Here is a 54,831-nt window from a genome sequence, read left to right as displayed (position 1 = left end):
CTCCCTGCCGAGGCCGGCTCTGGCCTCGCGGATGTTGTCCAGTCCCATCCCCAACAGAGTGATCGCCAGCCCGACTAGGACGAGCGCGACGATGCTCAGGAGAGCGAAGGAAAACGTCGAAAGCGAGAGCTCGATCCCGGCGATCATCCCCGGGTCGGCGATCAGGTCGCCCCAGACGTCCCACTCGGTGATCCCGGGGTCGCTCGCGGCGGCGGGTTCTATGATGTACGCCGGGAACCGGATCAGGGCGACCCAGAGGAGCCCGATGATGGTCACGACCACCATGAACGCGAGCGGGATCCCCGTGCTCAGGAGCTGTTTCGTGTCGCTCCAGTTGGCGAGCCAGACCGTCGCGACCAGCAGGGCGAGCGCCGCCAGGAGCTGGTTTGCACCGCCGAACAGCAGCCAGAGGTTCGACCAGGTTCCGGAGGCGACCAGCAGATAGCCCCCGACCGCGGTGACGCCCGCGTTGGCGTACCGGTTGGTCATCGCGCCCTGGGCGGTCGTCTCCGGCGTTCCGATGAGTTCCTCGAGGAGGTATCGGCCAAGCCGCATCGCGGTGTCCGTGCTGGTGAGCAGGAAGCTCGCGAACACGAGCGCGATGAACGCCGAGGCGAGCGTCGCCGAGACCCCCAGCGTGGTGACGAGCGCGCCGCCGCCCGCGGGGAAGACGGCGATCGCCGCGCCGAGGTCGCCGGCGCTGACGGTCGCGGCGGCGAGCGAGACCGCGATGATCGAGGTCAGCGCGAGTAGCCCCTCGCCGAGCATCGCGCCGTAGCCGATGACGCGGGCGTCGCTCTCCCTGTTCAGCTGTTTGGCGGTCGTCCCCGAGGAGACCAGCGAGTGAAAGCCGCTGATCGTTCCACAGGCGATCGTCAGAAAGAGGAAGGGGAGCAGGGGCCCGAGGCTTGGGTGGACGAAGCCGGTGAACGCGGGGACGGCGGCCTCCATCCCCTCGATGGTGACCGAGTCGAACTCGACGCCGGAGACGGGGACGTCGACGGGCTCGAACGAGCCGGTCAGCGAGAGGTAGGTTCCGACGAGGACGCCGACGAGCATCGCGCCGATCCCCGTGTACAGCAGCGAGGAGGTGAGGAAGTCCCGGGGCTGGAGCAGGACCCAGACGGGAAGCGTCGCCGCCAGGAAGGAGTAGACGACGGTGACGACCGCCCAGGCGGCGAAGTTGGCGTTGGTCTGTTCGGCGAGGGGAAGCCAGTTCCAGGCACCGGCGTCGCCGAGCAGGACGATCGTCCCCTCCGGGAGCCCGTCGATCCCGACCAGCGCGATCGGGTACTGGACTCCGACCCAGACGCCGGCGAAGACGCCGGCAATGAAGAAAACGGCGCCGGGAACGAACGGGCCGTCGAACTGGTAGAGATACACTCCGAACAGCAGCGCCAGCGCGATGTAGATGACGCTGGCGGTCGCCGCCGGCGGGTAGGCGTTAAACACCTGTGCGATGAGGAAGACGAAGGCGGCGACGACCAGTACGACCAGCAGGAACGCGAACCAGAGCAGCATGTTCTTACCCCGCTCCCCGACGTACTCGCCGATGATGTAGCCGATCGACTTCCCCTCGTGACGGATCGAAGCCGAGAGCGCCATGAAGTCGTGGACCGCGCCGAAGATCGGGTTGCCGATGGCGACCCAGAGCAACCCAGGTAGCCAGCCGAACGCGGCGACCGCAGTGAGGGGACCGGCGATCGGTGCCCCCCCGGCGACGCTCGAGAAGTGATGGCCGAGCAAGACCGGTTGTTTCGAGGGGACGTACTCCTGGCCGTCCCTGTGTTTGTGAGCGGGGGTATCCCGGTCGTCGTCGAGTTCGACCAGCCGCGAGAGGTACGCCGAGTACCCCACGTACCCCACCGTGAACGTTACCAGGACGAAGGCGACGAACCAGATCACCTGCATGCTATCACGCTACCGTAGGTCATGGATGGAGCGTCGCTTAAACCCACCGGGTTTTTGATGAGGATTATCTGAGTACGACCTCCGGTAACAGCGTGTTACTGGAGGTGAGTTCTCCCTCTGACTCGCATTACTTCTCGCCGCCGTCGACCGACAGCGCCACCTCCCCGGCGACCTCGCCCAGGAGGTCGCCGGTCACCTCCCGGGTCCGGGCCTCGATCTCGGCGACGACCGGCGGCTCGAGGCGCTCTCTGGCCTCCCGGACCCTGGCCCGCTGTGAGCGCCCCCGCTCGCGGAGATACGTCGCGCCCCGCCCCTCCTCGTCGGGTTCGGGCCAGGGGAGCAGCCGGTTGACGACGAGCCCACCAACCGAGAGGTCCGAATCGGCGAGGTCGTCGATCGCCCGCTCGGTCTCCCGGATCGAGAGCTCGTCGGGGGTGACGACGAGCGCGAAGGCGGCGTCCTCCCGCAGCGCATCGCCGGCGAAGGCAAAGCGCTCGCGGCGCTCCTCCAGACGCGCGAGGATCGGATCGCCCTCCAGCAGCCGGCGGGGCGTCCGGTTGCCGATCGCCGCCTTCTCGTAGAGGTCGATGCTCTCCGTTCGTTTCTCCTTCAGGCGCTCGATCCAGCCCTCGAGCAGGTCCGGCAGGGAGAGCAGCCGGAGGGTGCCCCCCGTTGGCGCGGTGTCGAAGACGACCCGGTCGTAGCCCCCGGACTCGCGCATGACGTCGACGAACCGGTCGAACAGCGCGGCCTCGTAGGCCCCCGGCGTTCGATGGGCCATCTCGAGTTGGACGTCGATCTCGTTTACCAGGACCGGGCTCATCTGGGTTCCAAGCTCCCGTTTGAGTCCCTGGAGGTGGGCCTCGACCTCGCTTTCGGGATCGATCTCGACGGCCTCGAGACCGTCGTGACCTCTCACTGGCTGGGGGTCGTCGCCGAGTTCCTGGCCGAAGACGTCGCTCGTGCTGTGGGCGGGATCGGTCGAGACCAGCAGGACCCGGTCGCCTGCGCGCGCCCGGCGGACGCCGTAGGCGCTGGCGACGGTCGTCTTCCCTACCCCGCCTTTCCCGCCGACGAAGACGAACCTCGAACTCTCCATCAGAGGTGATGCTGGCGGCCCTTCCGTTCTAACATCGAACTCCGGTCCCACATCCGGCGCTGCTAGGCCTCGTACTCGTCCTCGAGGTAGGGGAGCAGTTCGGCGGTGTAATAGGAGACGGGACTCGGGATGCCGAAGGCGTCGGGGAAGCAGGCGAGCATGAACGCGTCCTCGCGGTCCTCGGCCTCGAACTCGATCTTCTCGTAGGCCGGATGCGAGACCATCCCATGGTAGAGCCCTCTGGCCCACTCTTCGGCGACGGTCCCGCCGAAGCGGGCCTCGAGCCAGGCCTCGAGGCGTTCCCTGTAGGCTGCGATCCGGTCGGCGATCGCCATGTGGGTCGGTTTCACGGCGCGGCCAAAAGAATGTCGCCAACCGCCGAACCGGACCGGCCCGCCGGCAGTCCGCGGGAACCTCACGAACGACCGGGCCGGTTTTCACCACGCAGCCGTAACCGACCGCCATGTCGGATTCGATCCCCGTGACCGTCGTCAGCGGGAACCTGGGGGCGGGCAAGACCACCCTGTTGAACCACCTCCTCGAGACCGCCGACCGCCGGCTCGCGGTGCTGGTCAACGACATGGGCGAGGTCAACGTCGACGCCTCCCTGCTCGAACGGCGCCTCCCGAGCGAGGGGATCGCCGAGCTCTCGAACGGCTGTATCTGCTGTGAGCTCCGGGACGACCTCGCCACCGCAGTCAGAGGCCTCGCCGACGGCTACGAGTTCGACCACCTCGTCGTCGAGTCCTCGGGGATCAGCGAGCCTGCGCCGGTCGCCCGCCTCTTCACCGCCGGCGACGCCGCCGCCCGCTTCGAGGTCGCCTCGCTCGTGACCGTCGTCGACAGTGCCGTCCTCGCCGAGACTCTTTCGGGAGAAACCCTCGAGCGGGAGACGCCGCCCGACGCGACCGACCGCCCGCTCGCCGACCTGCTGATCGAACAGATCGAGGTGAGCAACCTCGTCCTCCTGAACAAGTGCGACCTCCTTGAGGACTCGGAACTCGAACATCTCGAGGCGATCGTCTTCGGCCTCCAGCCCGACGCGGCGGTCGTCCGGACGACCTACTCGGAGATCGACCCCGACCGGCTGTTCGCGGCCCGGTTCGATCCCGACGCGCTCGGCGAACTCGCGGGCTGGCAGCGCGCCCTCGAGGGCGGTGGGGGCCACGGCGGCCACGCGGACCACGACCCGGGCGGCCACGCCGACCACGCGAGCCACGACCACCGCTCGCCCGAAACGGTCTACGGCGTCGAGAGCCACGTCCTCCGGCGCCGCCGGCCGCTCGACCCTGCGCGGTTCGCAGACTTCCTTCGAGATCTCGAGGTCGTCCGGGCGAAGGGCGTCTGCTGGCTCGCCGGCCGCGACGAGCTCGCGATCTATGCTAGCCTCGCGGGTCGGTCGGTTTCGGCGGTTGGCGAGGGTCCGTGGATCGCCTCGCTTCCCCGGTCCCGGCGGGAGCTCTACCGGGAGAACCACCCCGACCTCCCCTGGGACGACGACTATGGAGACCGCCGGACGGAGCTGGTCTGTCTCGGGACCGATCTCGACGGGGCGGCGCTCGAGGACGCGATCGACGCCTGCCTTCTCGAGGACGGCGAGAGCGCCGGCGGCGAGGATCCGTTCCCGACCGAGCAGGGCGAGCGGGCCGTACTCCGGGCGTAGCCGGGGTATCCTTAAGTCGGATCGCGGAGAACGCTCGGGGCATGAGCGGCGACCTCTCCGAGGGACTCGACTCCTCCTCGGGCCACCCCGCGGTGTTGTTCGCCCTCAACGTCGCGCTCTCCACTGCCTTCGCCGCCCTCCTGCTGTGGCTCTCGGCGTTCGCCGGGCTCACCACCTTCTCCTGGGGGCGGGTCGTCGCGTTCGCGCTCGTGCTCGTCGTCCTCACCTACGTCGTGACGAGCGAGTAGTCGGGGCTTGGACTCGTAGCGGAGAGCTTTATACGGGTCGGGCTCATACCACCGTTCCAGCCGAATGCAAGAGAGCATCTCCGGGTTCGAGGTTCGCGGCGACTGGGGAGCGGTCGTCGAACACGGCGAACGGGTCACGCAGGCCCTTCGGGAGGCCGGCGCCGACGACCCGGACGCCGACTACGGTGCCCGTTTCGCTCGCGCGTTCGACGAGTGGGAGGAGTGGCGCCCGAAGGCCCACGAGACCTTAGAGAGCGATGTCAACGAGAAGACCGCCGATCAGGCCAGCGTCGGGGAGGGCAGAGGCGAGAAGGCGGGCAAGAAGCCCGACGAGGACCTCCAGACCGCAGGCGAGAAGCTCTCGGAGTCCTACGAGGCCATCGAGGAGGACGACCGCGAGGACGCCGTCGGCAACTGGCGGGAGTCGATCGACTACGTCGCCCGCGCCGCGGACTCGGCGAGCCGAAAGGCGATCCGGCAGGTCGAGGACACCGTCTACCGGAAGGTGATGACCCAGCTCGCCCCCTACTACTTCGACAACGAACTCATCAGCGCCAACGTCCAGCAGTCGGCCCGCGAGGAGGGCGAGTCGTTCGTCTTCGAGGTCAACATCAACGACGACGTCTTGAAGGACGACGTCTCGGGGATCTTAGAGGAGTACGAGGACGACGTCGACCGCTGGCACGTCGAGACGCCAAAGGACACGACGGCCGCCGAGGCCATCGAGGGCGCCGAACCCCCGCCGGAACCCGAGGACAACTCCCGGTCGACGACGAACTGACGGTCGACCCGTCGTGGCCGACTGACCCGTTTACTCGCCCTCGGTCCGGGCCTGCTGGCGCCCCTCGCCACCGCCCAGCCCCGGCACCGCGACGCGACGTTCCAGCCGGCCCATCGCGTCGGTCGCCGTCAGCACGAGGCCGATGTAGACGAGCGCGAGCAGCGTGAAGACCGGGGTGTACTCGAGGGTCGTCGAGGCGATCCGGCTCGCGCGGTAGTAGAGTTCGGGCACCGTGATGAAGCCCGCAAGCGAGGAGTACTTGATGAGGTAGACGAGTTCGTTCGTCCAGGCGGGGATCGCGTACCGGAGCGTCTGGGGGAGGACGACGTACCTGATCCCCTCCGATTTCGAGAGCCCGACCGCCCGCGCCGCGGTCAACTGGCCCTCGTCGACGCTCTCCAAGGCACCCCGGATGTACTCGGCCTGGTAGGCCGAGCCGTTGATGGTAAAGCCGATGATCGCGATCCAGAAGGCGTACTCGGGGACGAACCCCCGGCCGACGACGTCGACGTCGTTGAGCCAGACCGCGAGATCGAGGCCGTAGTAGAGGACGAACAGCTGGGCGAGCAGCGGCGTCCCCCGGATCAACTCGGTGTAGAGAAGCGCGAACCAGGCGAAGGGGCCGCCGTAGACGCGCACGACCGCGAGGGGGACGGCGATCGCCAGCCCAAGCAGGAGGCTCACCGCCGTCAGCACGATCGTGTGCCAGGCGCCGTCGGCGAGCACGGGGGCGACCTCGACCGCCAGCGCCGCGCCGTCGAGAACCGTCGCGATGGGATCGACCCGAACCCGGAGCGGACCGACCGCGGCCGCCGTCCCCTCGAACGTCCCGGCGGCGTCCTCGAGGGGGGCCGGCGAGAGGTAGTTCTCGCCGCGGCCGGGGCCGATCCCCAGGGGGGCGAGCAGCCAGTCCGTCGCCCACCGCGAGAGGAGCCAACCCCAGAAGGCGACGGCCGCGACGATGGTCAGGAGCCAGCCGAGATCCGGACGGTCAGTCATGGCGGATGCTCTCGAAGAAGCGTGCGGTCCGTTCGTGGTCGGGGTTCTCGAAGAGCGTCTCCGGTGGGCCGCGCTCGACGATCTCTCCCTCGTCGAGGAAGGTGATTCCCGTCGCGCCACCGCGGGCGAAGCGCATCTCGTGGGTGACGACGACCATTGTCATCCCCTCCTCGACGAGCTGCTCCATCACCGCGAGCACCTCGTTGCTGAGTTCGGGGTCGAGCGCGCTCGTGGGCTCGTCGAACAGCATCAGTTCGGGGTCCATCGCGAGCGCGCGGGCGATCCCGACGCGCTGTTTCTGCCCGCCAGAGAGCTGTGCGGGGTAGGAGTCGGCCTGATCCGCCAGCCCGACGCGGTCGAGTTCCTCGTCGGCCCGCAGTCGGGCCTCCTCTCGGTCCATCCCCCGCACTTTCTCCAGGCCGAGCGTGACGTTCTTGCGGGCGGTGAGATGGGTAAAGAGGTTGATGTCCTGAAACACCATCCCGATGCGCCCTCGGACCTCGTTGGGATCCGTTTCGGGCGCCGTGATCTCGAGGTCCTCGAGGAAGATCCGTCCGGAATCGACCTCGGTCAGTCGGTTGATACACTGCAGCAGGGTCGATTTCCCGCTCCCGCTGGGGCCGACGAGCACCTCGACGTCGCCCCGATCGACCGTCATCGAGACGTCTCGGAGCACCTCCTCGCTGCCGTAGGACTTCCGGACGTCCTCGATGCGCAGGAGGGGGTCCGTTCCGGGCTCGCGGTCGTCCGCCGTCCCCGCCGTCTCCCGGCTCACGTTCCCTCACCCGGGATCGCGTAGCGCTCGCTGGCGTAGTCGAGGCCGCGGTTCGTCCCGAAGGTGAGCACGAAGTAGATCAGGCTCGCCGCGAGAATGATCTCCAGTACCGCGGTCGTCTGCTGGGTAAAGAGGTCGTTGCTCCGTTTGAGGAGTTCGCCCAGCCCGATCGCGAAGGCGATCGAGGTGTCTTTCAGGACGATGGTGAACTCGTTTTGAAAGCCCGGAACGCTCCGGCGCAGCGCCTGGGGGACGATCACGTGTCTGATCGCTCCCAACCTACTCATCCCGACCGACCGGGCGGCCCGCATCTGGCCCTCGCCGACGCTCGCCAGGGCCCCCCGGAAGATCTGGGACTGGTAGGCCGCGCTGCGCAGCCCCAGCGCGATCGTCGCGGCGACGAACGCCTCGCCGACCGCCGGGACCGCAAGCGGCGTCGGCGCGAGCAGGGAATCGAGCCCCTCGAGGACCGCGACGACCGGGCCGACGACGATCCCGATCGGCAACACGAAGAAGGCGTAGATCATGATGACGAGGATCGGGGTCCCCCGCAGGAGGACGCCGAGCTTTCGGACGAGAGATCGGGAGTAGCCCGAGCCGTAGGTTTCGATCGCTCCCGCGGGAAAGCCCGCGAGAAATCCGAGCAGGAGGCTCGTCGCTGTCAGCGCGACCGTCACCGCGGCTCCGCCGAGCAGGTGCCACCGGTTGCGATAGACGAACGCCCAGTCCTCGCCGAGGACCTCGGCGACCGCCTCCTCGCTCGGCACGGCGACGGCAAGTTCCGGGAGCGGGAATGCCGCGACCGTCTCGACGGGTGCCAGAAGCGCCTCCATCCCCTATTCGCCGAACCACTCGCGGGTGATTTCCTCGAGGTCGCTCGCCTCCTCGACGGCGGCGATCCCGTCGCTCAAGGCGGTCTGGAGGTCCCCGTCGTCCTGGCGGACGGCGAAGGCGTACTCCTCGCCGGTCTCGAAGACGAACGCGACCTCGACGGCGCGGTCGGCCTGGAAGGTCTCCCCGACCGGCTCGTCGAGGACGACCGCGTCGATCAGTCCCCGCTCTAGGTCCTCGACTGCGAGGACGTAGTTGTCGAAGGAGGTGTACTGGTCGTCCCCGATCAGCCCCTCGTCGATCAGGTCCTCGTTGACGACGGTCTCGCCGGTCGTTCCCGACTGGGCGCCGATCTCGCGGTCCTCGAGATCCGCCAGCTCCTCGGGCTGAAACTCCGCGTCTTCTGCGACCAGCACCGACTGGTCGGCGCTGTAGTAGGGGTCGCTGAACGCGACCGACTCCTGGCGCTCCTCGGTGATCGTCATCGCCGCCGCGATGACGTCGATGTTCCCGTTCTGGAGCGCCGGCTGGAGCGAGTCGAACTCGAGGTCCTCCCACCCCGTGAGTTCGTACTCGGTCTCGTCGACGACCGCCTCGAGGAGGTCGATGTCGAAGCCGACGAGTTCGCCCTCCTGGACCATCTCGAACGGCGGGAAGCCCGAGGCGGTGCCGGCGACGATCTCGCGGCCACCCTCGCCGGCCGTCTCGTTGCCGTCGGTTTCGTTGTCAGCACCGTCAGTCGCGTTGTCGTCGCTCTCGTTGCCGGCGGTTTCGTTGTCCGTCGTCTCCGTCTCGTTGCCGGTTGCGTTGCCGTCGGTCTCGTTGTCCGCCGTCTCTTCGTCCGTTTCCGTCTCCTCCGTCTCGTTTCCGTCCCCGCCGTCTCCGTTGCCGTTGCCGTTGCCGTTCCCGTTTCCATTGCCGTTGCCGTTTCCGCCGGCGTCCTCGAGACAGCCGGCGATCCCGATCGCGCCCGCGGCACCGGCCAGTGCCAGATACCGTCGTCTGTCGATTCGGTCGGTCGGATCCATGGCTACTACTCCGGGAGCAACTCCTTAGTAGTTGAGGGTCCGGTTCGTGGCCGTTGCTCGCTCTCATGACCCACACGCCGGCACTCGGCGGGACGGCGCCTCGTCCCCAGGTCGGCACACACTTGTAGGCCCGCGGGCAACCGACACACAGATGGTCGACGTCGCGACGCTCGGAACCTTCCTCGTGGCCGCCGGCGCCAGCCTCTTCATGGCGTGGGCGATCGGCGCCGGCTCGTCCGGCTCGACGCCGTTCGCCCCCGCCGTCGGCGCGAACGCGATCTCGGTGATGCGGGCGGGCTTTATCGTCGGCCTGCTTGGCTTTGCGGGGGCGGTCCTCCAGGGTGCGAACGTCAGCGAGGCGGTCGGGCGCGACCTGATCGGCGGCGTCGTCCTCTCCCCGGAGGCGGCGACGATCGGGCTCACGGTCGCCGCCGCCCTGGTCGCGACCGGCGTCTTCGCGGGCTACCCGATAGCGACGGCGTTTACGGTGACGGGTGCGGTAGTCGGCGTCGGACTGGCGATGGGTGGGGACCCGGCGTGGGCGAAGTACCGGGAGATCGGAACCCTGTGGGTCCTTACCCCCTTCGCCGGCGGCGGGATCGCCTACTCGATCGCTCGCCTCCTGCGAGACGTGGAGATCCCCGAACGCTACACCGTCGTCGGCCTCGCCGCCCTCGTCGGCGCGATCGTCGCCAACATCGAGTTCGCGGTGCTGGGCTCGGGCGACGGCGGGGCCTCGATCGCCGTCGCCGCCGGCGGCGGCCTCGGCGGCCCCTCGCTGCTGGGTCCGGCGCTCGTGACGGTCGCCGTGATGGCGCTCTGGGCGGTCGTCCTCGCCGCCGACCTGCGGGCCGACGTCGATCGGGGCCAGCGCCATTTCTTATTAGCGCTCGGCGCGCTCGTCGCCTTCTCGGCGGGCGGGAGCCAGGTCGGGCTCGCGATCGGCCCGCTGATCCCGCTGTCGGGCGACCTCGGGCTTCCCCTGCTGGCGCTGCTGGTCGGCGGCGGCGTCGGCCTGCTCGTGGGGTCGTGGACCGGCGCGCCCCGGATGATCAAGGCGATCGCCCAGGACTACTCCTCGCTGGGCCCCCGGCGGTCGATCGCCGCGTTGATCCCCTCGTTTGCGATCGCCCAGATCGCCGTCCTCTACGGCATCCCCGTCTCGTTCAACGAGATCATCGTCAGCTCGATCATCGGGAGCGGCTACGCCGCCGCCGGCGCCGGCGGAGGCGTCAGCGGCCGCAAGATGGCATACACCGTCCTCGCGTGGGTGCTCTCGCTTGCGATCTCGTTCGGCCTCTCCTATCTCGGCTACACCCTCGTCTCCCTCCTCCTGTTCTGAGGCGGAACCGAACGGCCTTTGGCCGATCGGCACCCCGTACCGACCATGGACGACCACACCGTCCGGTGGCGACGGGACCCCTCGACGTCGCCCCCGATCCGTGCGCTGTGGGCGCTCGGCGCCGGCACCTTCCTCGCCGCGATCGTCCTCGTCGTCTTCGGACGCTTCCTCGGACTGGCCGGCGGCACGGGCACCCGGCCGGTCGTCATCGCCGCACTGGCGGCTCTCGCGGCCACGATCGCCGCCCTCGCGATCGCCGGCGACCTCGGCGTGTGGCTCGAGCGCCTCGAGGGATGGCTGCCGGGCGTCGGCACCTCCGACTCCGAGGCCGAGTCAGGAACCGACACCGGGCGGGCCGTCGACGCCATCGCCGGCGCCGTCGTCGTCGGCTCGTTCATGGTACTGTCCGTGCTCGTCGTCGGCGGCAGCGTCGGGAACTTCCTCGCCGCACTCACGCTCCCGCTTGCGCTCGTCGCGGTCGCGCTTTCGACTACCCTCCGGTCGGTCGGGGTCCTCGACCCCGAGGAGGGGGCGATCTATCTCTACGAACCGGAGGAGGCGATCGACCTCGCCACCGTCGAGGCGATCTCCGCGCGCTACCTGGGGGAGTGGGCGATCGTCTCTCTCACCTACGCCCAGCCCGACGGGGTGTACGTGCCGGGTCCGCGCCGGCTCGTGGTCCCGCCCCGCGTCGCCCGCGACCTCGAGGGGATGGTCGGCCGGTAGCCCGGTTCACTCCTCGACGTCGGCCTCGGCGGGTTCCTCTCGCTTTACCTTCGTCAGCCGCGCCTTCATGATCCGGGTGTTCTCGACGTCCTCGACGGTGATCCGGACGCCGTCGAACTCGATCTCCTCGCCCTCCTCGACGAGCCGGCCCGCGCGGTTGAAGATGAAGCCCGCGATCGTCTCGAACTCCTCGCCCTCCGGGAGGTCGATCTCTAAGGCCTCATTTACGTCTTCGACGTTGACCTCGCCGCGGACGAGGACGGTGTGGTCGTCGATCTCTTCGACGGGTTCGTCCTCACTCCCTTCGAGGATCTCGCCGACGATCTCCTCGACCATGTCCTCCATCGTGACGATCCCTTCGGTGGTCCCGAACTCGTCGACGACGATCACCATGTGCATCCGCCCCTCGCGCATCTCCGCGAGGAGCTCGTCGACGTTTTTGGACTCGGGGACGTGCAGCGTCGGCTGGATCATGTCCTCGAGTTCGAGGTCGTGGGTCTCGCCGTAGTTCAGGTCCCGGACGAGATCGCGGATGTGGACGACGCCCTGGATGTTGTCGAGGCTGCCCTCGTAGACGGGGACGCGGGCGTGGCCGCTCTGGATGCAGGTCTCGATCGCCTCGTCGATGCCGGCGTCCTTGGGGACGGCGGTGACATCGAGGCGCGGGGTCATCACCTCCTTGACGATCGTCTGGTTGAACCGGAAGATCCGCTGGAGCATCTCGTGTTCTTCTTCCTCCAACACGCCCTCGCGCTCGCCGGACTCGATCATCCCCTGGATCTCGTCTCTGGTGACGTAGGGGCTCTCGATGGCGCCCTCCGTCGAGCCGGTTAGCTTGTTGATCTGGCGAGTGAGGTGGTCGAAGAGGACGACGAGCGGAAAGAGGAGGTACTCGGTGGCCTTCAGGGGCCGTGCGACCCGGATCGACCAGCTCTCGGTGTGCTCGACGGCGTAGGACTTGGGCCCGCTCTCGCCGAACAACAGGACGACCGCCGTGATGCCGACCGTCGAGAGCAGGACCGCGGAGAGCCCGCCGAAGTAAAAGCCGAGCAGCGCGGTCGTGATCGAGGTCATCGCGATGTTGGCGACGTTGTTCCCGACGAGGATCGTCACGAGCAGGCGGTGGGGGTCCTCTTTGAGCGACTCGACTCGCTTCGCGCCGGGGATGCCGTCCTCGACCATCCCGTCGAGGCGGTGTTTCGGGAGGTTGAACAGCGCGATCTCCGACGAGGAGAAAAACCCCGAGAGACCGATCAACACGACGACGACGAGGGCGCCCGCGACAGTGACCGCGGTCTGATTGATCTCCGTTCCGATCACGGGGAGTTCGTACGTCGCAAGCGCAACCTCGAGAATCGCGGACGGTACCATTGACTACCCTCGATTTATCACCCGGCCGATTAACAGTTTCCGCTTTCGGCACTCCAAAGGGGTTCTCTTCGGGCCGCGATCGACGACACTCTTACCGGACGCAGGCCCCAACGGGGGGTATGGCACCCGACTCCGACGCCCCGATCACGTTCTATCGTCTCCAGGCGTGTCCGTTCTGTGAGCGGGTCACCCGGACGCTCGACGCCTGCGGGCTCGAGTACCGCTCGCGGTTCGTCGAACCGATGCACTCCGACCGGAACGTCGTCAAGCGGGTCTCGGGCAAACGCTCGGTGCCCGCCATCGTCGACCCTCGAACGGGAGTGACGATGTCCGAGAGCGCCAACATCGTCGACTATCTCGAGCGCACGTACGGGGAGAGCGCGGCAATCAGTGGGCGCCGCGAGGATGAGAGCGCGGCAACCGACGGGCCCCACGACGCCGGGACTGGGGGTGGCGACTGATGCCCGACTTCGACGTCGTCTCGCTTCCCGAGACCGACCACGTCGAGGAGGGCGACCACGCGCCCGACTTCGAGCGCCCGCTCGTCAACGGGGAGTACTGGGAGGACGCCCGGCTGTCGGCGGTCGCGGACGGACGGCTCCTGCTGGTCTGTCACCCGATGGACGGCGCCTTTCCGGCGACCTACATGTGGAACGAGATCCGCGACCGCGGCTGGACCGACGCCATCGAGGTCGTCGGGCTCTCGATATCGACGCCCTACGAGCACAAGCGGTTCATCGATGACCGGGGAATCGACGCCCCGCTCTTCTCGGACCCGGCCAACGGCGTCGCCGAGGAGTACGGCATCGTCAACGACCTCGACGGGATGGCGGAAATCGAAGAACCCCGGCCGGCGATCTTCCTGCTCGAGGACGACCTGACCGTCGAGTACGCCTGGGTCGCAAGCGAGTGGCCCGAGTTCCCCGACTACGACGAGGTCGACGCACGGCTCTGAGCCGGGACGCAGCGCTTTTGGCCGCCAGCCGGCCACTGTCCTCATGGACGATTTCGAGGCCGCCGTGAGGGCGATCGAACGGGGCGAACTCGTCGTCTACCCGACGGAGACGGTGTACGGGCTGGGAGCCGACGCGACCGACTCCGCGGCCGTCGAGCGAGTCTTCGAGGCGAAGGGCCGCGACCGCTCGAAGCCGGTCTCCGTTGCGGTCGGAAGCGTCGACCGCGCCCTCGAGTACGTCCGGGCGGGAGAGCGCGAGGAGCGGTTCATGCGGGCGTTCCTCCCCGGTCCGGTGACCGTCGTCTGCCGGCACGGGGGAGCGATCCCGGACGTCCTCACCGCGGGCGGCGACCGGGTCGGGGTCCGAGTTCCCGACTGCGAGCCCGCGCTCGCGCTCGCCGAGCGGGCGGGGCCGATCACGGCCACCAGCGCGAACAGAAGCGGGGAGCCATCGGTCCGGCGGGCGGCCGACCTCGATCCGACGATCCGCGAGGCGGTCGCCGTCGTCCTCGCGGACGATCCGGCGACCGCCGACGGCGAGGCTCCCCCGAGCACCGTCGTCGACGTCGAACACGGACGGATCCATCGCCGCGGCGCGCTCGCCGAGCGAGTCGAGGGCTGGCTCGCCGGCGAGACGCAGGATTGACGCACCCCCGACGTGAACCCCGCTCCATGACGACGCTTGCGATCATCGGCGGGCAGGTCTTGCTTCCGGATCTGACGGTCGAACGTGCTGACCTCCTCGTCGATCGGGACGCGGGCGAGATCGTCGAGATCGGTTCGGATCTGGAGGGCGACGCGCACCTCGACGCCTCGGGGGGACTCGTGATCCCCGGACTGGTCAACGGCCACTGTCACGTCGCGATGAGCCTGCTACGGGGGTACGCCGACGACAAACCTCTCGACGCCTGGCTCCGGGAGGACATCTGGCCCGCGGAGGGCGCCCTCACCGCCGAGGACGTCCGCGCGGGCGCGGAACTCGGCCTCCTCGAGATGATCGAGGCCGGCACCACGGCGTTCGCGGACATGTACTTCGAGGTGGGCGAGATCGTCGAGGCGGTCGAGACCGCCGGGGTGCGAGCACGGCTGGGCCACGGGATCGTCACGGTCGGGAAAGACGACGCCGCCGCCCGTGCGGACGCAGAGGAGAGCCTCGCGGTCGCCCGCGAGTTCGCCGGCGCGGCCGACGGACGGATCTCGACGGCGTTTATGCCCCACTCGCTGACGACCGTGGGGACCGAGTATCTGGAGGAGTTCGTCCCGAAGGCCCGCGATGCGGGCGTTCCGATCCACTATCACGCCAACGAGACCGACGAGGAGGTCGCGCCGATCGTCGCGGAGGAGGGTGTTCGCCCGCTCGCCTACGCCGCCGAGCGGGGGATGCTCGAGCCCGAGGACTTCCTTGCCCACGCGGTCCACGTCGATCGCGAGGAGATCGACCTGCTCGCGGAGGCGGGGACGGGCGTGATCCACTGTCCGGCCTCGAACATGAAGCTCGCGAGCGGGATGGCACCCGTCGAGGAGATGCGCGAGGCGGGGGTCACGGTCGGGATCGGCACTGACGGCGCCGCCTCGAACAACGACCTCGATCCGTTCGGCGAGGCCCGCGACGCGGCGATGGTCGGCAAACTCGCGAGCGGGGACGCAAGCGCGGTCCCCGCCGACGCGGTCGTCGGGATGGCGACCGCGGGCAGCGCCGACGCCGTCGGGATCGAGGGGGGACGACTCGAGGAGGGTGCGCCGGCCGATATCGCCGTGGTCGATCTCGACTCCGCACACCTGACGCCGCGCCACGACCTCGTGAGCCACCTCGCGTACGCCGTGCGGGGCTCGGACGTCCGGCACACGGTCTGTGGCGGCGAGGTCCTCATGCGCGACCGGGAGGTGCTCACCCTCGATTCGGAGGGGGTCCGCGAGCGCGCCCAGAAGCGCGCCGAGGCGGTCGCCGAGCGGGCCTAGCGGTAGATCATCACGACGATCCCGGCCGCGATCAGGAGCAGTCCCCACCACAGCGAGTCGAAGGGCAGCACTATCAAGAGGAGCGTGACGAGCCCCGAGGAGAGCAGCGACCAGCCGATCGTCGTCCGGTAGGTTGATCCGTTGTAGCTCATACCTACAGGAGGTCGCCGGGACACAAGTATCCGGGGCCTCCTTGCCGCTGTACTGTTCGGCGGTCGCGTTACGCGGGCTCGTCTACGGGCCGGTCGCCGGGTTCGCCAAGCAGCTCGTGGAACCGTTCGGCCGGGATCGAACACTCGTAGGCGGGTTTGAACGTCATGTTCTCCCGGCCGGCGACGACCGAGAGCTTCTCCGAAACCCTCTCCCGAAGGTAGTACTGGGCCCGTTCGTTGCCCGCCGCGACGTAGTAGTCGCTGATCCGGACCGGATCGCGCGCGAGGAGCCCGCCGGGTTCCCGGCCGGCGAGGAGGACGACGGCCTTCTCCTCGCGGTAGAGTTCGGTTCCGGAGGCACGCTTGGCGTGGGCGTTCTCGGGAAACCGCTCGAGGATCGCCTCCCGTTCCTCCGGCGGGGTCTCGGGTGTGACGACAGCGACCTCCTCGACGGTGAACGAGCCGATCAGGTAGCGGTGGGTGCGGTCACCATCCGAGAGTCCGGCGTAGAAGCCGACGGCGTCGCCCGCCTCCAGCGAGCGCAGGCGGGAGACGTAGCCCGCACGGTGCTCGCCGTAGGAAAGCGCCTCGAAGTTCGGGTCGCGGTGGAGGGGCCACCCGGCGAGGTCCTCCCCCGAGAGGACGAGGTCGTCGTCGCCGATCGGTCGGGGCCGGATCCGCGTCGTGAGGTCGGCGGCGACGCCCTTCCGCCCCCGCAGTGGCCACGAGCCGAACGTCTCCTCCTCGTCGGTTTCGCGGGTCTTCTCGGGGATCGGGACGTACTCGAACCGGCCGTCGTCGTACAGGGGCGCGACGGTCCCGACGTTCGTGGTGTCGGCGCCGACGCCGGCGAGAACGACGGTCACGACCTACTCGAGGAGCCGTTCCCGGTCGTCCTCGTGGCTCCGGCCCCTCGAGGGGCCATTTCCTCGGTTTCCGTCGCGGTAGAACCGGTCGTAGGCGAGATACGCCAGATATGCCAGGAGGGCGAGGACGGCGAGCGAGACCACGACGTTGGCGATCCACCAGACGAGACCGAGAATCGCGCTCACGACCTCCAGGAGGACGAACAGCGCGACCACGGCGATCAGTCCCAGCCCGGCGAGTCGGAGTAGCCTGTCCATACCTGTTGCCAGGGCTTCAGGATATATGAGTGTACGGTTCTCGACGGGGAGTGATACGTTCCGGGCGGATCTCGGGAGTCCGGTATCGCGACTACTCGACGGTGACGCTCTTCGCCAGGTTCCGGGGCTTGTCGATCGACCGCCCGAGCATGTTCGCGACCCAGTAGGCGACGAGCTGGAGCTGGACGTTCGCGACCGTCGCGGCCGCGACGGGCGTGCTCGTGGGCACACGGAGGACGTGGTCGGCGTACTGCTCGACGTCGGACTGGCCGTCGGTGACGGCGACGACGGGGGCGCCCCGTGCTTCGACTTCCTTGACGTTCCCGATGGTCTTGCGGGCGATCTCGCCGTCGCCGGTGACGAGCGCGAAGACGGGCGTCCGCTCGGTCACGAGCGCGAGCGGGCCGTGTTTGAGCTCGCCCGCGGCGAAGCCCTCGGCGTGTTTGTACGTAATTTCCTTCATCTTCAGGGCTCCTTCGAGGGCGACGGGGTACTGGTAGTGTCTACCGATGAAGAAGTAGGCGTCGGCGTCGACGAACTCGGCGGCGACCTCGCGGGCGGTCGACTCGTCGAGGACGGTCTGGACCTTATCGGGGACCGACCGGAGCCCCCGGACGACCTCTCGGGAGTCCCCGCCGCCGATCACACAGGCCAGCGCGGTCAGGGCGACCTGCTGGCTCGCGAACGTCTTCGTCGCCGCGACGCCGATCTCGGGGCCCGCACGGATGTAGAGGGCGTGATCGCACTCGCGGGCGGCGGAGCTCGCGACGACGTTGGTGACCGCGAGGGTCTCGGCGCCGGCGGCGCTTGCCTCCCGCAACGCCCGCATCGTGTCGGCGGTCTCCCCGCTCTGGGTGACGCCGACGACGAGGTGGTCCTCGCCGACGGGGATCCGCTCGCTCGCGTACTCGCTCGCGAGAAACGCCTGGGCGGGGATTCCTCGCTCCTGGAGTAAGGCGGAGCCGTAGAGGGCGGCGTGGTAGGAGGTGCCACAGGCGACGAACTGGACCGGGCCCTCGACCGCGAGGTCGGCGAGCTCCTCGAGGACGATCTCGCCCTCGAGTTCGTCAACCCGTCCCCGCAGACACTGCCGGAGGGAGGTCGGCTGTTCGTAGATCTCCTTTTGCATGTAGTGGTCGTAGCCGCTTTTCCCGGTTTCCTCGGGGTCCCACTCGATCGTCTCGATGGAGGTCTCGACAACGAGACCCTCGCGGTCGGTGACGACGATCCCGCCCTCCTCGATCCGGGCGAACTCGCCGTCGTCGAGGTAGATCACGCGATCGGTGTACTCGACGAACGCGGGGACGTCGCTCGCGAGGTAGTGTCCCTCGTCGCCGACGCCGAGCACGAGCGGCGAGGACTCCCGGGCGGCGTAGATCGTCTCCGAGCCGACGAAGACGGCGGCGATCGCGTAGCTGCCCTCGATCCGGTCGACCGCCCGCCGGAACGCCTCCTCGGGGTCGTAGCCGGCGTCCAGGGCCTGGCCGATCAGGTGGGGGACGACCTCGGTGTCGGTCTCGCTGACGAAGGTGACGCCCGCGGCCGTCAGCTCGTCGCGGATCTCCTGGTAGTTCTCGATGATGCCGTTGTGGACGACGGCGACCCGGTTTCGCTCGTCGGTGTGAGGGTGGGCGTTGGCGTCGGATGGCGGCCCGTGAGTCGACCACCGGGTGTGGCCAATGCCGACGGCTCCGCCGTGGACGTCGGCACCCTCCAGGGCCGACTCGAGAGCCGAGACCTCGCCCTCGCGTTTGAAGACGTCGAGGGTCGCGTTGGCCAGTGCGATGCCCGCCGAGTCGTAGCCCCGGTACTCGAGCCCGGAGAGGCCGTCGAGGAGGACGTCGGCGGTGTCGTGGCCGTCGCCGACGTAGCCGATGATCCCACACATCAGCCCTGCACCTCCGTGTCGTCCCCGATCGTTCCCCGGACCGTCGAGCCGGCGTGGATCCGTGCGTCCGAGCCGACGATCGTCCCCGGCGCGTAGGTGACGCCACCGTCGTCGGTCGCGTGGTCGGCGAGCAGGGCGCCCAGGGGTTCGTCCTGATGGATCCGGTCGCCAACGTGGACGTCGCCGGGACCGCCGCCGACGATCGAGCCGGCGCCGACGCGGACCCCGCGACCGGTGACGCAGTCGACGAGCGTCGCGTTGACCCCGATGCGGGTGTCGGCGTCGACGACGCTGTGTTCACAGACCGCGCTCGCGCCGACGGTGACGTTCTCGCCGAGACAGGCGCTCGGCCCGACGACCGCACCCGGGCCGACGACCGCGTCGTCGGCGATCACGATCGGCTCGAGCAGCGTCGCCGACTCGTGGATCTGTGCGGAGTCGGCGACCTCCCGTTCGGGGACCGTTCCTGCCGCAAAGAGGCTGTCGGCGACCCGGAGCAGGTCCCAGGGGTAGGTCGCGTCGACCCACAGCCCCTCGCTGACGACGCCGCGGACGACCGCCTCGGAGTCGATCAGTTCGGCGATCGCGTCGACGAGCGACCGCTCGCCGTCATCGGGATCGACCGCCCGCGCGGCCTCGAACGCCGACGGCTCGAGGGCGTAGACGCCCGCGTTGAGCCGGTAGTTGCGCTCGTCACGGGGGTTCTCGACGATCTCAGTGATCTCGCCGTCCTCCAGAATGACGCCGCCGTAGTGGGAGACGTCGGCCTGGCGGATGAGCCCGAGCGTCGCGTCGGCCCCGGCGTCGTGGGTCTCGATGACGTCGGCGATGATCCGCCGGTCGACGAGCTGGTCGCCGTTGACGACGAGGCAGGTCCCCGAGACCGTCTCCTCGGCGGCCAGCAGGGCGTGGCCGCTACCGAGTTGTTTCTCCTGGACGACGTAGTTGATCGGCACGTTCCGGTAGGTCGGCCCGAAATGGGACTGGACCCGCTCGCGGCCGTAGCCGACGACGACGGTCAACTGGGTGACGCCCGCCTCGAGGAGTTCGTCGAAGACGTGTTCGATGATCGGCGTCGTCGCCGCGGGGAGCATCGGCTTCGGCCGGTTCGCCGTGAGCGGTCTGAGCCTGTTTCCCTCGCCCGCCGCGAGGACGATTGCAGAAATATCCGTCATATCTGTCTACCCCACCCTACTTCTCCTACCCCTTTGGCTTTTGGTATCCCTCTCGCGGGGAGAGTACGGTGGACGATAGTCCATCACGAAGGGTAGCTAGGAAACGTCCCGTCGGTTTTCTTCCGAACGACCGGATGGATCTCCGGTCACGATCCGATGACGCCGTTGAAACTCCACCGATGGCCGCATATCGAATGGACGAGTGTTCCGGAGCGGACACAGTCGCGAACGGTCCGGTACCGGGGGCCGTGCCCGTCGCAAACCGCCCTCAAGGGGCTCCGGTCGGGCTCACACGCTCGATCGTCTTCGTCCGGGCCCCGACCGGACCGTGCGATCGGATCGCCACCGGCCGTCCGGTCGGCCCCTCGAAGGGGCGCGAGGAGGCGAAACCCATTACCTCGTCGGGCCGATAGCCGAGACACGGACCGTATCATGGACGTACTTCCCCTCCTCGGGGTCGATGTGGCGCTGTTCCTGTTCATCGGCCTGCTCGCCGGCGCCCACTGCCTCGGGATGTGTGGCCCGCTCGTGACGATCTACGCAGAGCGGATGGATCGGGGCCGCGAGAGTCACGGGAGCCGGGGAGCCCATCTCACGACGTACGAGGTGCGCCAGCACGCGCTGTTCAACCTCGGACGGGCCGCGAGTTATACCGTCATCGGGGCCCTCTTCGGTGCGCTCGGCGGCCTCCTGTTCGTCACCACCGACACAGTGACCGCGGCGGTCGAACCGCTTCGTGGCAGCGTCGGGCTCCTCGTCGGCGGCTTCGTCATCGCGACCGGACTCTACTACCTGGCCGGGCGGACCACCGGCGGGCTCTCGATCCCCGGCCTCGAGCGGGTGAGCGCTTGGCTGCTCTCCCACGTCGATCGGCTCGCGAACGGCCCGGGGATCGTCGCCCTCGGCGCGGTCCACGGGCTGCTTCCCTGTCCCGTGCTCTACCCCGCCTACCTCTACGCGTTCACGACCGGCTCGCCGACCGGCGGCGCGCTCGCGCTCGCGGCCCTCGGAATCGGGACCATCCCGACCGTGTTCGCCTACGGGACGGTCATCGAGTCGGTCGACGCCGTCCACCGCCGGCGGGTCCATCGGTTGCTCGGGGTCGTGTTCGTCGTCCTCGGCTACGTCCTCCTCGCACACGGGCTGATGAGCATCGGAATCCACGTCCCACACCCGAGCCTCCCCTTCTACGACGGGGTCGACATCGGTATGGCCGGCGGAGGCCACGCCAACCACTGAAACACCACCGAAATGACCGAGAACCAACCCGCTGCCGGCTGTACGCTGTGTGACCTCCCCGTCGCGGGCAGCGACGTCACCGACGACCAGGGGAACCGCTTTTGCTGTGTGGGCTGTCGAAACGTCCACGACGCCCTCGGAGACGTCGAGGACGTCACCCCCGAGGACGTCCGCCGCGAGCGCGCAGGCGGCGAACGGGTGGTTCCCGACGACCACGAGACGACGTATCTCGAGGTCGACGGGATGCACTGTGCGACCTGCGAGGCGTTCATCGAGTCGGTCGCCCGATCGACCGAGGGAGTGAGCACCGCCGACTCGAGCTACGTGACCGGCACGGTTCGGATCGACCACGACCCCGACGCCGTCTCGGAAGCCGATCTCCAGGAGGCGATCAGCGGGCTCGGCTACAGCGCCTACTCGCGCGACGACGCGATCAGCCGCCGGAAGGCCGACAACTGGTCGATCGGGCGGGTCATCGTCGGCGTGCTCATGGGAATGACCGTCATGTTGCAGTACGCCCTCATCATCTACCCCACCTACTTCGGCGGGCTGCTCTACGACGAGCGGACGACCGAGTTCTTCACGCAGACGCTTTCGAGCGATCTCGCGACGCCGTTCTATCTCACCATCGCCGCGGTGACGACGATTATCCTCGGGGTCACCGGCAAGCCGATCCTCCAGGGTGCCTACGTCGCCGCGAGGACCCGATCGCCGAACATGGACCTCCTGGTGGCGATCGCGGCCGTCAGCGCCTACCTCTACAGCACGCTCTCTGTCGTCGTCGGCGGCGCCCACGTCTACTACGACGTCACCGTCGCGATCATTGTCATCGTCTCGGCCGGCAACTACTACGAGTCGACGATCAAAGCGGAGGCGACCGAACGCCTCTCCGATCTCACGGCCGTCCGGATCGACGACGCCCGCCGTATCCGCGAGGACGGGAGCCACGCCGAGGTCGCCGTCTCCGACCTCGAGCCCGGAGAGCGCGTGCTGGTCCGGGCCGGCGAGCGCGTCCCCGTCGACGGCGAGGTCGTCGAGGGCGACGTCGCGATCGACGAGGCGGTCATCACCGGCGAGTCCCTCCCCGTTGGTAAGAGCGTCGGCGACGCCGTCGTCGGCGGCTCGCTGGTCACCGACGGCGCCGTCACGATCCGCGTCGGCGAGGACGCGACGAGCAGCCTCGATCGGGTCACGGAGCTCGTCTGGGACCTCCAGAGCTCGAGCCACGGGATCCAGAAGCTCGCCGACAAGCTCGCGACGGTCTTCGTTCCCGTGGTGCTCGTTCTCTCGGTCGTCGTCACCGCCGTCTACCTCGCGACCGGCGCCGGGCTCACCGCCGGCCTGCTCGTCGGGCTCACCGTCTTGATCGTCTCCTGTCCGTGCGCGCTCGGGCTGGCGACGCCGCTTGCGGTCGCAGCCGGGATCCGAGACGCCTTAGAGCGTTCGATCGTCGTCTTCGACGATACCGTCTTCGAGCGGGTTCGCGAGGCCGACACCGTCGTCTTCGACAAGACGGGCACGCTGACCACCGGCGAGATGACCGTCGTCGAATCCGATCTCGACGACGAGCTCCTCGAGCGCGCTGCCAGGCTCGAAGCCCGGTCCTCGCACCCGGTCGGTCGGGCGATTGCCGCCGAACGCCGGCTCGCCGACGGCGGAACGGTCGAGCCCGCATCCGGGGCGACCGAGGCGGGGGAAGCCGCGACCGATGGCGACAAACGCGCCGACGGCATCGACTCGTTCGAGAGCCATCGAAACGGCGTCTCCGGGGTCGTCGACGGCGAGGAGGTCGTCGTCGGCCATCCCGACCTGTTCCGCAGGCGCGAGTGGACGATACCCGAGTCGATCGCCGCACGGATCGAGGCGGGCCGCGAGACGGGACGCGTTCCGGTCGCCGTCGGCCGAGACGGGATCGCCGAAGGCGTGATCGTCGTCGGCGACGACCTCCGGGAGGGGTGGGAGGAGACCCTCGAAGCGATCGCCGCGACCGACACCGAGATCGTCGTCCTCACCGGCGACGACGACCGCGCCGCCGAACGGTTCCGGGAGGAGCCGTCGGTCGACCGGGTGTTCGCCGGCGTCCCGCCCGAGGGGAAAGCCGAGACCGTCGACCGGCTCAAGCGCGCGGGCCGGACGGTGATGGTCGGCGACGGCACCAACGACGCGCCCGCCCTCGCCGCCGCCGACCTCGGGATCGCCCTCGGCGGCGGCACCGCGATGGCCGCCGACGCCGCCGACGTCGCGCTCGTCGACGACGACCTGGGCTCGGTCGAGACCGTCTTCGAACTCGCGCGGGCGACCGATCGCCGGGTCAAAGCCAACATCGGCTGGGCCTTCTGTTACAACGCGATCGCCATCCCGCTCGCGGTGACCGGACTGCTCAACCCGCTTTTCGCCGCCCTCGCGATGGGTGCGAGCAGCCTGCTGGTCGTCACGAACTCGACGCGGTCGCTGCTCGAGTGAGCCCGAGTCCGGCTCGCGCGTCTCGGCCCTGGCGGCTCGAAGGGTCCGAGACGAGTCTACCACCGTACCCGCCGCGAAAGCGGGGCTCCGGCCCGGCGATCGCCGTCCGGTGACCGGGTTCAGGGATCGAACCGACCGTTCTCGGCCGCCGACGAACAGAAGTTCCGGATCAACCGCTTTCCGACCGCGAGCGAGATCCCTTCCTCGCGGGGTTCGCTCGGGTCCCGGGTGAGGATGCTCTCGGGGTGAAACTGGACGCCGACGTGGGGCTTCTTCCGGTGGCGGACCGCCATCACGATCCCGCGGTCGTCGGTCGTTCGCGCGGTCTCCTCGAGGGAGTCGGGGAGGTCGTCGCGCTCGACGCAAAGCGAGTGGTAGCGCCCGACCGAGAATCGCTCGGGGAGTCCCGCGAAGAGCCCCCGTTCGTCGTGGGTGATCGTCGAGGGCTTGCCGTGGACGACCTCCGGGGCGTGGACGACCGGGGCGCCGTGGGCGGCACACAGCGCCTGGTGGCCCAGACAGACCCCGAGGATCGGGAGCTCCGTCCCGGCGAACAGCGGGATCGAGATCCCCGCCTCCGCAGGGGTCCCGGGGCCGGGAGAGACGATCACGGCGTCGGGGTCGAGTTCGCGGACGTCTCCGACCGAGAGCGCGTCGTTGCGCCGGACGACCACCTCCCGCGCCATCTCGCCGACGTACTGGACGAGATTGTACGCGAACGAGTCGTAGTTGTCGACCACGAGGACGCGGCCGGCGGCCGGCGGCTCCTCATCCACGGTCGCCACCCCCGTCGGGGTCGCCGCCGGCTCCGTCGCCCTCGACCGCCATCGCCGCCCGGTCGCCCAGGGCCTCGTCGACGGCCGCGATCAGCGCGCGGGCCTTCGCGAGCGTCTCGTCGTACTCCCGGTCGGGAACCGAGTCGTGGACGATCCCCGCGCCGACCCGGAGGTGGTACTCCTCCCCGTGGCGGACCAGCGTCCGGATGACGATGTTGAGCGTCGCCCGGCCGTCGAAGCCGAAGAGCCCGACGCTGCCGGTGTAGGGTCCCCGCCGAGTGGTTTCGAGTTCGTCGATGATCCCCATCGTCCGGGGCTTTGGCGCGCCGGTGATCGTCCCGCCGGGGAAGACCGCGGCGATGGCGTCGGCGAGGGTGGCCTCCGGCCGCAGACGGGCGGTCACGTCCGATACGAGATGCATCACTTCCGAGTAGCGATCGACCCGGCGGTACTCGCTCACCTCGACGCTACCGTAGGCCGCGACCTTTCCGAGGTCGTTTCGCTCGAGGTCGACGAGCATCGCGTGTTCGGCCCGCTCCTTCTCGTCGGTCAGCAGGTCGGCCTCCATGGCGGCGTCCTCCTCGTCGCTCTCGCCCCGCGGGCGGGTCCCCGCGATCGGCTCCGTCCGCAGGAAGTCCCCGTCGCGTGCCAGGAGGAGTTCGGGGCTCGCGCTCACGAGGTCCGCCGACCGGAGTTCCAGAAGCGCCGAGTACGGCGCCGGATTGACGGTTCGAAGCGCGTCGTAGGCCGCGACCGGATGGACGGCGGCGGGCGCGACGAGGCGCTGGGAGACGTTGGCCTGGAAGGTCTCGCCCTCGCGGACGTACTCCTTGACCCGCCGGACCCGCTCGGCGAACGCCGCCCGCCCGCAGTCGCTCTCGAAGCGCGCCCGGTCGAGCTCGACCGGCGGGCCCTCGATCCCGGGATCGCCCTCGGTGGCCGCGGTCGCAAGCTCCGCCGCGCGCTCGCGGCCCCGGTCGTAGAGCGCGTCCAGGGGCTCGCCCTCGCGGCGTCGGGGACAGGCGACGACCCGGAGAGCGATCTCCCCGTCCCCGGCCGAACCCTCCCAGGCCGCAAGCCGGTCGAAGACCCCCACCTCGAGCCGGGGAAGTCCCCGGTCGTCGACCGCCGATCCGGGGAGCCTCTCGAGTTCGCGGGCGACGTCGTAGGAGAGCCAGCCGACGGCGCCACAGGGGTAGGGCACCCGACACTCCCCGCGGACGAGTTCCTCGCCGTCGAGCACTCCCTCGAGGGCGGAAAGCGTCGGCGACCCCTCGCCGTCTCGCCGGACCGCGTCGGGACCGACGGTGAGTCGGTCGACCGGATCGACCCCGAAGTAGCCCCAGCCGGGCTGGCCGCCGGTAGTCTCGAGGAAGACCCCCGATCCGCCGGTGCGGGCCCGCCGGTAGGCGAGGAATGGATCGTCGATGGAAACCCGAAGCTCGATCGGGGTCCGCTGGCCCGGGGCGGGGGCGGCCTCGCGGACCATCTCGAGGGTGGTCCGAACCCGGGGGTCGGTCATCGGACGGAAGAAGACGGCCCGCTCGTAATCGTGTTGCGGTTCCGGCGGCCGATCTCCGCCGACCGCCGAGCCGAACGGTTCGCCCGGGTTACCGGGAGTTCACGCGGTCGATCCAGCCCTGGACCCGCGTGGGGGCGATCCCGGTCTCGGCGGCGAGTTCCTCGGAATCGGCCGCCGCGAGGTCGCCGACGGTCTCGACGCCGGCGTCGGCCAGCCGCTCAGCGTAGGCCGGCCCGATCCCCTTGATCGTCTCGACGGGCTGGTCGTCGCCGGCGTCGGCCTCGGGTTCCGGGACCGCGTCCTCCTCGGAGGGACCGGTCGCCTCGGCCGGCTCGGTCGCCTCCTCGGGGGAGTCGGCGGGCTCGGTGATCGACCCTGTCGAGCCCGCGGCATCCGCGCCGGCCGCGGCGGCGTCCTCGGGTTCGCCGGCGGAGTCGTCGGCGTCCTCGAGCGGATCATCGGCCTCCTCGTCCGCGAGCGGGTCGTCCGGGTCGGGTTCGGACCCCGTCTCCTCGATCTCGACCGACTCCTCGCCGAGGACCGTCTCGTCCGGCACGCCCTCGGCGAGTTCATCGGATCCATCGGGCTCGTCGGCCGTGGCCGGTCCCGTCGTTCCCGTCGTGGCCGCGTCGTCCGTCGAGCCGCTGCGTTCGACCGTGACGCCGACCTCGCGGTCCTCGCCGTCCGTTCCCTCCGAGTCCCCGAGGCCGAGCAGCGCCTTTATCTTTTGGAGGAGTACCATTAATCGGGAGTAAACGGGGCCTACACTTAAAGTGGGTTGGTCGAATCCGCTCGGAGCCGCCCGCGAAGCGCCGCGTTCATCGCCTCGACGGGGGCCTCCCGTCCGGTCCAGAGCTCGAGGGCCTCGACGCCCTGGTAGAGCAACATCCAGGCGCCGTCTATCGTCGTCGCGCCCGAGGCCGCGGCCTCCCGGAGCAGCCGGGTTTCGAGGGGCCGGTAGACGGCGTCCATCACCGCGAGGTCGCCGTGGAGCGCCTCGGCCGCCACCGGCGAGGCGTCCTCTTCCATCCCGACGCTCGTGGCGTTGACCAGCAGATCGGCGCCCTCGAGGAGGGTGGGGACCGCCTCGAGCCCGTAGCCGCCGGCGCCGGGAACGTCGTCGGCGAGGTCGTGGGCGCGCGAGGCGGTTCGGTTGGCGACCGCGACGTCGGCGCCGCCGTCGGCGAGGCCGAAGGCGATCGCCCGGCCCGCGCCACCGGCGCCGACGACGACCGCGCGGGCGCCGGAGACGGCGAAGTCGTGCTCGTCGAGCGCGCGCAGGGCGCCGGAAGCGTCGGTGTTGTGGCCCGTCGGCCGGCCCGCAAAGTTGATCGTGTTCACCGCGCCGATCCGGGCGGCGACGTCGTCGACCGCGACCAGTGACGACTCGCAAGCCGCCTCCTTGAACGGGACGGTGACGTTGAGGCCGGCGAGTCCGAGCGCGTCGGCGCCTCCGATCGCGGCCTCGAGGGCTTCGGGGTCGGGTTCGAACGTGACGTAGCGGGCGTCGATGTCCAGGGTCTCGTAGGCCGCCTCGTGCATCGGCGGCGACAGCGAGTGAGAGACCGGGTTGCCGAGGAGTCCGTACACCTGCATGTCACCGACTGTCGGCGGGGCGGTAATAACTCGTCCGCTCGCCCCTCGTTTGGGCCCGGTCGCGGGCCGGTGACGTCGCCCCCGGCTGCCGCCTGCCGCCCGCCGTCCGGGCGGCCCCCGACCGCGGGGCCGCCGCGCTGGAAATGGTAAGACACTCCTTACCCACCCCTGAATGGGCGGCCAGTGATCTCCCTTCGCCACCCGCTGGCCGCGGCGGCCGGCGCGACTGCGTTGACCCTGCCCTGGATCGGGGTCCTCGCCTCCGGTACCAACTTTCCGACCGGGACGACGGTTCTCCTGAGCGGGCTCGCGATCCTCGGCTCGTCGTTCCTGCTGGCCTGGGCGGCCGAGACCGCCGAGAAGGACGTCCCCCGCTCGTTCGCGATCGCCGTCCTCGCGGTGCTCGCCGTCGCCCCCGAGTACGCCGTCGACGCCCTCTACGCCTGGACCGCCGGCGCCCAGGCCGGCACCGAACGCGGCATCGAGGCCGGCAACCTTGCGATCGCGAACATGACCGGCGCGAACCGCATCCTGATCGGCCTGGGCTGGTCGGCGATCGCGCTCTTTACGATCTGGCGGGCGCTTCGAGTGACCGACGTCTCCGTGCGCCACTACGACGGCCGCCTGGCCGACGCGGTCGTCCTCGACCGGGGGATCTCGATCGAGATCGCCTTCCTCGGGGTCGCCACCCTCTGGGCCTTCTTCATCCCGCTTCTGGGCGGGATCGACGTCCTCGACACGGTCGTCCTCGTCGGCCTCTACGTCGCCTACATCCTGATCGTCCTCCGGGCCGGCGTCGAGGCACCCGCCGAACACGTCGGCGTCCCGGCGTACTTCCAGGCCTACGCCCGCCCCCGGCGTATCGCGACCGTGATCGGCCTCTTCGTCTACTCCGGCGCCATGTTGTTGCTGGCCGTCGAGGAATTCGCCCACGGTCTCGAGGGCCTGGGCGTCGCCTACGGGATCCCCAAGTTCTTCATGATCCAGTGGATCGCCCCCCTCGCCAGCGAGTCTCCCGAACTCATCGTGGTGGCCGTCCTCGTGATGAAGTCGCGCTCGACCGCCGGCTTCAACGCCCTCATTTCCTCGAAGCTCAACCAGTGGACGCTGCTCATCGGCACGCTCGCGGTCGTCTACTCGATCGCGCTCGGCCGGTACGGCGTCCTCGAGTTCGAGTTTAAACAGTCCCTCGAGATCTGGCTGACCGCGGCCCAGTCCTTCTTCGCGCTATCCCTGCTGGTCGACTTCGAGCTCTCCGGCCGCGAGGCCGTCGCCCTGCTCGGGCTGTTCGTCTCCCAGGTCGCCATCGAGTTCCTCGTGTTGCGGGTGCTCCCCGTCGCCAACCCCGAGATGCTGAGCCACCGATCGCTGATGGCGTTCACGCTGATCTACGTCGTTCTCGGGCTCGCGCTGTTCGTCCGTCGGCGCGACTCCGTCGCCGAACTGCTCTCGCTTGCAGGCGTGACCGCCCGCCAGGCAATCCACGGTGGGCGCGCCCCGGGGGCCGACTGACGTGCTCGCGATCGTCGAGAGCCGCGCGGACGTGGCCTCCGAACGCATCGCCGATGCGCTCCGCGAGGGCGCCGACTGGGACGTCCACGAGGACGCCTCGCGGCCCGACGGCGACGGCGGCGGCACCTACCACCGGACCGACGGCGCCGAACTCCGGACGTTCGACGGGCTCCACATCGAACTCGAGGAGCCCGCCGCGGCCTTCGAGTGCGACCCGGACCTGCTCGTCTTCGCCTCGCGGCACTCGGGGGAGACCGGCCCGCTGCTTTCGGGGCACTTCACGGGCAACTTCGGCCCGGCGGAGTTCGGCGGCGAGGACGGTCGGTTCGCCGAGGCGGCACCCAACGCCCTCCCCGCGTTGCTCGCCGCGTTCGACGAGCACGCCCCCGAGGAGTACGATGTCGGCACGGAGTGTACCCATCACGGGCCGACCGACGTCGGCTGTCCCTCGCTGTTCGTCGAACTCGGCAGCGACGACGAGCAGTGGACGGACCCGGCGGGGGCGGCGGCTGTCGCCCGCGCGATCCTCGACCTACGGGGGGTTTCGCCCCACCGCGAACGACAGGTCGTCGGCTTCGGCGGCGGCCACTACGCCCCCCGGTTCGAGCGGATCATCCGCGAGACGCCGTGGGCCGTTGGCCACGTCGGCTCGGAGTGGGCCATGGAGGCGATGGGCCTGCCCGAGTCGAACCGCGCGACCATCGGGCGCGCCTTCGAGGAAAGCAGCGCCGCCCACGCCGTCGTCGAGGGCGACCGGCCCGCCCTCGAGACCACCGTCGAGGATCTCGGCTACCGCGTCGTGAGCGAGCGGTGGCTCCGGACCGTCGGCGACCGGCCCCTGGCGCTGGTCGATCGGGTCGAGGACGCGCTCGGCCCGATCGACGAGGGGATCCGGTTCGGGGAGGCCCGCGGGGAGTTCGCGGTCCGTCCCCTTCCGACCGAACTTCTCCGGGCCGCCGAGGGGATCGACGCCGACCGAACCCGGGAGCTCCTCGAGGGGGAGGCCGTCGCTTTCGAGACGAGGGAGGGGGGCAACCGGATCGGATCGCGCGTCGCACTGCCGGAGGCGGACACAGGCGAGCGCGCCAAGGCCGTCCTCGAGGAACTCCTGGAGGTTCTCCGGGAGCGCTACGACGAGGTGAGCGTCGGCGTCGACGAGGTCCGCGCACACGAAACCGCGTTCGATCCCGAACGCGCTCGCGAGTTGGGGGTCCCCGAGGGGCCGGCGTTCGGGCGACTGTCGGGGGGCGAGGCGGTGGAGATAGCGGGCGAGGAGATCGGTCCCGACGAGGTTTCCGGCGAGCGCGTCGATCGCTTCCCGTTGCCCGATGGCTGGGGCTGACCGGATCGTCCGCCCCGAACGCCGGTCCGGGCCGTCGGACTCGCATCCGTACTGTCATTACAGCGAGTAAGACGGGGTTACCGCCGGGTCATCGGTTTCGGGCCGGAAGGTAATCCGATTCTAACAGGTACGCGAAGTGTTAGATCGACAGGGGAAAGGTAATTACGCTCCGTCCTAAACAGGGGTCCAAGAATGGACTCGATTGTCGAGAACGCCATCGACGAGGCCGAAGACGGCAACGGCGAAAGCGAGGTCGGACAGGGGAGCCCGGTCGGCCAGTCCGGGACGATGACCGACGACGAGCTCGAGGACGTCCTCGAGGAGCTCCAGACCGACATCACGGTCGTCGGCTGTGGGGGCGCCGGGGGCAACACCGTAAACCGGATGAAAGAGGAGGGGATCCACGGCGCGAAGCTCGTCGCCGCCAACACCGACGTCCAGCACCTGGTCGAGGTCGAGGCCAACACGAAGATCCTGATGGGCGAACAGAAGACCGGCGGGCGGGGCGCCGGCTCGCTCCCCCAGGTCGGCGAGGAGGCCGCCCTCGAGAGCCAACAGGACATCCACGACGCCATCGAGGGCTCGGACATGGTGTTCGTCACCGCCGGGCTGGGTGGGGGCACCGGTACCGGCTCGGCGCCGGTCGTCGCCAAGGCCGCCCGCGACCAGGGCGCGCTCACCATCTCGATCGTCACTACGCCGTTTACCGCCGAGGGCGAGGTCCGACGAACCAACGCCGAGGCCGGCCTCGAACGCCTCCGTGACGTCTCAGATACGGTGATCGTTGTTCCCAACGACCGCCTGCTCGATTCGGTGGGCAAGCTCCCCGTCAAACAGGCGTTCAAGGTCAGCGACGAGGTCCTGATGCGCTCGGTCAAGGGGATCACTGAACTCATCACGAAGCCCGGCCTCGTCAACCTGGACTTCGCCGACGTCCGGACCGTCATGGAGCGGGGCGGCGTCGCGATGATCGGTCTCGGCGAGTCGGATTCGGAGACGAAAGCCGAGGACTCCGTCAAGACCGCGCTTCGCTCGCCCCTGCTCGACGTCGATATCGGCGGGGCGAGCTCGGCGCTGGTCAACGTCACCGGCGGCTCGGACATGTCGATCGGCGAGGCCGAGGGCGTTGTCGAGGAGATCTACGACCGGATCGACCCCGAGGCCCGCATCATCTGGGGGACATCGATCGACGAGAGCCTCGAGGGCTCGATGCGGACGATGATCGTCGTCACCGGCGTCGAATCCCCCCAGATCTACGGCCAGACCGCGACCGACTCCCAGCCCGTCGGCGACGACATCGACTTCATCGACTGACGGGGTCGTAGTCGTTTGGAGAACGGGTCGAAACGACGGCCGTCGGAACCGGCCTCCCGGAGTTACTTCACGCTCGTCGCCGGGGAAGGAGCCGATCGGCGAGCGCCGAGAGCCGGTCGTCCTCGGAATCGGCTCCCGGCGCTCGGGTCCCCGTCTCCTCGACCGGCTGCCAGATCACCCACTCCTCACAGTCGGGACACCGCTGGGAGACCCCCGAAAGCTGGGGGTTGCTCACGAGAAAGCCACAGTTCGAACACTCTTTCGTCACGGGACACCCATTCGGCCGTCCTCCCATAACCTCGCGCGTTCGTTCCCCTCTCCTCGCCCGGATTTCGCCCAATTAGCCCGGGTTCACGACAGTTCATCGCATGGGAAGCGGGACCGACCGCCGATCGTCTGACGGGCGTCCGACGTCGGGGTCAGTCGTCGGCCGTCGCCCCGCTTGGCGATGACTCGAGGTCGCCCTCGATGCTCGGGGGATACTTCCCGCGGTCGAGCCTGAGATCCGACTGCGGGCGGGCCATGCAGGTCAGCGCGTAGGACTCCGCTTCGGCCTCGGTGAGCCCGCGGGCCGCCGGCTGGGTCACTTCTCCTTCGAGGATCTCGGCCGAACAGGCCAGACACATCCCGACGCGACAGGAGTACTCCTGGGCGATCCCCTCCTCGATACACCGACCCAGGATCGTCTCGGTGTCCGAACAGGTGATCCGTTCCCCCGTCCCGACGAACTCGACCGTGTACTCGGCCATGGCCTGCCTACACGCTTCCGGTATAAAAGACCGGGCGATCGGCGCTCATAAACAGTTTTCTCGCTTCGCTCTCCATGCCACCGTATGAGCTCCCCCTCGCGCTCCTCCGGCGCCGCCGAGTACGACGTCGTCGTGGTCGGTGCCGGCACTGCCGGCTGTTACGCTGCGGCGACCGTCGCCGACGCCGGCTACGACGTCTGCGTCCTCGAGCGAAAGACCGAGTCCGAAGCGGGCCACATCGCCTGTGGCGACGCCCTGAAGGGCGCCGACGCCTTCCCCGAGGTGATCCCCAAATCCCGCCTTGAACCGGCCTTTACGAACACCGACGTCGACCATGGTCGCTTCGAGATCCCCCAGGAGGACACCGTCCTCGAGATCCCGGTCCCCGGCGAGCTCGCGGTCGTTGACCGCTGGGAGTACGGCCGGCAGGTCATTGCGGGCGCGAGCGACGCGGGCGTGGAGTTTCACTACGACACCGTCGTCCAGGACGTCGTCCAGCCCAACGGCCAGGTGACGGGGGTGCGCGCGATGCGGAAGGGCGATCCGAAGGAGTATGACGCCGACGTCGTGGTAGACGGGGCGGGCGCACTCTCGATCCTTCAGGACAAGGTCGACTTCGCTTCCTCGACGTTCGACACCAACGTCACCTACTCGCAGTTCTGTTCGGCCTACCGCGAAATCGTCCACGTCGACGAACCGGTCGAGTGGTCGGACGCACTCGTCTTCAAACCTACCGAGCGCGCGGCGGGCTACCTCTGGTACTTCCCCCGCACCGAGACCGAGATCAACGCCGGCCTGGGCTTTCAGATGACCGAGGAACCCATGAAACTCGTCGACGACCTCAAACGCGACCTCCGCGAGCGCCCGGAGTTCGAAGGCGCGCGCGTCTCCGACAAACTCGGCGCCGCGCTTCCCACCCGCCGGCCGTACGATTCGGCGGTGCATCCGGGCTTCGTCGCCGTCGGCGACGCCGCCGGCCACGTCAACCCCACCACCGGCGGCGGCATCGCCGGCGCCGCCTACGCCGGCAAGTACGCCGGCGAACAAACCATCGAAGCGATCGAATCGGGCGACGTGAGCGAGGCCGCCCTCTGGGAGTACAACGAGCGCGTCATGGACCACTACGGCGCCCGCTACGCCGCCCTCGACGTCTACAACGTGCTCTCGACGGCGGTCGACGTCGACGACCTGATGGGCCTGCTTGCGGCGATGCCCGGCGACAAACTCGCAGAGGCCCTCTATTCGGGCAGCACCGACATCGGACTCAAACTCAAGCTCGAGGCCCTCCTCAAAAGCTACGGCCACTGGGGGACCATCCTGAACCTCTACAAGACCAAACGACGGGCCGACGAGGTGCTGGCCCACTACGAGAGCTACCCTTCCGACCCCCGGAACTTCCCTGCCTGGCAAGCCGAACGCGACCACGTCATGGAGTCGGTGTACGAGACGACCGGCGCCGATCCCAAGTACTAGCCACCGACCTTTTGCGCTGCGGGCGCGACGAGAGTGGTCTGCGCAACGTTTGACCCTCCCTTCACGGAGACCGGGACCGACGGGATGACGAGACGAAGTTTACAGATCTGGAACGTTCAAAGGTTACGCCAATCACTCAAGGCGCGCCCTCGGCGAAAGCTCGACCAAAAGCACTCCTCCCTCCCCGATGGGCCGGTCGTCGGCCCAATCGCTTCCTGCGGTCGCTCGCGGTGGAATCGCTGAGCACACCTGCCCTTCCCCGGCTCGCGCGTCCATCCGGTTCCTCGGGACGCGCTCGCGGCCCTCAGCCGGGTCGAATACGCAGAAGGGAGTTATGGCCGTTCTCGGCTGATCCGTTCGATCGCGCCCGCGAGGGTCTCGACGCCCTGGCGAAGACTGGCCTCGTCGACGTCGAAGGTCGCGGTGTGGTGGCCGCCGGGGTGGTCGGTGCCGACGCCGACGTAACAGGCTTTGCCGCCGCGTTGTTGGACGGCCTGCATGAGGAAGGTCGCGTCCTCGCTGCCACCGAGGTCGTCGTGGTCGAGCACCGAATCGACGCCCTCGACGCCGCCCGCGGCGTCGGCGACCAGGGCCGCGATCTCGTCGTCGCTTTCGGCGCTGGGGGCTTTCGCGCCGAGGGTGAGCGAGACCTCGCAGTCGTGCATCGCGGCCGCGGTCTCGAGGACGTTCTCGGCCTTCTCTTCCATGTACTCCATGAGGTGGGTCGTCTCGCCCCGGGCTTCGGCGACGATCTCGGCCTCCTCGGCGACGATGTTCGCGGCGCTGCCGGCGTCGACGACGCCGACGTTGATCCGGGTCGCCCCCTCCGAGTGGCGGGGAATGCCGTAGCAGTTCTGGACGGCGGTCGCCATCGCCTGGATCGCGTTGCGGCCTTCCTCGGGGTGGCCCCCGGCGTGGGAGGGTTCGCCGGTGAACCGTGCTTCGAGGTGGGAGACGGCCAGAAAGCCGCCGATCCCGGCGACGACCTCGCCGGTGGGGTGATCGAGGCCGATGTGGACCGCTAGCAGGTAGTCGACGTCCTCGATGTGGTCGCTTTCGGCCATCGCCTTCCCGCCGCCGATGACCTCCTCTGCGGGCTGGAAGAAGACCTTGAGGGTGCCCTCGAACTCGCTCTCGAGAACCCGCTCGATCGTCCCGATCCCCATCGTCATGTGGGCGTCGTGGCCGCAGGCGTGCATCGCGCCCTCGTGTTCCGATCGGAAGTTCTCGGCGACGGGAACGTGGTCGGCGTCGTCGGATTCGGTTCGGGGGAGGCCGTCGATGTCGACCCGGAGGCCGACCGTCGGCCCGTTCTCGTGGTCGCCCTGGCGGAAGACGGCGACCGCACCCGTATAGCCTCCTTCGAGGCGGGAGAGGAGGTCCTCGTCGACGCCCGCCGCGCGGGCCCGTTCGTACCACGATTCGAGGTCGGCGTCGTCGGGGACCGCCAGTCGGTGCTCGCCCGCCAGCGCGTCGGGACCGACGTGGAGCTCGTCGGGCTCGAAGCGGTCCTCGAGCTCGGAGACGAGTCGGGCGGTCGTCCGGAACTCACACCAGGCGGGTTCGGGGATCCGATGGAAGCCGCGGCGGAGGTCGGCGAGAGAGTCGTCGAGGGCGTCCTGCGTGTGGGCCATACCGACGACTCCGGCGGCGAGGCCAAAGCTCTGGCGGATGTCGAGGTTGGTCTCTGACCCGATCAGGGCCCGAGCAGGAAGATCACGAACAGGAAGACGACGACCGCGAGCGCGAGCGAGGCCTCGACCCAGGTGTTGTAGTCGGGATCGCCGAAGAGCCGGATCCAGTCGTCGAAGACGTCGTACAGCAGGGAGAGTCCGAAGAGGACGAACGAGCCGACGGCGATCGCCAGCACGGTTCCGATCGGGTCCTCGCCCGGGATCTCGACGACGATCGAGAGGAGCAGCGGGAAGAGCACGAGATAGGAGAGCCCGAGCGTCGTCAGCGCGAGGAACTTCCGGTAGCTCCTGGTCATCGCGTCGACCCGCGGGACCAGGGTCGTGAGGCCCGCGGCCAGCACCGTCACGGTGAGCAAGGAGAGGACGGAGGCGACGTCGATCTCGACCATGCGATAACGTCCCGGCGCGATGACAATATCCTTTCGCTCTAGCCCATCCCGTGAATCCGCTCGACCTCGGCCTCGACGTGGACCGAACTCGGGAACTCCCTGCCTGCGATCTCGCGGGCGAAGGTGTCGTGGCCGTGGATCTCGAGTTCCCGGCTGAAGACGGTGTACGACCAGTCCGGGAAGCTCCGGCGGTCGTCGGCGTGGAGCCGGCGCCGTTGGGGGACCCGGAGGTCGTCGGGCGGGTGGGTGTGTGGGCCTTTCAGCTGGGCACCCTTCCGTTCGGCGTCGGCTTTGATCTCGGAGACGACGCCATCGAGGGCGGCCCGGTCGCCGCTCTGGAGTCGGAGCCGGGTGACGAAGGTCATGTCTGTCTCTTCCGGCCAAGGGGTAAAAACCTGCTGAGACCGGGAACGTCCGCCACGCCGGCCCACGAACGTGTTCGCCCGACGACCGGTCCGATATTCTCTTAACGGTTCACCCGGTAACTGGTGTAATGGCAGTCGAAGCGACGAGCGCAGGCGCGATCCTCTACCGGGATACGCGGGGCCGGCGCGAGTACCTCCTCCTCAAGAGCCGCCCGGGGGACTGGGAGTTCCCCAAGGGCGGCGTCGAGGGCCAGGAGGAACTCCAGCAGACGGCTATCCGCGAGGTCAAGGAGGAAGCAGGCATCGAACAGTTCAGGCTACTCGACGGCTTCCGGGAGGACTACGACTACGTCTTCCAGGCCAACGGGAAGACGATCCACAAGACCGTCCACCTCTTCGTCGCCGAGTCCTTCGAGGCGAGCGCCGAACTCTCGGCCGAACACAGGGACCTCCAGTGGCGCGACTACGACCAGGCGGTCAACACCGTCACCCAGGACGGCCCCCGCGAGATCTTAGAACAGGCCGACGACTTTCTGGACGAGTACGAGGCCGACGACGAGGAGACCGAAGAGGAGTAACGCCGACCCGGGGAGAGCCGGATCGCGACGCCACGAACCGACGACCTCTCGGTTCCCGAACCCCATCCGACCGCATGGACGGAGCCAGCGAGTTCGGCTTCGAGCTCCGGAGCTGCCGGTGGGCCGAACGCGAGTGGGAGCCCCTGAAAGGGGGGGCGGTGCTGGTCGCCCGCCAGCTCGGAACCAAACGGCGGCGGTGGGACACGATCGTCCTCGAGTGCGACCCCAAGGGGCTCCGCGAACGCGCGCGGTTCGGCCCCGACCGGCTCGACGGCGACCTGCTCGACGTCGTCCGCCACGCCCCCGGGGAGTGGGCGTACTACCGCGAGGCGCTCCCCCATCCGGGCTACCCCTGGCGGTACGTCCGCGAGGCGATCCATCGGGCCGCGGATAGAGAGATCCTCGAGACCCGAAAGCGGGGAAATCGCATCGAGATCCGCCGGAAGTGGCCCTACCCCGACTGGCTCCGTCGGGTGATCGCCATCGAGAACAAGCCCGACCTCGAGGCGAGCGCGGCCCGCGTCCTGGGCGACCAGCTAGAACACGACGTCGCGCTGGCGCTCGCCGACGAGGTGTGGGTCGCGACCCGGAAGACGGGCGAGTCCGTCGAGCCCGCACTGCTTGAGGACCTCCCCGTCCAGGTCGGCATTCTCGCGCTCGATCCCGAGGAGCTGTCGGCCGAGGTCGCCTGGCATCCCCGAACCCTGTCGGTCGCGGAGCCGGGGACCCGAATCGAGGAACGCCCGACAGGTGGCCGGGGCGATTCCTCCGCCGCCCGATTCGAGTACGTTCCCGGCGAGGAGAAAGGAGAGACGCGACTCGAGATCGCCGAACGCGCCTACGAGCGGGGGTGGCGATCCTACGTCGACTCGATGCGTCCCGACTGCCGCCACTTCGAGTTGCGCCCTGCGGGAGCGGGGTCGGAACTGTTCCGGCCACACTGCACCGAAAAGGAGCGCGAACAGACCGCAAGTGAGTGTTCGGGGTCGTGTCCGGGCTTCGAACCCGAGCCCCCCGCCTGGCGCGGCCGGGGCTGGCCGATCGAGGGCGGTCCGGGGAAGGGCTGTCGGCGACTGTTGGAGGAGCGGCGGCGTCGGCAGCGTCCGGACCTCTAGTCGGCGACGGAGACCTCGAACTCGTCGCGTTCGACCGCGAGTCGGAACGTCGGAACGGTCCGGTACTCGATCTCCACGACGTCCTTGCGCCGGAGTGCCTGGAGCCCCTCGCGGACCTCCTCGCTCGTCGGGTCGACGTCGTAGGCCTCCCGGAGCTTGTGGAGCACGGAAACGACGCTCTCGGATCGCTCGTCGGGGCCGGCGAGCACCTCCACGATCCGGGCCTGGAGCTCCGGAACTCGGATGCGCGAGGGCGGCCCCTCCGAGTCGGGGTCGCTGTCGATTCCCGGTTCGACGTCGACGAGCTCTGCGGCCTCGCTCGTCGCCCGGATCAGGCTGTTGTCGTCCCGGAAGTAGTAGTCGCCGAGTTCGCCCTCAAGGTACTGGTGGACCTCGCTGCCGCTTTCCATCCCCCACCGTTCCTGGAGCTCACTGTTTTTCGTCGGCTGGAGCTCGACGACGTCGGCGAGGCGGGACGTGGCTTCCTCCGAGAGGGTCATGCGTGGGAATAGTCGGATCCGGCCCTTCTGTGTTGCTAGTTGATCGTCATGTGCTCGGACTCCTCGTTCAGCGCGAGGTTCGCCGCGATCTCGGCGTTTCGCATGGCGTACTGGGCGGTCTGCTGGAGGCTGACGAGCACCTCCCGGATCCGGAGCAGATCCTCGTTTTCCATCTCGGGGAGCGCCGCGAGGATCTCGCCTTCGTGTTCGGTGATCTCGTGGAACAGTTTTCGGGCCTCGATCGTCCGGTCGTAGTCCCGGGAGACGGCGGCGTCGACCGCGATCTCGGTGATCTCGTCGACCTGGTCGGTCAGGTCCCGGATCTCGCGCATCGTCGGGTTGTCGACGTTCAACGAATGGCCCTCGGCCTCCATGACGATGTCGGCGATGTCCTCGGCGTTGTCCGCGGTCAGTTCGAGGTTCTTCGCGATCGAACGATAGCCGATCAGCGGGAAGCCGCTGTCGAGGCCGACCGCCCGCGCGAGGTTCGGGTTCTGGTAGGCGGTGAAGATCAGTCGGAGGAGGAGCACGAAGATCTTGTTCGCCTGGCGTTCGCGGTTCAACGCCCGCTGGGCGAGGTCGGGGTTGCCGTGGGCTAGGGCCTTGATCGCCTCCCCGCGCATCGTCCGGCCGGTGCGCTCGAGCCGTTCGAGGAGATTGTCGAGCGTGAAGTCCTCGGGGTCGACCGAGCAGCGAATCGAGATGTTCTCGGGGGTCTCCTCGATCACGCCCAGGCCCATCAGCTGGGTTTCCGCCCGGTAGACGGCGTTGATGTGGTCGGAGGCGAGCGCGCCGTCCTCGTTTTCGATCCGGATGATCCGCCGGCCGAGGACGTACTGGGCGACGATCGCACGCTCGACGGCGTCGGCATCGAGGTTGTCGGCGTGGATGATCGCCTCGGTCTCCTCGGTGCTCGCGGACTCGGGCATCACCGTCAGCGTCCCCTTCCCGCTGGTCCGGATCGAGACCTCGTCGCCCTTCTCGACGTCCTGGGCGCTCGCCCACTCCGCGGGCAGGGTCATCGCCAGCGTCGAGGGTCCCAGCCGCTGTACTTTCCGCGTTTCCATACCCGAGGTAGGCATCAGTACCCCTTAATCCTGACTATATACCAATTATACATCCGGACGAGGTACTAGGTGTGGGGATGGGTTAGACGAGTTCGATCAGCCGGGTCGTAAACCGGCCCGTTCTGACCCGCCGCCAGCCCCGCAACCCCTCCGAAATCTCGCGATCGTCGATATCGACCCGCAGTACCTCCAGACCGTCGAGTTTCTCGTCGGAGGCGACGACCTCGACCCGCTCGGCCCGTTCGATGACTGCCGGCGAGATCTGGTGGTTGCCTCGCCCGAAGACGAAACCCTGGCCCCCGATCGGCGAGACGACGATCACGGTCCGCTCGCATCCGTCGAGCACCTCCAGAATCCCCTCCTCGGAGGCATCGCTGGCGAGGACCTCGCCGTCGCGCCAGACGTCGACGCCGAGCGGCGAGCCCGCGAACCCGAGTTCGTCCTCGATGGCGCCGACCGTGCTCCCGGGCCCGAAGACGTAGCACGTGTCGGTCTCGACCTCCGCGGCGAACCCCGCGGCCAGGGCCTCGACGCTCCCGCCCGCGAGCTGTTTGTTCGACTGGAGCCCCTCGGCGACGGGCACCGGAACGATCGCCCGGAGCTCCGACCGGACGTTGCCCTCCCGGTAAGCGGCCTCGTCGATGTCGTTTACCTCCCGGGGCTCGATTCGATCGAATTCGGCGGCGATCCGGCCCGCCTCCCCCGGGCTCACGGCGAACACCGACGAGTAGACCTTCACGCCCGCGGGGACGCCGAGCATCGGCGTCTCTCCCCCGTGGTCGGTCAGCACCTCCGCGACGTCGACGGCCGTCCCGTCGCCGCCGACGAAGCAGACCAGGTCGACCCCTCGCTCTACGAACGCCCGGACCGCCTCTCGCGTGTCCTCGGCGGTCGTCTCCTCGCCGGGATCGGTGAGGACCTCGGGGTCGAAGCCGGCCTCGCGGGCCTCCGTCTCGCCCATCTCCCCGCCGGCGGCGTAGACGGTCAGGCCGGGCTTTCGGCGGGCGAGCGCCTCCAGGGCCTCGCGGGCCCGGTCGGGCGCGCGCGGTTCGGCGCCCCGCTCTCTGGCCTCCTCGAGGGCGTCGTCGGTCCCCTTCAGCCCGACCCGTCCGCCCATCCCCGCGATCGGGTTGACCACGACGCCGACGGCGTCCATGGCTCGGGTTCGGATGGCGCCTCCAAAAGCCGCCCGGTCAGCATCTGAACTGTTAAGGGGGCTGCGGTTCGACCGACGGGCATGGTCGAACCGATCTCCGTGATCCTCTCGGCGAGCGTTCCGATCGCACCCCTCGGCTGGGGCGTCCTCGTCGCCAGCTTGCTGATCACCGTCGCCTGGCTCGCCTCCCTCTACCGGTAGCTCACTCGGCGTCCTCGACGCCCGCGACCCGCGCCCGGAGCCAGTCGGCGGCCGCCGCGACCTCCTCTTCGTCGCCGCTCTCGATCGAGACCCGAACGGAGTCGCCGGGATAGCTTCCCACGGTGACGGAAAACTCCGCCTGGAGCTCCTCGAGTCGATCGAGCAGCGCGCTCTCGGGTTCGTCGGCGACGACGACCTCGCGGTGGATCGCCTCGCCCGAAAAGTCGTCCTCGATCGCCTCGAACATCGCCTCCATCTCCGCCGGAACCCCCGGAAGGACGTAGACGCCCGCGAGGGCCGCTCCCGGTGCGACCCCGACCTCGTTGTGCAGGGCGCGCGCGCCCTTCGGGAGGTCGGCGGTCCCGCTCGCGAGGTCCTCGCGGGCGTAGCCGCCTTCGGCCGTGAGCCACTCGAGGGCCTCCGCACTCTCTTCGACGGATCGTCCGAGGGCGGCCGCGACGCCCTCCATCGTGAGGTCGTCGTGGGTCGGGCCGAGCCCGCCGGTGACGAGGACGGCGTCGTACTCCGCGCGGTACTCGTTGATGACGCGGGCGATGTCGCCCACGCGGTCGGGGACGGTCGTCACGCGCTCGACCCGGACGCCCCGCTCGCGCAGGCGGGCACAGAGCCAGGTCGCGTTCGTGTTCGTCGTCCGCCCGGCGAGCAGTTCGTCCCCGACCGTGACGACCGCGCAGTTCATGGCCCGGCTTGGCGGCCGGCGAACAAATGCCTCTCGCTACCCCTCGGTACCCCGCTCGCGTCGAACCGTCGTCACGTAGATCCCCGCGAGGACGACGACCCCGCCGCCGACCGTGATCGTATCGGGTACTTCGGCGAGCAACCCGAACGCGAGGAGGGTCGCACCGACGGGTTCGCCGAGCCAGGCGACGCTGACGACGACGGACTCCACGTGCTCGAGCACCCAGTTGACGATCGTGTGGCCGAGGACGCCGGGACCGACGGCCATCGCGAGAAAGAGAAGCCACTCGCGGGCGGGGTACGCGAACAGGTCGTGGCCCTGGACGACGACGATCCCGAGCAAGGTCAGCGCACAGGCCGTGTAGACGACGGTAACGTACGGAAAGAGGGGGACGCGCTGGCGGATCGACCGGCCCGCGAGCACGTAGCCCGCGACGGTGATCGCGCCCACGAGGGCGAGCGAGTTGCCGTACCAGGTCGAATCCGAGATCGGGGCCTGTCCCGCGTCGCCGAACGTCATCGCGGTCGCGCCCGCGAGGGCGACGGCGATCCCCGCGACCGTGACCCGATCGACGCGCTCTCCCAGGAGGAGGGCGGCGCCGATAGCCACGAAAACGGGCTGGGTCTGGACCAGGGTCACGCTCGCGGCGACGCTCGTGTGGCCCAGACTCTCGAACCAGGCCGAGAAGTGGACCGCGAGCGCGACGCCCGCGACCGCCGCCCACGCGAGATCCCGGCGGGAAAAGCGCGCGAACGCCGCTCGGTCGGCGGGCCGGGCGAGGGCGATGGGTGCGACGATCCCCACCGTGAACAGAACCCGGTAGAGGGCGGCGACCGAACTCGGGGCTGCGCTCCACCGAACGAGGATCGCGCTCGAGCTCGCCGCGAGGACGGCGAAGGCCAGCGCCGCAAGGGGGGTCACTTGGAGGTCCCGAAACACGTTCGGGCCGTGCTTCCGGGGAGCCAAACCCGTTCCGGATGTGCCGTCGAGACCGGAGTGAAAACTAACTTGTTCTACTGAAATTACGTTGGGAAGATTTATGGTGGGCCGGCCGGACAGTCGCTACTGCACGAAGGACGGGGAGATCGCCCGCGACGGCCGCAAGCGGCGGCCACGTCGCATCCCTCCACTCCGATATCATGAGTCACAACGCCATCCAATCCGACGACGTTCGATCGATACTCGAGCGGGCCCGGACGGGCCAGGAAACGAATTTCACGGAATGGGACGACCTCGCCGGCGAGATCGAGCGCGATCTCTACGCTGGCGCCTCCACGGAAGAGGTGTACGAGGCGACCGTCAACGCCCTTTCGGCCCGGATTGAGCGGGTGCCCGAACTGAAAGCGGTCGCCGGCGCCGTCGTCCGCGAGCGCCACTATCGGGAGGTCACGGACGAACTGCCCGATGGCCCCGAGGGCTACCGCGAGGCGTTCGTCGCGGGCATCGAGGAGGGGGTCGAGACCGGCCTCCTCGACGACCGGATGGCCGAACGCTTCGATCTCGAGGAACTGGCGTCGGCCATCGAACCCGACCGCGATCGCTCGCTGGAGTACATGGCGATGGAGACGCTAACCGAGCGGTACTTCCTCTCGACGAACGAGGGCCGCCCGCTGGAACTCCCACAGGGGTTCTGGATGCGTGTCGCGATGGGCCTCGCCCTGGAGGAGGACGACCCCCAGGCCCGCGCCCGGGAGTTCTACGACGTGCTCTCGAACCTGGAGTTCACGCCCTCGACGCCCACCCTCTTTCACAGCGGAACGACCCACCCACAGCTCTCGTCGTGTTACCTGACGACCGTCGAGGACGACCTCGAGGCGATCTTCGACGGCTACAAGGGACACGCAAAGCTCTCGAAGTGGAGCGGCGGACTGGGCAACGATTGGACGAACCTCCGCGCGGAGGGCGCGCTCATCGAGTCCACGGGGGTCGAATCGACGGGCGTCGTCCCCTTCCTCCGGATCAGCAACGACGTGACGGGCGCGATCAACCGCTCGGGGAAACGGCGGGGTGCCGCGTGTGCCTACCTCGCGATCTGGCACGCCGACTTCCCCGCGTTCCTCGACCTGAAACGCAACACGGGCGACGAGCGCCGGCGCACCCCCGATATGAACACAGCGGCCTGGATCCCGGACCTGTTCATGGAACGCGTCGAAGCAGGAGAAGAGTGGACGCTCTTTTCGCCCGACGAGACCCCCGACCTCCACGGACTCACGGGCGAGGCGTTCGCCGAACGCTACCGCGAGTACGAGCGCCAGGCCGAAAAGGGCGAGTTTCGCCAGCACGAGTCCGTCGAGGCCGCCGAACTCTGGCGGACGCTGCTCACCCGGCTGTTCGAGACCGGCCACCCCTGGCTCACGTTCAAGGACCCCTGTAACGTCCGCAGCCCCCAGGACCACGCCGGCACGGTCCACTCCTCGAACCTCTGTACCGAGATCACGCTCAACACCGCGAGCGACGAACACGCCGTCTGCAACCTCGGCAGCGTCAACCTCGCGACCCACGTCACGGAGGGAGAGCTGGACCGCGACCGTCTGGAGGACACGATCGAGACCGCGACGAGGATGCTCGACAACGTCGTCGATCTCTGCTTTTATCCGACCGAGGAAGCCGAACGCTCGAACTCCCGTCACCGCCCGGTCGGCCTCGGGGTCATGGGCTTTCACGACGCGCTGATGGAGGTCGGGGTTCCGATGGCGAGCGAGGAGGCGATCGAGGTCGCCAACCGCTGGCAGGAGTTCGTCTCCCGGGAAGCGATCATGGGGAGTTCCCGCCTCGCGGCCGAACGCGGCGCCTACCCCTCCTTCGAGGGCTCGAAGTGGGATCGGGACCTGTTCCCCCAGGACACCGTCGACCTGCTCGAGTCCGAGCGAGGACGGAAGATCCCGACCGACCGCGAGGAACAGTTGGATTGGGAGCCGGTTCGCGAACACGTCGCCGAGCACGGAATGCGCAACTCGAACACGATGGCCGTCGCGCCGACGGCGACCGTCTCGACGATCAACGGCACCTCGCCGTCGATCGAGCCGATCTACTCGAACCTCTACGTGAAGTCGAACATGTCCGGCGACTTCACCATCGTCAACGACCACCTCGTCTCGGATCTCCGAGAGCGGGACCTCTGGGACGAGGAGATGGTCGATCGGATCAAGTACCACGACGGGGCGATCCAGGAGGTAGAGTCGATCCCCGAGGAGTTGAAGGAACTGTACCGGGGCGCCTTCGAGATCGACCCGCGCCACCAGCTCCGACTCACTGCCCACCGGGGAACCTGGATTGACCAGTCGATCTCCCACAACGTCTTCTTCCCCTCGACCGACGGCTCGCTGCTCGATTCGGTCTACCGGACGGCGTGGGAACTCGGCCTGAAGACCACCTACTACCTCCGCACCCTCGGCGCCTCCGGGATCGAGAAATCCACGCTCGACATGGCCGAGTACGGCTCGACCCACGACCGCGATGCCGACGGCGACGGCGAGTCGGGACTCGCCACCGTCTCCGATCCGACCTGCGACGCCTGCCAGTAACCGCCCTGATTACTCCGAACAACCTCCACTACACCATGCCAGTCATCGACGCCGACGCCGAACACGACCCGAACAAGATCCTCCCGATCGACTACCCCTGGGCCCGCGAGTACTACGAGGCCGGGGTCGCGAACAACTGGGTGCCCGCCGAGATCCCGATGGGCGAGGACGTCTCCCAGTGGAACGGCGACGCGCTCACGGAGGGCGAGCGCCAGCTCGTCGAGTGGAACCTCGGCTTCTTCTCGACGGCCGAATCCCTGACGGCGAACAACGTCGTCCTCGCGCTCTACGAGTACATCACCGCGCCCGAATGCCGCCAGTACCTCCTCAGGCAGGCCTACGAGGAGGCGATCCACACGGACACGTTCATCTACTGCTGTGACAGCCTGGGATTCGAACCCGAGTACCTCTATGGCATGTACGACCGGGTGCCCGCAATCGAGGCAAAGGACGCCTTCGTCGTCGATCTCACGCAGGCCATCGACGACCCCGACTTCTCCCTCGACGGCCCCGAGGACGTTCGTGCCCTGCTCCGGGACCTCGTGGGCTTCTACGTCATCATGGAGGGGATCTTCTTCTATGCAGGGTTCGCGATGATGCTCGGGCTCAAACGCCGCGACCGGATGGTCGGCGTCGGCCAGCAGTTCGAGTACATCATGCGCGACGAGTCCCTCCACGTCGGCTTCGGCACCGACCTGATCTCCGAGATCCGCGCGGAGAACCCCGCGGTCTGGACCGACGAGTTCGAGGCCGAGATCGCAGAGCTGATTCGGGAAGCGGTGGAACTCGAGGCCCGCTACGCCCGCGAGGCCTGCCCCGAGGACGTCCTCGGGATGAGTTCGGACCAATTCGTCGAGTACGTCGAGTACGTCGCCGACCGGCGGCTTGGCCAACTCGAGATGGACGCCGAGTACGGGACCGACAACCCGTTCGCCTGGCTCTCCGAGCAGGTCGACCTGAACAAGGAGAAGAACTTCTTCGAGACCCAGGTGACCGAGTACCAGAGCGGGGGTTCACTGGACTGGTAGTCGGGTCGCCGGGATCTCGCCCCACGGAGAGTCGGCGAGTGCCGAGTCAGGGCCGGTCGTGGACCCAGAACTCGTCGTCGACCGTGATCTCCTTTTTGAACAGCGGCACCTCGCTCTTCAGGCGATTTATTCCGTCCTCGACGGTAGCAAAGGCCTCCTCGCGGTGGCCCGCGAGCACGACGACGAAGACGATGTCCTCGCCGTCGCGGACGACGCCGGTCCGGTGGTGAAGCCGGACCTCGTAGACGCCCTCGCGGGCCTCGAGTTCCTCCCGGATCGCGTGCAACCGCCGGTCGGCCACGCCGTCGTACTTCTCGAACTCGAGGGCCTCCGTCCGGGCGTCGTCCGGGGCGTCCTTCGCCCGAACTCGGCCGGTGAAAGTCGCGATGGCGCCCGCGCGTTCGGCCCGTGGCGAGCCCTTGACCTCGCGGACGAGCGACTCGAGGGTCTCGCGGGGTTCGTGGCGCTCTATGGCGTCGGCGACCGCGGCCGGATCGAGCTCTCCCGGACCGGAGACCGCCGCGATCGTCTCGCCCTCCGCGTCTGCGTCGCCGACGACGACGGCCGGCTCGGCCAGCGAGGGGACGCCGACGACGACGGCGTACGCGCAGTCGGGCGCGAGCGAGTCGAGGGCCTCGTCGATCGAGAGGCCGGTGCCGGAGGCGAGCCAGTCGCCGTCGGCGCCGAGCTCGTAGGTGACGTCGCTGCCGGCGGCCGGCCCCGTCTCGGGCATGTGGAGCCCGTCGGCGATCGTCGCGTCGTAGCGGACGACGCCGACCCGGCCCCGACCGCCGAGCTCGGAGACGAGCCGGTCGAGACAGCGTTCTACGGTCTCCTCGCCGGCACCGCCGTCGAGAATCCCGAGCACGTGCATGTCCCGACGGACGCGCGGGCGGGCCTTCTAGCTGTCGCTCGCCATCGCTCGCTGCTGGGCGCTCTCGCCTCCGTTGCCGACCAGTTGGCAACCCTTAAGAGAGGGAGCGGGCTACACCGCGGTAGCATGAAAGTGGTCGTCTCCATCGGCGGGAGCGTGCTCGTTCCCGACCTCGGTTCCGACCGGGTCGCCGAACACGCCGCCGTCGTCGAGGACCTCCTCGAGGACGGCTGCCGGGTCGGTTGCGTCGTCGGCGGCGGCGGCGTCGCCCGGGAGTACATCGGGGCCGCCCGCGACCTGGGCGCAAACGAGATCGAACTCGACCAGCTCGGCATCGACGTCACCCGGCTCAACGCCCGGTTGCTGATCGCGGCGCTGGGCGAGGACGCGGCGACGGCGCCGGCTCTCGACTACGAGGAGGCCGGCGACGCACTTCGGGGGGGCGACGTCTGCGTGATGGGCGGGGTCGCCCCGGCCCAGACGACCGACGCCGTCGCCGCCGCCCTCGCGGAGTACGTCGACGCGAACCTGTTGATCTACGCGACGAGCGTCCCCGGGGTCTACAGCGCCGATCCCGAGGAGGACGCCGACGCAACGAAGTACGACGAGCTCTCGGCGACCGACCTCGTCGACGTCATCGCGGACATCGACATGGACGCCGGCTCCTCGGCGCCCGTCGATCTGCTCGCGGCGAAGATCATCCAGCGTGCGGGGATGCGCACCATCGTTCTGGACGGTACCGACCCCGCCCGGATCGCCCGGGCGGTCCGGTACGGCGACCACGACGGCACGGACGTGATCCCCGAGGGCGTCGGTGAGAAGCCGACCTACTGGGCCGACAACGAGATCGGGACCGAGCAGCGATGAGCGGCGACAGGGAGGGGCCGTACACCCTCCAGGACGACGGCGACGACCGCCACGCCTTCTGGGCCGATACGGTCGCCGACAGGGTCGAAGAACGGATCGCTCGCCATCGGCGAGCGGGTACGCGAGACGAGGACGACCCGATCGTCGTCAAGGGCGGGATCTCGCCGTCGGGTGTGCCCCACCTGGGCAACGTCAACGAGATCATGCGGGGGTACTACGTCGCCGAAGTTCTCCGCGAGCGCGGCCACGACGTCCGGCAGGTCTTTACTGCCGACGACGCCGATCCCCTGCGGAAGCTGCCCCGAACCCTCGCCGACCTCGAGGGGAACCTCGTCGATCTCGGCGAGGTGGACGCGGGCGCGCTCGGGCGGAACCTGGGGGTTCCGTACACGGAGATTCCCGACCCGTTCGGCTGCTGTGGCTCCTACGGGGAGCACTTCTCGAACATCATCCAGCAGAGCGCCGACGCCCTCGACGTCCCGATCGAACTCCACTCGACGACGGAGCTCTACGAGTCGGGCAGGCTCGAGGACGCGACCCGCCACGTCCTCGCCAACCGCGAACGCGCTCGGGAGGTGCTCTCGGCCTACCAGGACAAGGTCGACGACGACTACGTCCCGTTCAACCCCCGGTGTAGCGACTGTGGCAAGATCACGGAGACCGTCACGGGCATCGATCTGGGCGAGAACACCGTCGACTACCGGTGTACCGACATGGAGGCCGGCGACCGGACGATCGAGGGCTGTGGCCACGAGGGGACCGCCACGCTCCGGGAGGGGAAGATGCCCTGGCGCTTCGAGTGGCCCGCCCAGTGGCAGGCGTTGACGGTGGACTTCGAACCGTTCGGGAAGGACCACGCCGAGGGTTCCTGGCCCAGCGGCGAGGACGTCGCCCGGAACGTCCTGGCGATCGAGCCGCCGGTTCCGATGGTCTACGAGTGGTTCACCCTCGACGGCGAACCGTTCTCCTCGTCGGAAGGGAACGTCATTCTCGTCTCCGAGGTCTTAGAGATGTTGGAGCCCGAGGTCCTCCGATACTTCTTCGCGAAGGATCCGACCACGGCCCGGGACTTCAGCATCGAACGCCTCGACCAACTCGTCGACGAGTTCGACCGGTTCGAGGCGATCTACTTCGGGGAAGTCGAGGCCAGCGAGGACGAGCGGGCGTTCGCCGACCGGGTCTACCCGCTCGTGGTCGGTAAGGAGGAAGGCGAACTCGAGGACCGCCGGGAACGGATCCGCCTGCCCTACACCTTTGCGGCAGTCCTCGGGATGACCGACGACCCCGCGCTCCGCGAGGAGATCGCACGCCGGGAGGGACACGTCCCCGAGGACGCCCTCGAGTGGGCGATCGAGGAGGCCCTGGCGCGGGTCGAGCGCGCCCGGACGTGGGCCAGGGAGACCGGAAACGAGTTCGATTACGAACTCAAGCGGACGGTCCTTCCGGACCACGAGTTCGACGCCGACACCGAACGCGCGCTCGAGGAGCTCGCCGACTTCATCGAGGCGGGCCACGACGCCGAGGCGATCCAGGGCGAGATCTACGAGACCGCAAAGCGCCACGACATCGACGTCGGCGACTTCTTCGGGGCGGGCTATCGCCTCTTTTTCGACGACGAGCAGGGTCCCAAGCTGGGTCCGTTCCTCGCGAAGGTCGACCGGGAGTTCGTCGTCGCCAGGCTGCGCCGGGAGCGGTGACCGCGGGGCAAAAGCCCTTTGAGAGCGCCGCCCGGAGGGGTCCCTAATGGACGTCGGCCCCGCTGCAGCGTTTCCTTTCCCCGAGGTTCCCCTCTCGAATCCACTCACCTGGGTCGTCGTCGGGCTCCTCGCCTACTGGTTCGCCCTGATCGTCCTCCGTCGCCGGGGGCTCCTGCCCGACTACGTCGGCACCCAGGGGCCGCTGACCACGATCCACACGAAGCGGGGGCGGGCGTTTCTGAACCGCCTCGCCGGACCGAAGCGGTTCTGGCGGGCGTGGGCGAACGTCGGCATCGGGATGGCCCTGGTCGTGATGGTGGCCATGTTCGTCGTGCTCCTGTTTGCGGCCTACGCCGCGCTCCAGACCACCGAGACGACGGCGATCCAGCAGCCCCGGAACGTGCTCGTGATCCCTGGCGTCAACGACTTCCTGCCGCTTTCGGCCACGCCCGGGATCGTCGCCGGCCTGCTGGTCGGGCTGGTCGTCCACGAGGGCGGCCACGGGCTGCTCTGTCGGGTCGAGGACATCGGGATCGAGTCGATGGGGATCGCCACCCTCGCCGTGATCCCGATCGGCGCCTTCGTCGAACCCGACGAGGACGAGCAGTACGAGGCCGACCGGGGCGCCCAGACCCGGATGTTCGCCGCCGGCGTCACCAACAACTTCGCGGTCACCGTCGTCGCCTTCGCGCTCCTCTTCGGTCCCGTGATCGCCTCGATCGGGCTCGCACCCGGCGCCGCCGTCGGCGGCGTCCCCCAGGGCTCGCCCGCCGACGACGCCGGGATCTCCGGGGGCGACCGGATCACCGCCGTCGGCGGGACCCCCGTCGCAGACAACGACGGCCTCGAGGCCGCGCTCGCGGAGGCCGAGGGCGACGACGTGACCGTCGAGATCGACGGCGACCGCGAGGTGGCGGTCGATCGCGCCCTGCTGGTGATGGCCGCCCCCGCCGAGGGGCCCACCGGCTTGATCGAGGGCGACCGGATCGTCGCCGTCGACGGCGAGCCGGTCCGGACCGAAGCCGAGTTCTTCGAGGCGGTCGGGGCCAGCGAGGTCGCCACGGTGACCGCCGAACGGGACGGCACCGAAAGCGACCATCGGATCCCGATCGGCGCGACGGTCACCGTCCTCGAGGGCGGTCCCATCGCGGAGGCCGGCGCGCCCGCCGGCGAGGACCTGATCGTGACCGAGTTCGAGGGCGAGCGGGTCGCCGCCTACGACGAACTCGAGGCCGCACTCGGGGAGACCGATCCCGGCGACGAGGTGAGCGTCGCGGGCTACGTCGACGGCGAGCGAGCGAGCTACGAGGTCACGCTGGGCGAGCGAAGCGCCCAGACGGGCGGCGGCGTGCTGGGCTACAATCAGTGGCAGCCGGGGGTCTCGGGCGTCTCGATCAGCGATTCGGGGGTCCAGCTCTACCCCGCAAACGACTACCTCGTGCTCTTAGGCGGCGGCGACCCCGACGCGGCCGGCGTCGGGGCCGTCGAGTCGTTCCTCGGGAAGATCGCCGTCACGCTGTTTCTCCCGATCGCGGGGATCACCGGCCAGCTTCCGTTCAACTTCGCGGGCTTTGCCGGCGGGATCGAGAACTTCTATCGGGCGCAGGGCCCCCTCTCTTTCGTGGGGACCGGCGGCGTGCTCGGGCTCGCGAACGTCCTCTTCTGGACCGGCTGGATCAACGTCCAGCTCGGATTCTTCAACTGCATTCCCGCGTTCCCGCTCGACGGCGGGCACATCCTCCGGACCTCGACGGAAGCGGTCGTCTCCCGGCTGCCGATCGACGCGACCCGGGGGATGGTCCGGACGGTGACGACGACCATCGGGCTGGCGATGCTGGTCAGCTTCATGCTGATGATCTTCGGGCCCCAGCTGTTCGCCGGCTAGGAGTCCTCGATCCCGTGGCGCTCGTAGAACTCCTCGGGCGTCGCCTCGATGCGCTTGAACTCGGTCTCGAAGTAGTGGTCGTGGTGGCGGACGAGCTGTTCGACGATCCAGGCCGAAAACTCCTCGTCGAAGCGCCATTGCCCCTCGGTGGCGGGGACCTCGAAGCGGTCGTCGGTCGAGAACGCGGCGTAGACGTGAAAGAAGCCGAGGATCGTGTCCGCGAAGTCGCGGGCCTTCCCCGCGACGTCCTCGCGCCGGTCGGCGAGTTCGTCGCGGCCCGACTCCGTGAGTTCGAAGTATTTCCTGTCGGGCTCGTCCTCCCGGTCGATTCGCTCGGCCCACCCTTTCTCCTCGAACTTGTAGAGGATCGGGTACACCGAGCCGTAGGAGGGCTCCCAGTGCCCGCCGCTGATCTCGCGTATCTCCTTCAAGATCTCGTAGCCGTACCGGGGTTTCTCCTCGAGCAGTTCGAAGACGAGATACGCGATCAGTCCCTTCGGCGGGCCGCTCTTCCGCATTGGGCGAGGTTCAGAGGGGAGCGCGTAAAGGGTTTCGGTCAGCCAACGAAAACCCGGCCGTTCTTACCCTCCGCGCCCGGAGGGCGAGCATGGACAGACGAGAACCGCCACGGACCGAGGAGGGCTGGTACGTCCTCCACGACTTCCGGTCGATCGACTGGGACGCCTGGCGCGAGGCCCCCGACCGGCGCCGGGAACGGGCGATCGAGGAGGGAGGGAAGTTCCTCGCCGACTGTGAGGCCCCCGAGGAGGGCGGATCGGCGACGTTCGCGGTCGTCGGCCACGAGGCCGACCTGCTCTCGATCCACCTCCGGCCCTCGATCGAGGAGGTCGAGGCCAGAGAGCGCGGGCTCGAGCGGACGGCTCTCGCCGCGTTCACGGAGCAGGTCGATTCGTACCTCTCGGTGACGGAGGTCTCGGGCTACATGTCCGAGGAGTACTTCGAGGAGGGCGAGGAGGCAGACCCGGGGATCGCGAACTACATCCAGTCGCGGCTCCACCCCGAGATCCCCGAGGAGGACTACGTCAGCTTCTACCCGATGGACAAACGGCGCGGGCCCGAGGACAACTGGTACGACCTCCCCTTCGAGGAGCGCGCCGAGCACCTCTCGGCCCACGGCGACATCGGCCGGGAGTACGCCGGCCGGGTCACCCAGATCATCTCGGGCAGCGTCGGCATGGACGACCACGAGTGGGGAGTCACCCTCTTCGCCGATGACCCGACCGACATCAAGGACCTGCTATACGAGATGCGCTTCGATCCCTCGAGCTCTCGCTTCGCGGAGTTCGGCCGCTTCCGGTTCGGCCGCCGGCTCGAGCCCGACCGGCTGGGTGGTTACCTTCAGGGTGAGGCGCTGGACGCCGAGCCGGGCGGTCACCACGGGGAGGTCTCCCCTGCCCACGGCGGCGGACACCACCACGGAGGGGAGGAGGGCGGCCACGCCGGCCATGACGGCCAGGACCACGGCGGCGCCGAGGACGACGAGGAAACGAGCGTTCGCGACGAACTCGAGGAGGCAGGCGTCTACGCGGGGAGTCCACACGGCGAGGACGTCCACGCGGTCGTGCTCTACTCGGCGGCCGATCCCGACGAACTGTTCTCCGAGGTCGAGGGCCTCCGCTCGAACTTCGAACACTACGATAGCCACGTGAAGACGGCGGTTTACGAGGGAAGCGACGCGGAGACCGCCGTCGTCAGCCTCTGGGAGACCGAACGCGCCGCATCGACGGCCTCCGGGTTCCTCTCGGAGCTTCCCGATATCGTTCGCCAGGCAGGAGACGAGGAAGGCGACTCCTGGGGAACGATGGGGATGTTCTACGCCGTCAAACCCGAACACAGGGGCGACTTCGTGGAGACCTTCGAGGAGGTCGGCGGGCTCCTCTCGGGGATGGACGGCCACCGCAAGACGGACCTGCTGGCCAACCGCGAGGACGAAAACGACATGTTCATCGCCAGCCGCTGGGACGCCCGCGAGGACGCGATGGCCTTCTTCCGGAGCGAGGAGTTCGCCGAGACCGTCGAGTGGGGCCGGGACGTCCTCGCGGATCGGCCCCGCCACGTCTTTCTGGCCTGATCGGCCCCGGTCGGATCCGGCTCCCGACCCGGAGGAGTCCACGGCCGGGCGAAAATCGGTAAAAGGTTTAACGCCTCGCCGTCCTACGCTCGCACATGAGTGGCGAGGACGGCGGTCGCACGAACCTCCGAATGCCCGAAGACGACGAGGTCTTCGCGACCGTCACGGAGATGCTCGGTGCGAACCGGGTGAAGGTACGGTGTGCCGACGGGACGGAGCGGACGGCCCGGATCCCCGGCAAGATGCAAAAACGCGTCTGGATCCGCGAGGACGACGTCGTGCTCGTCTCCCCCTGGGACTGGCAAGAGGAGAAGGCCGACATCACCTGGCGCTACGAGAAGAGCGATGCCGACCAGCTCCGCCAGGAAGGGCATATTCAGTAGAACCACCTTTTGCGCTGTCGTTAGAGAGAGCTTTGCTCTCTCGTGAGCGGTTCCACTCGATCACTACCGTCGGGCGTGTCCGGATCGACCGGCGTGCAGGTTCGTGCTCCGCCACGCACTGGAGCGTGCAGGGTCTCCCGCCGATTCCAACGGATACCACGACCTCCCTCAATAGCATTCACAGGCCATCGGTGAACGGCACCGACCCTGCCAGCGACACCGATGGCACGATCGACAGGCCGAACGGCGAGTGCCTCGGGGTGTGTCCCCGAGGTGGTTCACCGAGCTGACTGGCGAGCGAACGCTCGAAACGGATTGGTGCAGCTAATCTGCGCTGGCGGGAGTGCTGTCTACATCGCTGTCGTCGAGAAGGGGGGTAATCGATGTGCATCTCCATTTTGTCGAAGGGAATAACTGGCTGGATCGCCCCGCCAGGGCCTCCCTCCTTGAGCTCAAGGATACCCAGCACCTCCAGCTGTTTCAGATCGGCATGGACATCGGAGACGTCGCGGTCGACGAGTCGTGCAGCTTCACGCATACTCGATGGGTTCACCTGACGTAGAGGCCGAGGATAGGGGTTGCTGTCCGGTCTCTGTCGACGGTCGACGCCACGAGTTCGAAACAGTGCACTGGACCTGTGACGAACGTGAGGCTGTCCCGGGCCCCGAGGTCGGGACGGCCGACGCGTAGACGGGTTATATTC

At 68.7% G+C, this 54,831-nt stretch carries 52 protein-coding genes and 2 pseudogenes (1 of these 54 only partly in view); 24 read left to right on the top strand and 30 right to left on the bottom strand.

The window, feature by feature from the left end; all coding sequences use genetic code 11:
* The 3 genes and pseudogenes from LCF40_RS09380 to LCF40_RS09370 form a co-directional block, all read right to left on the bottom strand.
* Window positions 1-1,911 carry the 5' portion of a carbon starvation CstA family protein gene (locus LCF40_RS09380; protein ID WP_224828260.1) on the bottom strand. The gene continues 36 nt to the left of window position 1, outside the view, so the window shows 1,911 of its 1,947 coding nt (coding positions 1-1,911); it begins with the start codon at window positions 1,909-1,911; the stop codon falls past the left edge of the window.
* A 127-nt stretch (window positions 1,912-2,038) separates the two neighbouring features.
* Complete coding sequence (locus tag LCF40_RS09375; RefSeq protein ID WP_224828259.1) at window positions 2,039-3,010, bottom strand: ArsA family ATPase; 972 nt, start codon at window positions 3,008-3,010, stop codon at window positions 2,039-2,041.
* A 65-nt stretch (window positions 3,011-3,075) separates the two neighbouring features.
* Window positions 3,076-3,345, bottom strand: a pseudogene (locus tag LCF40_RS09370) (DUF7990 family protein); the annotation flags it as partial.
* Between the two features lie 128 nt (window positions 3,346-3,473).
* Here LCF40_RS09370 and LCF40_RS09365 point away from each other — a divergent pair.
* The 3 genes from LCF40_RS09365 (at window position 3,474) to LCF40_RS09355 (ending at window position 5,702) form a co-directional block, all read left to right on the top strand.
* A complete protein-coding gene (locus LCF40_RS09365) occupies window positions 3,474-4,673 on the top strand; it encodes a CobW family GTP-binding protein (RefSeq protein ID WP_224828258.1) in 1,200 nt (399 codons plus the stop codon).
* Window positions 4,674-4,714: 41 nt separating this feature from the next.
* Window positions 4,715-4,921, top strand: coding sequence for a DUF8107 family protein (locus tag LCF40_RS09360; protein ID WP_114575993.1), 207 nt, complete (start codon window positions 4,715-4,717; stop codon window positions 4,919-4,921).
* Between the two features lie 64 nt (window positions 4,922-4,985).
* Complete coding sequence (locus LCF40_RS09355) at window positions 4,986-5,702, top strand: DUF5828 family protein (RefSeq protein WP_114575994.1); 717 nt, start codon at window positions 4,986-4,988, stop codon at window positions 5,700-5,702.
* 30 nt (window positions 5,703-5,732) lie between these two features.
* Here LCF40_RS09355 and LCF40_RS09350 read toward each other — a convergent pair whose 3' ends face one another.
* The 4 genes from LCF40_RS09350 to LCF40_RS09335 are packed head-to-tail and all read right to left on the bottom strand — an operon-like array spanning window position 5,733 to window position 9,335.
* On the bottom strand, window positions 5,733-6,701 hold the full coding sequence (locus tag LCF40_RS09350; RefSeq protein ID WP_224828257.1) for an amino acid ABC transporter permease: 969 nt from the start codon (window positions 6,699-6,701) through the stop codon (window positions 5,733-5,735).
* The gene (locus LCF40_RS09345) at window positions 6,694-7,476 is read right to left on the bottom strand and encodes an amino acid ABC transporter ATP-binding protein (protein ID WP_114575996.1); all 783 of its coding nucleotides are present in this window, start codon (window positions 7,474-7,476) and stop codon (window positions 6,694-6,696) included. The genes LCF40_RS09350 and LCF40_RS09345 overlap by 8 nt, the downstream gene beginning before the upstream one ends.
* On the bottom strand, window positions 7,473-8,309 hold the full coding sequence (locus LCF40_RS09340; protein ID WP_224828256.1) for an amino acid ABC transporter permease: 837 nt from the start codon (window positions 8,307-8,309) through the stop codon (window positions 7,473-7,475). The genes LCF40_RS09345 and LCF40_RS09340 overlap by 4 nt, the downstream gene beginning before the upstream one ends.
* 3 nt (window positions 8,310-8,312) lie before the next feature.
* Window positions 8,313-9,335 (bottom strand): transporter substrate-binding domain-containing protein, encoded by a 1,023-nt coding sequence (locus LCF40_RS09335; protein WP_224828255.1) that lies wholly within the window; start codon window positions 9,333-9,335, stop codon window positions 8,313-8,315.
* A 151-nt stretch (window positions 9,336-9,486) separates the two neighbouring features.
* On the opposite strand from LCF40_RS09335, the gene LCF40_RS09330 reads away from it, so the two are divergent.
* Together LCF40_RS09330 and LCF40_RS09325 are read left to right on the top strand one after the other, a co-directional pair.
* A complete protein-coding gene (locus LCF40_RS09330; RefSeq protein ID WP_224828254.1) occupies window positions 9,487-10,677 on the top strand; it encodes an inorganic phosphate transporter in 1,191 nt (396 codons plus the stop codon).
* Between the two features lie 45 nt (window positions 10,678-10,722).
* Window positions 10,723-11,403 carry a hypothetical protein gene (locus tag LCF40_RS09325; protein WP_224828253.1) on the top strand — a complete coding sequence of 227 codons (681 nt, stop codon included), beginning with the start codon at window positions 10,723-10,725 and terminating at the stop codon, window positions 11,401-11,403.
* Between the two features lie 6 nt (window positions 11,404-11,409).
* Here the strand turns inward: LCF40_RS09325 and LCF40_RS09320 are convergent, their stop codons facing one another.
* Window positions 11,410-12,774 carry a hemolysin family protein gene (locus LCF40_RS09320; protein ID WP_224828252.1) on the bottom strand — a complete coding sequence of 455 codons (1,365 nt, stop codon included), beginning with the start codon at window positions 12,772-12,774 and terminating at the stop codon, window positions 11,410-11,412.
* Window positions 12,775-12,893: 119 nt separating this feature from the next.
* Between LCF40_RS09320 and LCF40_RS09315 the strand changes: the two genes are divergently transcribed.
* The 4 genes from LCF40_RS09315 to LCF40_RS09300 are packed head-to-tail and all read left to right on the top strand — an operon-like array spanning window position 12,894 to window position 15,688.
* Window positions 12,894-13,235, top strand: coding sequence for a glutathione S-transferase N-terminal domain-containing protein (locus LCF40_RS09315; RefSeq protein ID WP_224828251.1), 342 nt, complete (start codon window positions 12,894-12,896; stop codon window positions 13,233-13,235).
* Window positions 13,235-13,729, top strand: coding sequence for a redoxin domain-containing protein (locus LCF40_RS09310; protein WP_114576003.1), 495 nt, complete (start codon window positions 13,235-13,237; stop codon window positions 13,727-13,729). Before LCF40_RS09315 ends, LCF40_RS09310 begins: the two co-directional genes overlap by 1 nt.
* 43 nt (window positions 13,730-13,772) lie before the next feature.
* Window positions 13,773-14,375: an L-threonylcarbamoyladenylate synthase gene (locus tag LCF40_RS09305; RefSeq protein ID WP_224828250.1), complete on the top strand. Its 603-nt coding sequence runs from the start codon at window positions 13,773-13,775 to the stop codon at window positions 14,373-14,375.
* Window positions 14,376-14,401: 26 nt separating this feature from the next.
* A complete protein-coding gene (locus LCF40_RS09300) occupies window positions 14,402-15,688 on the top strand; it encodes an amidohydrolase (protein WP_224828249.1) in 1,287 nt (428 codons plus the stop codon).
* Here LCF40_RS09300 and LCF40_RS09295 read toward each other — a convergent pair.
* The 5 genes from LCF40_RS09295 to LCF40_RS09275 form a co-directional block, all read right to left on the bottom strand.
* A complete protein-coding gene (locus LCF40_RS09295) occupies window positions 15,685-15,840 on the bottom strand; it encodes a hypothetical protein (protein WP_198667824.1) in 156 nt (51 codons plus the stop codon). The two genes, LCF40_RS09300 and LCF40_RS09295, sit on opposite strands and share 4 nt — an antisense overlap.
* Before the next feature lie 68 nt (window positions 15,841-15,908).
* Window positions 15,909-16,706, bottom strand: a complete 798-nt coding sequence (locus LCF40_RS09290; protein WP_224828248.1) for an Nmad3 family putative nucleotide modification protein — start codon at window positions 16,704-16,706, stop codon at window positions 15,909-15,911.
* Between the two features lie 3 nt (window positions 16,707-16,709).
* A complete protein-coding gene (locus tag LCF40_RS09285; protein ID WP_224828247.1) occupies window positions 16,710-16,964 on the bottom strand; it encodes a hypothetical protein in 255 nt (84 codons plus the stop codon).
* Window positions 16,965-17,055: 91 nt separating this feature from the next.
* The gene (gene glmS, locus LCF40_RS09280) at window positions 17,056-18,852 is read right to left on the bottom strand and encodes a glutamine--fructose-6-phosphate transaminase (isomerizing) (protein WP_224828246.1); all 1,797 of its coding nucleotides are present in this window, start codon (window positions 18,850-18,852) and stop codon (window positions 17,056-17,058) included.
* The gene (locus LCF40_RS09275) at window positions 18,852-20,027 is read right to left on the bottom strand and encodes a sugar phosphate nucleotidyltransferase (protein WP_224828245.1); all 1,176 of its coding nucleotides are present in this window, start codon (window positions 20,025-20,027) and stop codon (window positions 18,852-18,854) included. Before LCF40_RS09275 ends, glmS begins: the two co-directional genes overlap by 1 nt.
* A gap of 432 nt (window positions 20,028-20,459) precedes the next feature.
* On the opposite strand from LCF40_RS09275, the gene LCF40_RS09270 reads away from it, so the two are divergent.
* Together LCF40_RS09270 and LCF40_RS09265 are read left to right on the top strand one after the other, a co-directional pair.
* Window positions 20,460-21,266: a sulfite exporter TauE/SafE family protein gene (locus LCF40_RS09270; RefSeq protein WP_224828244.1), complete on the top strand. Its 807-nt coding sequence runs from the start codon at window positions 20,460-20,462 to the stop codon at window positions 21,264-21,266.
* Window positions 21,267-21,278: 12 nt separating this feature from the next.
* On the top strand, window positions 21,279-23,729 hold the full coding sequence (locus LCF40_RS09265; RefSeq protein ID WP_224828243.1) for a heavy metal translocating P-type ATPase: 2,451 nt from the start codon (window positions 21,279-21,281) through the stop codon (window positions 23,727-23,729).
* 119 nt (window positions 23,730-23,848) lie between these two features.
* Here the strand turns inward: LCF40_RS09265 and LCF40_RS09260 are convergent, their stop codons facing one another.
* The 4 genes from LCF40_RS09260 to LCF40_RS09245 all read right to left on the bottom strand — a co-directional run bounded on the left by LCF40_RS09260 (window position 23,849) and on the right by LCF40_RS09245 (window position 27,623).
* Entirely contained in the window at window positions 23,849-24,505 is a 657-nt protein-coding gene (locus LCF40_RS09260; RefSeq protein ID WP_224828242.1) for an anthranilate synthase component II, read from the bottom strand.
* Window positions 24,498-26,027, bottom strand: a complete 1,530-nt coding sequence (gene pabB / locus LCF40_RS09255; RefSeq protein WP_224828241.1) for an aminodeoxychorismate synthase, component I — start codon at window positions 26,025-26,027, stop codon at window positions 24,498-24,500. The genes LCF40_RS09260 and pabB overlap by 8 nt, the downstream gene beginning before the upstream one ends.
* An 88-nt stretch (window positions 26,028-26,115) precedes the next feature.
* Window positions 26,116-26,769: a helix-hairpin-helix domain-containing protein gene (locus LCF40_RS09250; RefSeq protein WP_224828240.1), complete on the bottom strand. Its 654-nt coding sequence runs from the start codon at window positions 26,767-26,769 to the stop codon at window positions 26,116-26,118.
* Between the two features lie 26 nt (window positions 26,770-26,795).
* Window positions 26,796-27,623: a shikimate dehydrogenase gene (locus LCF40_RS09245; protein ID WP_224828239.1), complete on the bottom strand. Its 828-nt coding sequence runs from the start codon at window positions 27,621-27,623 to the stop codon at window positions 26,796-26,798.
* Window positions 27,624-27,806: 183 nt separating this feature from the next.
* On the opposite strand from LCF40_RS09245, the gene LCF40_RS09240 reads away from it, so the two are divergent.
* The 3 genes from LCF40_RS09240 to ftsZ all read left to right on the top strand — a co-directional run bounded on the left by LCF40_RS09240 (window position 27,807) and on the right by ftsZ (window position 31,791).
* Window positions 27,807-29,135: a sodium:calcium antiporter gene (locus LCF40_RS09240; RefSeq protein WP_224828238.1), complete on the top strand. Its 1,329-nt coding sequence runs from the start codon at window positions 27,807-27,809 to the stop codon at window positions 29,133-29,135.
* The gene (locus LCF40_RS09235) at window positions 29,110-30,477 is read left to right on the top strand and encodes a D-aminoacyl-tRNA deacylase (protein WP_224828237.1); all 1,368 of its coding nucleotides are present in this window, start codon (window positions 29,110-29,112) and stop codon (window positions 30,475-30,477) included. The genes LCF40_RS09240 and LCF40_RS09235 overlap by 26 nt, the downstream gene beginning before the upstream one ends.
* Window positions 30,478-30,669: 192 nt before the next feature.
* A complete protein-coding gene (ftsZ, locus tag LCF40_RS09230) occupies window positions 30,670-31,791 on the top strand; it encodes a cell division protein FtsZ (RefSeq protein ID WP_114576017.1) in 1,122 nt (373 codons plus the stop codon).
* Between the two features lie 67 nt (window positions 31,792-31,858).
* On the opposite strand, the gene LCF40_RS09225 is transcribed toward ftsZ, so the two are convergent.
* Together LCF40_RS09225 and LCF40_RS09220 are read right to left on the bottom strand one after the other, a co-directional pair.
* Entirely contained in the window at window positions 31,859-32,059 is a 201-nt protein-coding gene (locus tag LCF40_RS09225; protein WP_224828236.1) for a DNA repair protein RadA, read from the bottom strand.
* 151 nt (window positions 32,060-32,210) lie between these two features.
* Complete coding sequence (locus LCF40_RS09220; RefSeq protein WP_114576019.1) at window positions 32,211-32,540, bottom strand: 2Fe-2S iron-sulfur cluster-binding protein; 330 nt, start codon at window positions 32,538-32,540, stop codon at window positions 32,211-32,213.
* An 84-nt stretch (window positions 32,541-32,624) separates the two neighbouring features.
* On the opposite strand from LCF40_RS09220, the gene LCF40_RS09215 reads away from it, so the two are divergent.
* Window positions 32,625-34,013: a geranylgeranyl reductase family protein gene (locus LCF40_RS09215; protein ID WP_224828235.1), complete on the top strand. Its 1,389-nt coding sequence runs from the start codon at window positions 32,625-32,627 to the stop codon at window positions 34,011-34,013.
* A 332-nt stretch (window positions 34,014-34,345) separates the two neighbouring features.
* Here the strand turns inward: LCF40_RS09215 and LCF40_RS09210 are convergent, their stop codons facing one another.
* The 3 genes from LCF40_RS09210 to LCF40_RS09200 all read right to left on the bottom strand — a co-directional run bounded on the left by LCF40_RS09210 (window position 34,346) and on the right by LCF40_RS09200 (window position 36,461).
* On the bottom strand, window positions 34,346-35,647 hold the full coding sequence (locus LCF40_RS09210) for an amidohydrolase (protein WP_224828234.1): 1,302 nt from the start codon (window positions 35,645-35,647) through the stop codon (window positions 34,346-34,348).
* Window positions 35,648-35,709: 62 nt separating this feature from the next.
* Window positions 35,710-36,096, bottom strand: a complete 387-nt coding sequence (locus tag LCF40_RS09205; RefSeq protein WP_114576023.1) for a hypothetical protein — start codon at window positions 36,094-36,096, stop codon at window positions 35,710-35,712.
* 38 nt (window positions 36,097-36,134) lie between these two features.
* Window positions 36,135-36,461, bottom strand: a complete 327-nt coding sequence (locus LCF40_RS09200) for an uS10/mL48 family ribosomal protein (RefSeq protein WP_224828233.1) — start codon at window positions 36,459-36,461, stop codon at window positions 36,135-36,137.
* A 128-nt stretch (window positions 36,462-36,589) separates the two neighbouring features.
* On the opposite strand from LCF40_RS09200, the gene LCF40_RS09195 reads away from it, so the two are divergent.
* Window positions 36,590-37,039 (top strand): bis(5'-nucleosyl)-tetraphosphatase, encoded by a 450-nt coding sequence (locus tag LCF40_RS09195; RefSeq protein ID WP_224828232.1) that lies wholly within the window; start codon window positions 36,590-36,592, stop codon window positions 37,037-37,039.
* 74 nt (window positions 37,040-37,113) lie between these two features.
* Window positions 37,114-38,154 carry a DUF5787 family protein gene (locus LCF40_RS09190; protein WP_224828231.1) on the top strand — a complete coding sequence of 347 codons (1,041 nt, stop codon included), beginning with the start codon at window positions 37,114-37,116 and terminating at the stop codon, window positions 38,152-38,154.
* Here LCF40_RS09190 and LCF40_RS09185 read toward each other — a convergent pair.
* From LCF40_RS09185 to LCF40_RS09165, 5 genes are all read right to left on the bottom strand, one after another.
* Window positions 38,151-38,654 (bottom strand): DUF5797 family protein, encoded by a 504-nt coding sequence (locus tag LCF40_RS09185; protein WP_114576027.1) that lies wholly within the window; start codon window positions 38,652-38,654, stop codon window positions 38,151-38,153. The two genes, LCF40_RS09190 and LCF40_RS09185, sit on opposite strands and share 4 nt — an antisense overlap.
* 35 nt (window positions 38,655-38,689) lie before the next feature.
* Window positions 38,690-39,721: a phosphate signaling complex PhoU family protein gene (locus LCF40_RS09180; RefSeq protein ID WP_114576028.1), complete on the bottom strand. Its 1,032-nt coding sequence runs from the start codon at window positions 39,719-39,721 to the stop codon at window positions 38,690-38,692.
* An 82-nt stretch (window positions 39,722-39,803) separates the two neighbouring features.
* Window positions 39,804-40,877 carry an ATP-NAD kinase family protein gene (locus LCF40_RS09175; protein ID WP_224828230.1) on the bottom strand — a complete coding sequence of 358 codons (1,074 nt, stop codon included), beginning with the start codon at window positions 40,875-40,877 and terminating at the stop codon, window positions 39,804-39,806.
* 202 nt (window positions 40,878-41,079) lie between these two features.
* The gene (locus tag LCF40_RS09170; RefSeq protein WP_224828229.1) at window positions 41,080-41,778 is read right to left on the bottom strand and encodes a competence/damage-inducible protein A; all 699 of its coding nucleotides are present in this window, start codon (window positions 41,776-41,778) and stop codon (window positions 41,080-41,082) included.
* 36 nt (window positions 41,779-41,814) lie between these two features.
* The gene (locus LCF40_RS09165) at window positions 41,815-42,717 is read right to left on the bottom strand and encodes a DMT family transporter (protein WP_224828228.1); all 903 of its coding nucleotides are present in this window, start codon (window positions 42,715-42,717) and stop codon (window positions 41,815-41,817) included.
* 200 nt (window positions 42,718-42,917) lie between these two features.
* On the opposite strand from LCF40_RS09165, the gene LCF40_RS09160 reads away from it, so the two are divergent.
* The gene (locus tag LCF40_RS09160) at window positions 42,918-45,302 is read left to right on the top strand and encodes a ribonucleoside-diphosphate reductase subunit alpha (protein WP_224828227.1); all 2,385 of its coding nucleotides are present in this window, start codon (window positions 42,918-42,920) and stop codon (window positions 45,300-45,302) included.
* Between the two features lie 35 nt (window positions 45,303-45,337).
* Window positions 45,338-46,330, top strand: coding sequence for a ribonucleotide-diphosphate reductase subunit beta (locus LCF40_RS09155; protein WP_224828226.1), 993 nt, complete (start codon window positions 45,338-45,340; stop codon window positions 46,328-46,330).
* 46 nt (window positions 46,331-46,376) lie between these two features.
* On the opposite strand, the gene LCF40_RS09150 is transcribed toward LCF40_RS09155, so the two are convergent.
* Window positions 46,377-47,204, bottom strand: coding sequence for a molybdopterin synthase (locus tag LCF40_RS09150; protein ID WP_224828225.1), 828 nt, complete (start codon window positions 47,202-47,204; stop codon window positions 46,377-46,379).
* Window positions 47,205-47,330: 126 nt separating this feature from the next.
* Here LCF40_RS09150 and pyrH point away from each other — a divergent pair, with 126 nt between their 5' ends.
* Genes pyrH through LCF40_RS09135 form a run of 3 tightly spaced genes read left to right on the top strand, consistent with a single transcriptional unit; the run spans window position 47,331 to window position 51,653 of the window.
* Window positions 47,331-48,071, top strand: coding sequence for a UMP kinase (gene pyrH, locus LCF40_RS09145; protein WP_114576035.1), 741 nt, complete (start codon window positions 47,331-47,333; stop codon window positions 48,069-48,071).
* Window positions 48,068-49,768: a lysine--tRNA ligase gene (lysS, locus tag LCF40_RS09140; RefSeq protein WP_224828224.1), complete on the top strand. Its 1,701-nt coding sequence runs from the start codon at window positions 48,068-48,070 to the stop codon at window positions 49,766-49,768. Before pyrH ends, lysS begins: the two co-directional genes overlap by 4 nt.
* 46 nt (window positions 49,769-49,814) lie before the next feature.
* The gene (locus tag LCF40_RS09135; protein ID WP_114576037.1) at window positions 49,815-51,653 is read left to right on the top strand and encodes a site-2 protease family protein; all 1,839 of its coding nucleotides are present in this window, start codon (window positions 49,815-49,817) and stop codon (window positions 51,651-51,653) included.
* Here the strand turns inward: LCF40_RS09135 and LCF40_RS09130 are convergent.
* Window positions 51,650-52,171 carry a PadR family transcriptional regulator gene (locus tag LCF40_RS09130; protein WP_224828223.1) on the bottom strand — a complete coding sequence of 174 codons (522 nt, stop codon included), beginning with the start codon at window positions 52,169-52,171 and terminating at the stop codon, window positions 51,650-51,652. The two genes, LCF40_RS09135 and LCF40_RS09130, sit on opposite strands and share 4 nt — an antisense overlap.
* A gap of 89 nt (window positions 52,172-52,260) precedes the next feature.
* Between LCF40_RS09130 and LCF40_RS09125 the strand changes: the two genes are divergently transcribed.
* Together LCF40_RS09125 and eif1A are read left to right on the top strand one after the other, a co-directional pair.
* Window positions 52,261-53,745: a heme-binding protein gene (locus LCF40_RS09125; RefSeq protein WP_224828222.1), complete on the top strand. Its 1,485-nt coding sequence runs from the start codon at window positions 52,261-52,263 to the stop codon at window positions 53,743-53,745.
* Between the two features lie 95 nt (window positions 53,746-53,840).
* Window positions 53,841-54,128: a translation initiation factor eIF-1A gene (gene eif1A / locus LCF40_RS09120; protein WP_114576040.1), complete on the top strand. Its 288-nt coding sequence runs from the start codon at window positions 53,841-53,843 to the stop codon at window positions 54,126-54,128.
* 324 nt (window positions 54,129-54,452) lie between these two features.
* Here eif1A and LCF40_RS23515 read toward each other — a convergent pair.
* A pseudogene (locus tag LCF40_RS23515) lies at window positions 54,453-54,675 on the bottom strand (HVO_A0114 family putative DNA-binding protein); the annotation flags it as partial.
* Between the last annotated feature and the right edge of the window lie 156 nt (window positions 54,676-54,831).

The sequence above is a fragment of the Saliphagus infecundisoli genome, from assembly GCF_020177375.1.
Classification (GTDB): Archaea; Halobacteriota; Halobacteria; order Halobacteriales; family Natrialbaceae; genus Saliphagus; species Saliphagus infecundisoli.
This window is presented reverse-complemented; position numbering and strand designations above follow the sequence as displayed.

Bases quoted from the DNA above. Each gene is read 5' to 3' on its own strand.
- glmS (WP_224828246.1), bottom strand. From the start codon at position 18,852: ATGTGTGGGATCATCGGCTACGTCGGCGACGGCCACGACACCGCCGAC.
- LCF40_RS09270 (WP_224828244.1), top strand. From the start codon at position 20,460: ATGGACGTACTTCCCCTCCTCGGGGTCGATGTGGCGCTGTTCCTGTTC.
- LCF40_RS09305 (WP_224828250.1), top strand. From the start codon at position 13,773: ATGGACGATTTCGAGGCCGCCGTGAGGGCGATCGAACGGGGCGAACTC.
- LCF40_RS09325 (WP_224828253.1), top strand. From the start codon at position 10,723: ATGGACGACCACACCGTCCGGTGGCGACGGGACCCCTCGACGTCGCCC.
- LCF40_RS09220 (WP_114576019.1), bottom strand. From the start codon at position 32,540: ATGGCCGAGTACACGGTCGAGTTCGTCGGGACGGGGGAACGGATCACC.
- LCF40_RS09215 (WP_224828235.1), top strand. From the start codon at position 32,625: ATGAGCTCCCCCTCGCGCTCCTCCGGCGCCGCCGAGTACGACGTCGTC.
- LCF40_RS09340 (WP_224828256.1), bottom strand. From the start codon at position 8,309: ATGGAGGCGCTTCTGGCACCCGTCGAGACGGTCGCGGCATTCCCGCTC.
- LCF40_RS09315 (WP_224828251.1), top strand. From the start codon at position 12,894: ATGGCACCCGACTCCGACGCCCCGATCACGTTCTATCGTCTCCAGGCG.
- LCF40_RS09375 (WP_224828259.1), bottom strand. From the start codon at position 3,010: ATGGAGAGTTCGAGGTTCGTCTTCGTCGGCGGGAAAGGCGGGGTAGGG.
- LCF40_RS09155 (WP_224828226.1), top strand. From the start codon at position 45,338: ATGCCAGTCATCGACGCCGACGCCGAACACGACCCGAACAAGATCCTC.
- LCF40_RS09310 (WP_114576003.1), top strand. From the start codon at position 13,235: ATGCCCGACTTCGACGTCGTCTCGCTTCCCGAGACCGACCACGTCGAG.
- LCF40_RS09190 (WP_224828231.1), top strand. From the start codon at position 37,114: ATGGACGGAGCCAGCGAGTTCGGCTTCGAGCTCCGGAGCTGCCGGTGG.
- LCF40_RS09200 (WP_224828233.1), bottom strand. From the start codon at position 36,461: ATGACCTTCGTCACCCGGCTCCGACTCCAGAGCGGCGACCGGGCCGCC.
- LCF40_RS09295 (WP_198667824.1), bottom strand. From the start codon at position 15,840: ATGAGCTACAACGGATCAACCTACCGGACGACGATCGGCTGGTCGCTG.
- LCF40_RS09285 (WP_224828247.1), bottom strand. From the start codon at position 16,964: ATGGACAGGCTACTCCGACTCGCCGGGCTGGGACTGATCGCCGTGGTC.
- LCF40_RS09210 (WP_224828234.1), bottom strand. From the start codon at position 35,647: ATGGCCCACACGCAGGACGCCCTCGACGACTCTCTCGCCGACCTCCGC.
- LCF40_RS09150 (WP_224828225.1), bottom strand. From the start codon at position 47,204: ATGCACGTGCTCGGGATTCTCGACGGCGGTGCCGGCGAGGAGACCGTA.
- LCF40_RS09355 (WP_114575994.1), top strand. From the start codon at position 4,986: ATGCAAGAGAGCATCTCCGGGTTCGAGGTTCGCGGCGACTGGGGAGCG.
- LCF40_RS09320 (WP_224828252.1), bottom strand. From the start codon at position 12,774: ATGGTACCGTCCGCGATTCTCGAGGTTGCGCTTGCGACGTACGAACTC.
- LCF40_RS09250 (WP_224828240.1), bottom strand. From the start codon at position 26,769: ATGGTACTCCTCCAAAAGATAAAGGCGCTGCTCGGCCTCGGGGACTCG.
- LCF40_RS09300 (WP_224828249.1), top strand. From the start codon at position 14,402: ATGACGACGCTTGCGATCATCGGCGGGCAGGTCTTGCTTCCGGATCTG.
- LCF40_RS09245 (WP_224828239.1), bottom strand. From the start codon at position 27,623: ATGCAGGTGTACGGACTCCTCGGCAACCCGGTCTCTCACTCGCTGTCG.
- eif1A (WP_114576040.1), top strand. From the start codon at position 53,841: ATGAGTGGCGAGGACGGCGGTCGCACGAACCTCCGAATGCCCGAAGAC.
- LCF40_RS09205 (WP_114576023.1), bottom strand. From the start codon at position 36,096: ATGGTCGAGATCGACGTCGCCTCCGTCCTCTCCTTGCTCACCGTGACG.
- LCF40_RS09335 (WP_224828255.1), bottom strand. From the start codon at position 9,335: ATGGATCCGACCGACCGAATCGACAGACGACGGTATCTGGCACTGGCC.
- pabB (WP_224828241.1), bottom strand. From the start codon at position 26,027: ATGACCGACCCCCGGGTTCGGACCACCCTCGAGATGGTCCGCGAGGCC.
- LCF40_RS09170 (WP_224828229.1), bottom strand. From the start codon at position 41,778: ATGAACTGCGCGGTCGTCACGGTCGGGGACGAACTGCTCGCCGGGCGG.
- LCF40_RS09135 (WP_114576037.1), top strand. From the start codon at position 49,815: ATGGACGTCGGCCCCGCTGCAGCGTTTCCTTTCCCCGAGGTTCCCCTC.
- LCF40_RS09185 (WP_114576027.1), bottom strand. From the start codon at position 38,654: ATGACCCTCTCGGAGGAAGCCACGTCCCGCCTCGCCGACGTCGTCGAG.
- ftsZ (WP_114576017.1), top strand. From the start codon at position 30,670: ATGGACTCGATTGTCGAGAACGCCATCGACGAGGCCGAAGACGGCAAC.
- LCF40_RS09130 (WP_224828223.1), bottom strand. From the start codon at position 52,171: ATGCGGAAGAGCGGCCCGCCGAAGGGACTGATCGCGTATCTCGTCTTC.
- LCF40_RS09365 (WP_224828258.1), top strand. From the start codon at position 3,474: ATGTCGGATTCGATCCCCGTGACCGTCGTCAGCGGGAACCTGGGGGCG.
- pyrH (WP_114576035.1), top strand. From the start codon at position 47,331: ATGAAAGTGGTCGTCTCCATCGGCGGGAGCGTGCTCGTTCCCGACCTC.
- LCF40_RS09360 (WP_114575993.1), top strand. From the start codon at position 4,715: ATGAGCGGCGACCTCTCCGAGGGACTCGACTCCTCCTCGGGCCACCCC.
- LCF40_RS09180 (WP_114576028.1), bottom strand. From the start codon at position 39,721: ATGGAAACGCGGAAAGTACAGCGGCTGGGACCCTCGACGCTGGCGATG.
- LCF40_RS09330 (WP_224828254.1), top strand. From the start codon at position 9,487: ATGGTCGACGTCGCGACGCTCGGAACCTTCCTCGTGGCCGCCGGCGCC.
- LCF40_RS09265 (WP_224828243.1), top strand. From the start codon at position 21,279: ATGACCGAGAACCAACCCGCTGCCGGCTGTACGCTGTGTGACCTCCCC.
- LCF40_RS09125 (WP_224828222.1), top strand. From the start codon at position 52,261: ATGGACAGACGAGAACCGCCACGGACCGAGGAGGGCTGGTACGTCCTC.
- LCF40_RS09350 (WP_224828257.1), bottom strand. From the start codon at position 6,701: ATGACTGACCGTCCGGATCTCGGCTGGCTCCTGACCATCGTCGCGGCC.
- LCF40_RS09195 (WP_224828232.1), top strand. From the start codon at position 36,590: ATGGCAGTCGAAGCGACGAGCGCAGGCGCGATCCTCTACCGGGATACG.
- LCF40_RS09275 (WP_224828245.1), bottom strand. From the start codon at position 20,027: ATGACGGATATTTCTGCAATCGTCCTCGCGGCGGGCGAGGGAAACAGG.
- lysS (WP_224828224.1), top strand. From the start codon at position 48,068: ATGAGCGGCGACAGGGAGGGGCCGTACACCCTCCAGGACGACGGCGAC.
- LCF40_RS09160 (WP_224828227.1), top strand. From the start codon at position 42,918: ATGAGTCACAACGCCATCCAATCCGACGACGTTCGATCGATACTCGAG.
- LCF40_RS09175 (WP_224828230.1), bottom strand. From the start codon at position 40,877: ATGGACGCCGTCGGCGTCGTGGTCAACCCGATCGCGGGGATGGGCGGA.